Source organism: Lactobacillus sp. ESL0677 (assembly GCF_029392875.1).
Lineage (GTDB): Bacteria > Bacillota > Bacilli > Lactobacillales > Lactobacillaceae > Lactobacillus.
On the sequence record NZ_CP113946.1, the window covers coordinates 576,716 to 634,386 of the forward strand.

General features: G+C 39.4%; 55 protein-coding genes and 1 pseudogene (2 of these 56 running past the window's edge). 43 read left to right on the plus strand and 13 right to left on the minus strand.

Annotation, left to right across the window (positions count from 1 at the left end; all coding sequences use genetic code 11):
- The 5 genes from OZX76_RS02995 to OZX76_RS03015 all read left to right on the plus strand — a co-directional run.
- A protein-coding gene (locus OZX76_RS02995) for a glycine betaine ABC transporter substrate-binding protein (RefSeq protein WP_277180805.1) crosses the window boundary here: on the plus strand, positions 1-201 show its end. The gene continues 735 nt to the left of window position 1, outside the view; 201 of the gene's 936 nt are visible here — the last part of the coding sequence; its start codon lies beyond the left edge, outside the window; the stop codon is at positions 199-201.
- A complete protein-coding gene (locus OZX76_RS03000; RefSeq protein ID WP_277180807.1) occupies positions 201-857 on the plus strand; it encodes an ABC transporter permease in 657 nt (218 codons plus the stop codon). Before OZX76_RS02995 ends, OZX76_RS03000 begins: the two co-directional genes overlap by 1 nt.
- A 139-nt stretch (positions 858-996) precedes the next feature.
- Positions 997-2,103, plus strand: coding sequence for a recombinase RecA (gene recA / locus OZX76_RS03005; protein ID WP_277180809.1), 1,107 nt, complete (start codon positions 997-999; stop codon positions 2,101-2,103).
- A 132-nt stretch (positions 2,104-2,235) separates the two neighbouring features.
- Positions 2,236-3,867 carry a ribonuclease Y gene (gene rny / locus OZX76_RS03010; RefSeq protein ID WP_277180811.1) on the plus strand — a complete coding sequence of 544 codons (1,632 nt, stop codon included), beginning with the start codon at positions 2,236-2,238 and terminating at the stop codon, positions 3,865-3,867.
- A gap of 109 nt (positions 3,868-3,976) precedes the next feature.
- Complete coding sequence (locus tag OZX76_RS03015; RefSeq protein WP_277180813.1) at positions 3,977-5,137, plus strand: MraY family glycosyltransferase; 1,161 nt, start codon at positions 3,977-3,979, stop codon at positions 5,135-5,137.
- 106 nt (positions 5,138-5,243) lie between these two features.
- Here the strand turns inward: OZX76_RS03015 and OZX76_RS03020 are convergent, their stop codons facing one another.
- Positions 5,244-5,903: a YigZ family protein gene (locus OZX76_RS03020; RefSeq protein WP_277180815.1), complete on the minus strand. Its 660-nt coding sequence runs from the start codon at positions 5,901-5,903 to the stop codon at positions 5,244-5,246.
- A gap of 45 nt (positions 5,904-5,948) precedes the next feature.
- On the opposite strand from OZX76_RS03020, the gene OZX76_RS03025 reads away from it, so the two are divergent.
- The 17 genes from OZX76_RS03025 (at position 5,949) to whiA (ending at position 26,771) form a co-directional block, all read left to right on the plus strand.
- The gene (locus OZX76_RS03025) at positions 5,949-7,232 is read left to right on the plus strand and encodes a DEAD/DEAH box helicase family protein (RefSeq protein ID WP_277180816.1); all 1,284 of its coding nucleotides are present in this window, start codon (positions 5,949-5,951) and stop codon (positions 7,230-7,232) included.
- Positions 7,229-7,915, plus strand: a complete 687-nt coding sequence (locus OZX76_RS03030) for a phosphoribosyltransferase family protein (protein WP_277180818.1) — start codon at positions 7,229-7,231, stop codon at positions 7,913-7,915. The genes OZX76_RS03025 and OZX76_RS03030 overlap by 4 nt, the downstream gene beginning before the upstream one ends.
- Before the next feature lie 84 nt (positions 7,916-7,999).
- Complete coding sequence (gene raiA / locus OZX76_RS03035; protein ID WP_277180820.1) at positions 8,000-8,548, plus strand: ribosome-associated translation inhibitor RaiA; 549 nt, start codon at positions 8,000-8,002, stop codon at positions 8,546-8,548.
- 131 nt (positions 8,549-8,679) lie between these two features.
- On the plus strand, positions 8,680-11,079 hold the full coding sequence (secA, locus tag OZX76_RS03040) for a preprotein translocase subunit SecA (protein WP_277180822.1): 2,400 nt from the start codon (positions 8,680-8,682) through the stop codon (positions 11,077-11,079).
- A gap of 69 nt (positions 11,080-11,148) precedes the next feature.
- Positions 11,149-12,265 (plus strand): peptide chain release factor 2 gene (gene prfB / locus OZX76_RS03045; protein ID WP_277180824.1). Its coding sequence is split into 2 segments (ribosomal slippage): positions 11,149-11,220 and positions 11,222-12,265, totalling 1,116 coding nucleotides; the frame shifts between segments, so codons are not numbered across the junction.
- An 8-nt stretch (positions 12,266-12,273) separates the two neighbouring features.
- Entirely contained in the window at positions 12,274-12,543 is a 270-nt protein-coding gene (locus tag OZX76_RS03050) for a hypothetical protein (protein ID WP_277180826.1), read from the plus strand.
- A 17-nt stretch (positions 12,544-12,560) separates the two neighbouring features.
- Positions 12,561-13,523 carry an HPr(Ser) kinase/phosphatase gene (gene hprK, locus OZX76_RS03055; protein WP_277180828.1) on the plus strand — a complete coding sequence of 321 codons (963 nt, stop codon included), beginning with the start codon at positions 12,561-12,563 and terminating at the stop codon, positions 13,521-13,523.
- Complete coding sequence (lgt, locus tag OZX76_RS03060; RefSeq protein ID WP_277180830.1) at positions 13,520-14,356, plus strand: prolipoprotein diacylglyceryl transferase; 837 nt, start codon at positions 13,520-13,522, stop codon at positions 14,354-14,356. Before hprK ends, lgt begins: the two co-directional genes overlap by 4 nt.
- A gap of 32 nt (positions 14,357-14,388) precedes the next feature.
- Positions 14,389-15,408, plus strand: a complete 1,020-nt coding sequence (locus OZX76_RS03065) for an NAD(P)H-dependent glycerol-3-phosphate dehydrogenase (protein ID WP_277180832.1) — start codon at positions 14,389-14,391, stop codon at positions 15,406-15,408.
- Between the two features lie 57 nt (positions 15,409-15,465).
- Positions 15,466-16,392, plus strand: a complete 927-nt coding sequence (gene trxB / locus OZX76_RS03070; protein ID WP_277180834.1) for a thioredoxin-disulfide reductase — start codon at positions 15,466-15,468, stop codon at positions 16,390-16,392.
- 112 nt (positions 16,393-16,504) lie between these two features.
- A complete protein-coding gene (locus tag OZX76_RS03075) occupies positions 16,505-18,229 on the plus strand; it encodes a phospho-sugar mutase (protein WP_277180836.1) in 1,725 nt (574 codons plus the stop codon).
- Positions 18,230-18,325: 96 nt separating this feature from the next.
- On the plus strand, positions 18,326-20,368 hold the full coding sequence (gene uvrB / locus OZX76_RS03080; protein ID WP_277180837.1) for an excinuclease ABC subunit UvrB: 2,043 nt from the start codon (positions 18,326-18,328) through the stop codon (positions 20,366-20,368).
- Entirely contained in the window at positions 20,358-23,213 is a 2,856-nt protein-coding gene (gene uvrA / locus OZX76_RS03085; RefSeq protein ID WP_277180839.1) for an excinuclease ABC subunit UvrA, read from the plus strand. The genes uvrB and uvrA overlap by 11 nt, the downstream gene beginning before the upstream one ends.
- A 51-nt stretch (positions 23,214-23,264) precedes the next feature.
- Entirely contained in the window at positions 23,265-23,807 is a 543-nt protein-coding gene (locus OZX76_RS03090; protein ID WP_277180842.1) for a DUF308 domain-containing protein, read from the plus strand.
- Between the two features lie 103 nt (positions 23,808-23,910).
- Positions 23,911-24,789: an RNase adapter RapZ gene (rapZ, locus tag OZX76_RS03095; protein WP_277180844.1), complete on the plus strand. Its 879-nt coding sequence runs from the start codon at positions 23,911-23,913 to the stop codon at positions 24,787-24,789.
- Between the two features lie 9 nt (positions 24,790-24,798).
- Positions 24,799-25,836: a uridine diphosphate-N-acetylglucosamine-binding protein YvcK gene (gene yvcK, locus OZX76_RS03100; RefSeq protein ID WP_277180846.1), complete on the plus strand. Its 1,038-nt coding sequence runs from the start codon at positions 24,799-24,801 to the stop codon at positions 25,834-25,836.
- A complete protein-coding gene (gene whiA, locus OZX76_RS03105; protein WP_277144623.1) occupies positions 25,836-26,771 on the plus strand; it encodes a DNA-binding protein WhiA in 936 nt (311 codons plus the stop codon). Before yvcK ends, whiA begins: the two co-directional genes overlap by 1 nt.
- Positions 26,772-26,815: 44 nt before the next feature.
- On the opposite strand, the gene clpP is transcribed toward whiA, so the two are convergent.
- Positions 26,816-27,400 (minus strand): ATP-dependent Clp endopeptidase proteolytic subunit ClpP, encoded by a 585-nt coding sequence (gene clpP, locus OZX76_RS03110; RefSeq protein ID WP_277180849.1) that lies wholly within the window; start codon positions 27,398-27,400, stop codon positions 26,816-26,818.
- Positions 27,401-27,570: 170 nt separating this feature from the next.
- On the opposite strand from clpP, the gene OZX76_RS03115 reads away from it, so the two are divergent.
- Entirely contained in the window at positions 27,571-29,322 is a 1,752-nt protein-coding gene (locus tag OZX76_RS03115; protein ID WP_277180851.1) for an SH3-like domain-containing protein, read from the plus strand.
- A 198-nt stretch (positions 29,323-29,520) separates the two neighbouring features.
- Here the strand turns inward: OZX76_RS03115 and OZX76_RS03120 are convergent, their stop codons facing one another.
- A complete protein-coding gene (locus OZX76_RS03120; protein ID WP_277180853.1) occupies positions 29,521-29,718 on the minus strand; it encodes a hypothetical protein in 198 nt (65 codons plus the stop codon).
- 537 nt (positions 29,719-30,255) lie between these two features.
- On the opposite strand from OZX76_RS03120, the gene OZX76_RS03125 reads away from it, so the two are divergent.
- Positions 30,256-31,302 carry a hypothetical protein gene (locus OZX76_RS03125; RefSeq protein ID WP_277180855.1) on the plus strand — a complete coding sequence of 349 codons (1,047 nt, stop codon included), beginning with the start codon at positions 30,256-30,258 and terminating at the stop codon, positions 31,300-31,302.
- 539 nt (positions 31,303-31,841) lie between these two features.
- Here the strand turns inward: OZX76_RS03125 and OZX76_RS03130 are convergent.
- The gene (locus OZX76_RS03130) at positions 31,842-31,967 is read right to left on the minus strand and encodes a hypothetical protein (protein WP_277180857.1); all 126 of its coding nucleotides are present in this window, start codon (positions 31,965-31,967) and stop codon (positions 31,842-31,844) included.
- A 171-nt stretch (positions 31,968-32,138) separates the two neighbouring features.
- Between OZX76_RS03130 and OZX76_RS03135 the strand changes: the two genes are divergently transcribed.
- Positions 32,139-33,209, plus strand: coding sequence for a hypothetical protein (locus tag OZX76_RS03135; protein WP_277180859.1), 1,071 nt, complete (start codon positions 32,139-32,141; stop codon positions 33,207-33,209).
- Between the two features lie 308 nt (positions 33,210-33,517).
- Here OZX76_RS03135 and OZX76_RS03140 read toward each other — a convergent pair whose 3' ends face one another.
- Positions 33,518-34,021, minus strand: coding sequence for a hypothetical protein (locus OZX76_RS03140; protein ID WP_277180861.1), 504 nt, complete (start codon positions 34,019-34,021; stop codon positions 33,518-33,520).
- Positions 34,022-34,130: 109 nt separating this feature from the next.
- Between OZX76_RS03140 and OZX76_RS03145 the strand changes: the two genes are divergently transcribed.
- Entirely contained in the window at positions 34,131-34,739 is a 609-nt protein-coding gene (locus OZX76_RS03145) for a hypothetical protein (RefSeq protein ID WP_277180863.1), read from the plus strand.
- A gap of 82 nt (positions 34,740-34,821) precedes the next feature.
- Here OZX76_RS03145 and OZX76_RS03150 read toward each other — a convergent pair whose 3' ends face one another.
- The 3 genes from OZX76_RS03150 to OZX76_RS03160 all read right to left on the minus strand — a co-directional run bounded on the left by OZX76_RS03150 (position 34,822) and on the right by OZX76_RS03160 (position 37,492).
- The gene (locus OZX76_RS03150; protein ID WP_277180865.1) at positions 34,822-35,379 is read right to left on the minus strand and encodes a PH domain-containing protein; all 558 of its coding nucleotides are present in this window, start codon (positions 35,377-35,379) and stop codon (positions 34,822-34,824) included.
- Between the two features lie 137 nt (positions 35,380-35,516).
- Complete coding sequence (locus OZX76_RS03155) at positions 35,517-35,960, minus strand: Fur family transcriptional regulator (protein WP_277180867.1); 444 nt, start codon at positions 35,958-35,960, stop codon at positions 35,517-35,519.
- A 95-nt stretch (positions 35,961-36,055) separates the two neighbouring features.
- Positions 36,056-37,492 (minus strand): amino acid permease, encoded by a 1,437-nt coding sequence (locus OZX76_RS03160; RefSeq protein WP_277180869.1) that lies wholly within the window; start codon positions 37,490-37,492, stop codon positions 36,056-36,058.
- A 192-nt stretch (positions 37,493-37,684) separates the two neighbouring features.
- Here OZX76_RS03160 and OZX76_RS03165 point away from each other — a divergent pair, with 192 nt between their 5' ends.
- From OZX76_RS03165 to OZX76_RS03190, 6 genes are all read left to right on the plus strand, one after another.
- Complete coding sequence (locus OZX76_RS03165) at positions 37,685-39,211, plus strand: SH3-like domain-containing protein (protein ID WP_277180871.1); 1,527 nt, start codon at positions 37,685-37,687, stop codon at positions 39,209-39,211.
- A gap of 406 nt (positions 39,212-39,617) precedes the next feature.
- Complete coding sequence (locus OZX76_RS03170; RefSeq protein ID WP_277180873.1) at positions 39,618-40,649, plus strand: sugar-binding domain-containing protein; 1,032 nt, start codon at positions 39,618-39,620, stop codon at positions 40,647-40,649.
- 63 nt (positions 40,650-40,712) lie between these two features.
- On the plus strand, positions 40,713-41,729 hold the full coding sequence (gene gap / locus OZX76_RS03175) for a type I glyceraldehyde-3-phosphate dehydrogenase (protein WP_277134490.1): 1,017 nt from the start codon (positions 40,713-40,715) through the stop codon (positions 41,727-41,729).
- 105 nt (positions 41,730-41,834) lie between these two features.
- Positions 41,835-43,046, plus strand: coding sequence for a phosphoglycerate kinase (locus tag OZX76_RS03180; protein WP_277180875.1), 1,212 nt, complete (start codon positions 41,835-41,837; stop codon positions 43,044-43,046).
- A 20-nt stretch (positions 43,047-43,066) separates the two neighbouring features.
- Entirely contained in the window at positions 43,067-43,822 is a 756-nt protein-coding gene (tpiA, locus tag OZX76_RS03185; protein WP_277180877.1) for a triose-phosphate isomerase, read from the plus strand.
- 156 nt (positions 43,823-43,978) lie between these two features.
- A complete protein-coding gene (locus OZX76_RS03190) occupies positions 43,979-44,290 on the plus strand; it encodes a hypothetical protein (RefSeq protein WP_277180879.1) in 312 nt (103 codons plus the stop codon).
- A 60-nt stretch (positions 44,291-44,350) separates the two neighbouring features.
- On the opposite strand, the gene OZX76_RS03195 is transcribed toward OZX76_RS03190, so the two are convergent.
- Positions 44,351-45,184 carry a helix-turn-helix transcriptional regulator gene (locus OZX76_RS03195; RefSeq protein WP_277180881.1) on the minus strand — a complete coding sequence of 278 codons (834 nt, stop codon included), beginning with the start codon at positions 45,182-45,184 and terminating at the stop codon, positions 44,351-44,353.
- 259 nt (positions 45,185-45,443) lie between these two features.
- Here OZX76_RS03195 and OZX76_RS03200 point away from each other — a divergent pair, with 259 nt between their 5' ends.
- The gene (locus OZX76_RS03200) at positions 45,444-45,986 is read left to right on the plus strand and encodes a hypothetical protein (RefSeq protein WP_277180883.1); all 543 of its coding nucleotides are present in this window, start codon (positions 45,444-45,446) and stop codon (positions 45,984-45,986) included.
- Positions 45,987-46,027: 41 nt separating this feature from the next.
- A complete protein-coding gene (locus OZX76_RS03205; RefSeq protein ID WP_277180885.1) occupies positions 46,028-46,273 on the plus strand; it encodes a hypothetical protein in 246 nt (81 codons plus the stop codon).
- A 118-nt stretch (positions 46,274-46,391) separates the two neighbouring features.
- Here the strand turns inward: OZX76_RS03205 and OZX76_RS03210 are convergent.
- A pseudogene (locus OZX76_RS03210) lies at positions 46,392-47,440 on the minus strand (IS30 family transposase).
- Between the two features lie 211 nt (positions 47,441-47,651).
- Here OZX76_RS03210 and OZX76_RS03215 point away from each other — a divergent pair.
- The 3 genes from OZX76_RS03215 (at position 47,652) to OZX76_RS03225 (ending at position 48,610) form a co-directional block, all read left to right on the plus strand.
- Positions 47,652-47,978 carry a hypothetical protein gene (locus OZX76_RS03215; RefSeq protein WP_277180887.1) on the plus strand — a complete coding sequence of 109 codons (327 nt, stop codon included), beginning with the start codon at positions 47,652-47,654 and terminating at the stop codon, positions 47,976-47,978.
- Complete coding sequence (locus OZX76_RS03220) at positions 47,962-48,168, plus strand: hypothetical protein (protein WP_277180889.1); 207 nt, start codon at positions 47,962-47,964, stop codon at positions 48,166-48,168. Before OZX76_RS03215 ends, OZX76_RS03220 begins: the two co-directional genes overlap by 17 nt.
- Before the next feature lie 103 nt (positions 48,169-48,271).
- Positions 48,272-48,610, plus strand: coding sequence for a YxeA family protein (locus tag OZX76_RS03225; protein ID WP_277180891.1), 339 nt, complete (start codon positions 48,272-48,274; stop codon positions 48,608-48,610).
- 47 nt (positions 48,611-48,657) lie between these two features.
- On the opposite strand, the gene OZX76_RS03230 is transcribed toward OZX76_RS03225, so the two are convergent.
- Positions 48,658-49,509 carry a LysR family transcriptional regulator gene (locus OZX76_RS03230; RefSeq protein ID WP_277180893.1) on the minus strand — a complete coding sequence of 284 codons (852 nt, stop codon included), beginning with the start codon at positions 49,507-49,509 and terminating at the stop codon, positions 48,658-48,660.
- A gap of 143 nt (positions 49,510-49,652) precedes the next feature.
- On the opposite strand from OZX76_RS03230, the gene glpK reads away from it, so the two are divergent.
- Together glpK and OZX76_RS03240 are read left to right on the plus strand one after the other, a co-directional pair.
- On the plus strand, positions 49,653-51,170 hold the full coding sequence (gene glpK, locus OZX76_RS03235) for a glycerol kinase GlpK (protein WP_277180895.1): 1,518 nt from the start codon (positions 49,653-49,655) through the stop codon (positions 51,168-51,170).
- A 20-nt stretch (positions 51,171-51,190) separates the two neighbouring features.
- Complete coding sequence (locus OZX76_RS03240; RefSeq protein ID WP_277180897.1) at positions 51,191-52,927, plus strand: FAD-dependent oxidoreductase; 1,737 nt, start codon at positions 51,191-51,193, stop codon at positions 52,925-52,927.
- A 188-nt stretch (positions 52,928-53,115) separates the two neighbouring features.
- Here the strand turns inward: OZX76_RS03240 and OZX76_RS03245 are convergent, their stop codons facing one another.
- Entirely contained in the window at positions 53,116-53,637 is a 522-nt protein-coding gene (locus OZX76_RS03245; RefSeq protein WP_277180899.1) for a hypothetical protein, read from the minus strand.
- An 11-nt stretch (positions 53,638-53,648) separates the two neighbouring features.
- Positions 53,649-54,524, minus strand: a complete 876-nt coding sequence (locus OZX76_RS03250) for a Cof-type HAD-IIB family hydrolase (protein WP_277180901.1) — start codon at positions 54,522-54,524, stop codon at positions 53,649-53,651.
- A 192-nt stretch (positions 54,525-54,716) separates the two neighbouring features.
- On the opposite strand from OZX76_RS03250, the gene OZX76_RS03255 reads away from it, so the two are divergent.
- From OZX76_RS03255 to OZX76_RS03270, 4 genes are all read left to right on the plus strand, one after another.
- A complete protein-coding gene (locus OZX76_RS03255; protein WP_277180903.1) occupies positions 54,717-55,412 on the plus strand; it encodes a uracil-DNA glycosylase in 696 nt (231 codons plus the stop codon).
- Between the two features lie 9 nt (positions 55,413-55,421).
- The gene (gene pta / locus OZX76_RS03260; RefSeq protein ID WP_277180905.1) at positions 55,422-56,414 is read left to right on the plus strand and encodes a phosphate acetyltransferase; all 993 of its coding nucleotides are present in this window, start codon (positions 55,422-55,424) and stop codon (positions 56,412-56,414) included.
- Positions 56,411-56,887: a tRNA (adenosine(37)-N6)-threonylcarbamoyltransferase complex ATPase subunit type 1 TsaE gene (tsaE, locus tag OZX76_RS03265; RefSeq protein WP_277181480.1), complete on the plus strand. Its 477-nt coding sequence runs from the start codon at positions 56,411-56,413 to the stop codon at positions 56,885-56,887. Before pta ends, tsaE begins: the two co-directional genes overlap by 4 nt.
- A gap of 143 nt (positions 56,888-57,030) precedes the next feature.
- Positions 57,031-57,671 carry the 5' portion of a hypothetical protein gene (locus OZX76_RS03270; protein ID WP_277180907.1) on the plus strand. Its footprint extends 88 nt past the window's final position, so 641 of the gene's 729 nt are visible here — the first part of the coding sequence; its start codon is at positions 57,031-57,033; its stop codon lies off the right edge, out of view.

The window sequence follows — 57,671 nt, forward strand, 5'->3', positions numbered from 1 at the left end:
TATAATTGTGGAATGTTGATTAATAATTATGTTTTACGCGAACATCCAGAGTTAAAGCCATTATTGATGCGACTGGTTGGTCATATTAATGTTCATGAAATTCGGGCGATGAATTACCAAGTTGATGATCATTTGCTTGAGCCCGCAACGGTTGCTCATCAGTTTTTAGTTAAGCATCATTACTTTAAGGAGGCGCAATAATGGCTAAGTTATCGTTATGGCAGCAGTTTATCTATTATTACCAACACAATGGCAGTTATGTGCTAGCGCAATTTAATCGAACATTTTTAATTTCAATTTATGGTGTTTTATTTGCGGCTATTATTGGCATTCCCGTGGGCATTTGCATCTCTCGCAATACCCACTTAGGTGACTTTGTAGTTGAAATTGCTAATTTTATCCAAACTATTCCGTCGCTAGCGCTACTTTCAATTGTCATGATTGGGCTGGGACTCGGCGTAATGACGGTAATTGTTACCGTGACGCTATATTCGCTGCTGCCAATTATTAAGAATACTTATACGGGCATGCGTAATGTCGATCGAAACATAATTGATTCGGGAAAAGGAATGGGTATGACAAGATTGCAGCTTTTGTACTTAGTAAAGCTGCCACTATCAATGTCTGTAATTGTTGCCGGCTTGAAAAATGCGCTTGTGATTGCAATTGGTATTACCTCGATTGGCTCCTTTGTCGGTGCTGGCGGGTTAGGCGACATTATCATTAGGGGGACGAATGCGACTAATGGTAGTGCGATCATTTTAGCTGGTGCCGTGCCAACAGCGTTAATGGCGATATTGGCTGATGTGGTTTTAAATCTTTTACAACAGTGGTTACAGCCAAAAGGATTGCGCTAGTAATTTTTTCGCAAAAAAAGATACTTTTAGCGTATTTAATAATGTGGAATAAAAGGATAAACGTTTGTTCGGTTTTCCTTGCAAATAAGCAAGAAATCAAAGTATAATTAATTAGTATTAAATAGAGGAGGCAAATCGCTTGGCCAAAGACGAAAAACAAAAGGCACTGGAAAGTGCATTGAAAAAAATTGAAAAGAATTTTGGTAAAGGCGCCGTAATGCGAATGGGTGACAAGGCTGATACCGAAATTTCGACGGTTCCGTCCGGTTCACTAGCACTTGATGCGGCTTTAGGTGTTGGCGGTTACCCACGAGGAAGAATTATTGAAATTTATGGGCCTGAATCTTCTGGTAAGACGACGGTTGCTTTGCATGCCGTTGCTGAAGTTCAAAAGCGTGGTGGTACTGCTGCTTATATCGATGCCGAAAACGCAATGGATCCTGCATATGCTCAAGCTTTAGGTGTTGACGTTGACGCGCTGATTTTGTCACAGCCGAATACTGGTGAGGAAGGTTTGCAAATTGCCGATACCTTGATTGCCAGTGGAGCTATTGATATTTTGATTGTCGATTCTGTTGCCGCCTTAGTGCCGCAAGCTGAAATTGACGGTGATATTGGTGATAGTCACGTTGGTTTGCAGGCGCGGTTAATGAGTCAGGCGTTGCGTAAACTTTCCGGTAATATTAATAAGACCAAAACCATTGCGATTTTTATTAATCAAATTCGGGAAAAAGTCGGTATTATGTTCGGTAACCCTGAAACCACACCTGGTGGCCGTGCTTTAAAATTTTATTCAACAATTCGTTTGGAAATTAGACGAGCTGAAAAAATCAAGCAGACTGGTGGCGACATTACTGGTAACCGAGTAAAAATTAAAGTAGTCAAGAATAAGGTTGCGCCACCATTTAAGGTTGCTGAAGTCGATATGATGTATGGTAAGGGTATTTCTCAAAGCGGAGAATTGCTCGACATGGCAGCTGATAAGGATATTATTGCTAAGGCTGGTTCGTGGTATTCATACAATAATGAGAGAATTGGTCAAGGCCGAGAAAACGCCAAGAAGTACCTTGAAGAGCACCAAGATATTTATAACGACGTTCAGCATCAAGTCCGCCAAGCTTATGGAATTGATGAAAAGTCAATCGCTGACCGTGAAGATCCGGAAAAAGTTAAAGTTAAAAAAGCAAAAGATGAAAATGTGACAAAGGAAGCTGCAGAAAAAGAAACTGACAACAAAAGCAAATAGAGTTGAAGAAATTAACCTTGACCTTGGAATTTAAGGCAAGGTTTTTTTCTTGGTGATTGACATGTGTCCCGCGGTTCTTTATCATTAATATTGTGTGAATAATCTAAAAAATAAAAAAAGGCGATAGTAATCATGACAAATATAATTTTGATTCCCGTCGCAGTTGCTATTATTTCAATTATAATTGGCTTAGGAATTGGTTATGCAATTCGTAAACATATTTGGGAAAAAAATGCCCAGAATGCGCAAAATGATGCTGACCATATTTTAACCGATGCAAAAGCACAAGTTGCTGCTGCAAAAACCGAGGTTAATGCGCAAAAGCAGGCTACCGAGGCCTTAAAGCAAAGTGCTGAAAACACTAAAAAAGAGAAGATTCTTGAAGCTCAAGAAAAAATTCAGGATTATCGGCAAAAAGTGGAAGACGAATTAAATGTTAAGCGTGACACAATTGCGCGTGACAATAATCGGCTGAAACAACGAGAAGATACCCTTGATCATAAGAATTCTTTACTTAAAGAACAAGAGAATGAACTCAACCAAAAAAAGGATCAACTACAAAAACAGCAGGAAGAACTGGATGACAAGGTTAAGACTGCTGCTGAGTTAGTCGATCAAAGACAACAGAAGTTGTATGAAGTTGCTCATCTTGACAAGCAGCAGGCTAAGAAGTTAGTGTTAGACCAATTAGCTGATGAACTAGTCAAAGAGCGAGCAGAAATGATTAAGGACAGCAATGAAGAGGTAGCTGCAAAGGCAGACCACTATGCTCGTCAAGTAATCATTGATGCTATTCAAAGTAGTTCTGCAGATACAGTGGCCGAAACCACGGTATCTGTAGTTGATTTGCCTAATGAAGAGATGAAAGGACGAATTATCGGTCGTGAAGGCCGGAATATTCGTTCATTTGAGGCGCTGACAGGTATTGATTTAATTATTGATGATACGCCTAAAGTGGTCACTCTTAGCGGCTTTGACGCAATTAGACGTGAGATTGCCAAACGGGCAATGGAGCGGCTAGTTAAAGATGGGCGAATTCACCCTGCTCGAATTGAAGAGACGGTGGATAAGGCGCGTAAGGAAGTCAATGACGATATTTATGAGGCCGGTGAAAGCGCATTAATGGAACTGGGAATTCACAAGATGAACCCTGAACTCGTTAAGACGCTTGGGCGCTTGAAGTATCGTACTTCATACGGACAAAATGTACTTGGTCACTCAATTGAGGTGGCCAAGCTTGCTGGTACTATGGCAGCAGAACTTGGTTTAAATGAAAAATTAGCGGTTCGCGCGGGATTATTACACGATATTGGAAAAGCCATCGACCATGATATTGAAGGTTCACACGTAGAAATTGGTGTGGAATTAGCACGGAAGTATCATGAGTCAGATGTTGTTGTTAACGCAATTGCAGCCCACCACGGGGATGTGCCGAAGTTGTCGTTTATTGCTGAACTGGTTGTTGCAGCAGATACGCTTTCTTCGGCAAGACCGGGGGCGAGAAGCGAGAGTTTAGAAAACTATATTAGACGGCTAACTGAACTTGAGCAGATTGCTAAGAGGTATGAAGGAGTTAAGCAGGCTTACGCCATTCAAGCTGGACGTGAAGTTCGGGTAATGGTCGAGCCAGAGAAAATTTCGGACGATCGAATTACCGTTTTGGCACGTGATATTCGGAATCAAGTTGAAAAAGAGCTTGATTATCCTGGTAATATTAAAATTACAGTTATCCGTGAAAAACGGGTTGTGGCAGTTGCAAAATAAAAAGACTAGATTCAGTTGAATCTGGTCTTTTTATTTAAATAGCTAATTTGTGCATTTTTGCCCAAGCCTGTATAATTAAAACCAACTAAATTATGAAAGTAGTCAAGTTATGTTTAAAATTATCGTTGAATTATTCTTTTTAGTGATCATTCAGGCGGCTATTACCCCTTTTATTAGACGGTTGGCCTTTGTTTTGGGGGCAGTTGATAACCCCAATGCTAGACGTGTCAATAAAACACCGATGCCAACTTTAGGTGGGCTAGGTATTTTTGTGACTTTTAATATTGGCGTTTTTGTGCTGTTGCGGGAACAATTTCCAACGCATGAAACGTTCAGTATTTTGCTTGCATCAAGTGTCGTTGTGTTGACGGGGATGATTGATGATATTTTGGAGTTGCGGCCCCGACAAAAAATGTTTGGGATTTTCGTTGGTGCGTTAGTAATTTATTTCTTGGGCGGGATTAAGATGAACGTCCTCAATGTGCCGTTTATTAATAAGCAAATTAATTTAGGTTGGTGGAGCCTGCCAATTACTATTTTTTGGATTTTGGCTTTGACTAATGCTGTTAATTTAATTGATGGTTTAGACGGACTGGCCGATGGCGTATCAATGATTTCCCTGTTTACAATGGGAATCGTTGGTTACTTTTTCTTGCATACGCGGCAATTGTATATTCCGATTGCGTGTTTTATGCTTGCGGCATGTTTACTTGGCTTTTTACCTTATAATTTTCATCCAGCAAAGATGTTTTTAGGCGATACTGGCGCGCTGTATATCGGCTTTATGATTGCCGTTTTTTCACTTAAGGGATTGAAAAACGTTACGTTCATTTCATTGCTGGTACCAATAATTATTTTGGGCGTGCCAATTACCGATACAATTTATGCGATGATTCGGCGTAAGTTAAACAAACGCCCAGTTTCGCAGGCTGATAAGCATCATTTGCATCATCAGCTAATGCGAATGGGGCTAACCCACCGGCAAACTGTATTGACGATTTATGCGCTGTCGCTAATTTTTTCCTTTATTTCATTGCTCTTTTTGTTGTCGCCAACTTGGGGAACGTGGCTACTAATTATTGGTCTTTTGCTTGCTTTAGAGCTATTTGTGGAATCAATTGGCTTGTTAGGCGAAAAGTATAAGCCGCTTTTGCATTTAACGCAGAAGATAATTAGTGCGCGTAGTACTAAGGATCCGACTATCGAGGTTTGGCATTTAGGTCAGGATAAACCAGAACAGTTAAAGCATCACCATAATAATGAAGACTAGAATTAGTTTAATAGCATTAAATTGGGGTTGCTAAGAAATAATTGGCTAAAAATTATTACATTCAAAAAAAGACCCAGTAGGAATAACGCCTATTAGGTCTTTTTTTCTATTTTTCATGATAATTATGTGCAGTAACTGGCAACTCATTATAACGCTTTTCGCCGTTAATAAACGTGACTTTGCCGGCAAGTAAGTTGGTTAGCTCTTTTTCAAGGGTAGCTTGGTCGTCTTCGTCGATAAAGAGGTGAATAGCAATGTCAACACCATAATCAATTTTAGCAACATAGATCTCTTTTTGTTTTAAAAAATGGTCTATTTCATCAAAACGGTTATAGGCAACGTGGAAAATGATTTCTTGTTGCTGAACTCGTTTAACAACGCCAATTGCTTGCGCGCCCTCACTGACACTGTTGGAATAGGCTCTAATTAAACCGCCAGCACCAAGTTTGATGCCGCCAAAATAGCGGGTAACAACAACAGTTACATTTTTCAACTTCATTAGTTGCAATGCCTTTAATTCGGGGACACCAGCGGTTCCGGAAGGTTCGCCATTGTCGCTAGCCTTGACGTGATCGTCGTTGAAGCCAATCGTGTAAGCAAAGGTGTTGTGAGTGGCATCACGGTATTTTTTACTGATTGTCGCAATAAATTCTTCGGCCTCGGCTACAGAAGTTGTTCTTGCTAAACTGGCGATAAAACGGCTTTTTTTGATGATAATTTCATGGTCGCCGTTTGTTTTAATTGTTAAATAATTTTTGTTAGTCAAAAGATTTTGCCTTCTTTTTGCGTATTTATTAATGGAGGCAGTGAAATGGAAGATTTAATGAGCCTCGCAGGTCGCCAATGGATTGGCGGTCAAGAGGATTTTAGCACAAATAAAGCACTGACGAAAATTGCTGCGATTGTTGATGACCGGTGTAATCGTTGTGGTGCCAAAGTTAGCGCCCAACTGCCTAATGGTAAAAAATACTGCCGCGCATGCATAAATATTGGACGACTAGTCGAAGGCGATTATTTGGTGCGCAATCAGATGGTGGTTAATTTTCCACCTCTCAAAACTGGCGGGTTAACGTGGCAAGGTGAACTAACTGCTGCGCAGGCACAAATCTCACAGCAGCTCGTTGATAATTTTAACCAGCACCATAATGTCTTGGTTCACGCTGTAACGGGTGCGGGTAAAACAGAAATGTTGTTTGCCTTACTAGCGGAATGCTTTAAGTTGGGGCAGCGCGCTTGCATTGCTACGCCGCGAATTGATGTGGTAAACGAACTGTATCCTAGGCTGCAAGCGGCATTTGGCCAAATTACAATCGGGATGTATCATGGTCGCAAATACCAAGAGCCGCAGCTAGACCAGTTGACGATTTGCACAACGCACCAATTATTAAAATTTTATCAAGCCTTTGATTTATTAGTGATCGACGAAGTTGACTCGTTTCCTTATGCCAATAATGCCCAGCTTCATTTTGGTGCGCAAAATGCGGTTAAGGGAAATGGGGTTCGCGTTTATTTAACCGCAACACCAACCGCCGATTTACTAGCTCAAGTCAAGGCTGGACAACTGCAAATTTTAAAGTTAAAGCGGCGCTTTCACGGGGGCAAACTTCCAATTCCCAAGGAAAAGCTGTTTTTGCGGCCGTTTTTAAATCGCGGCAAGATTCATCCTAAATTGATGGCTGAAATTTTGAAAGTAATTGCGGCAGATCATCCGTTGCTGTTATTTGTGCCGCGAATTGAGCAAATACCGCTGTATTTAGCAGCACTTAAACAAGAGGCGGAATTAGCAGATGTAGCAATGGCTGGCGTGCATGCTGGCGATAAAAAGCGTCTAGAAAAGGTGCAGCAATTTCGTCAACAGCAGCTGCAGATTTTAATAACCACGACGATTTTAGAGCGCGGCGTAACGTTTAATCATGTTTGGGTAATTGTCATTGCCGCCGATGACCGCATTTACCAGGCGGCCAGCCTTGTCCAAATTGCCGGGCGAGTTGGTCGAGCAAAAGATGACAATAATGGGTTGGTCTTATTTTGCTATCACAAATATACAGCAAGTTTACGCAGCGCAATGAAGCAGATTAGGGCGATGAACCGATGAATAATTGTCTATTGTGCGGGCAGCAATTTGTGCCTGCTGTTTCGTTGTTACAAGTTTTTTCATGGAAAAAAGTACGCATGCAGCGCATTTGTACTAATTGCTTGGCTAAATTTCAGCGATTAAAATCCTCCAGGTGTTCCACCTGTGCTAGTGAATTATCACAAAATGGTGTGTGCTCAGATTGTCAAACTTGGCAGCATATTTATGGTCCTAAATTATTGCAGCACCATGCTATTTTTCGTTATAACGATGCTTTTCACGACTTGATGGTTAATTATAAGCGCTATGGTGATTATGTCTTAAGAGCAGTGCTTCAGGAATTGTGTTATCAAGAGCTGCAATTAATTACGGCAGACTATTATGTTCCTGTGCCAACTTCGCCCGCTCACTTTAATAAGCGGCAGTTTGACACAATTAGTGCAATTTATGGTGATTTAGTTCCGCTAACGGAGATTTTAGTTAAAAAAAGTGATTCTGGTGCTCAAGGAGAAAAGAATCGGCGCGAGCGCTTAATTACCCCGCAAAGTTTTGGTGTAAAAAATAAAATACATAATCTTAATCAAAAAAAGATATTACTTGTGGATGATATTTATACTACCGGACGAACGCTGTATCATGCGCGGGATGCGCTAGTAGCCGAATTTCCAACAGCCAAGGTTGAAAGTTTTTCAATTTGCAGGTAAGTTATCTCTTGTTTAGCGCTTTCAAGTTTTGTTATAATATAAATAACGAAAAGCTGCTAGGCAGCTCGAAAGGAGAATCTCATTATGTTAAAGTATAATGTTCGTGGTGAAAATATTGAGGTAACTGATGCGTTAAGAAGTTACGTGGAGAAGCGGCTAAAGAAGTTAGAAAAATATTTTGAATTAAATCAAGATATGATTGCTCACGTTAATTTGAAGGTTTATCGCGACCATACAGCTAAAGTTGAAGTTACTATTCCACTGCCATACTTAGTATTGAGAGCTGAGGATACAACAGATGATATGTATCGCAGCATTGACTTTGTTTCTGAAAAATTGGAACGGCAAATTAGAAAATATAAGACACGGGTAAACCGTAAGAGTCGTGAAAAAGGAATTAACGATTTCTTTGTAGAAACTCCAGAAGAAGAAAAGAGAGAGAAGCCAATCAGCGAATTTGATATTGTCCGCAATAAGCAAATTGGCTTGAAACCAATGAGTCCTGAAGAAGCAATTTTACAAATGAATATGTTGGAACATGATTTCTTTGTCTTTCAGGATGCAGAAACTAACGGCACAAGTGTTGTTTATCGCAGAAATGATGGTCGTTACGGTTTAATTGAAACTAAATAAAAATAACATTTTATTAGTTAAGGCCCCACATTTAATGTGAGGTCTTTGTTTTGTTTATTTTTCATTTTGCGTTAATCATGGTAAAATTATCTTGTGTTTTTATACTTAAGTACAATTTAAGGATCGATTTAATGGTAAACATTTTAAAGAAACTCTATAACAACGATAAACGAGAACTTAAAAAGTTCGAAAATATAGCAAGTCAGGTTGAAAGTCATGCTGACGAGTACAGTAAATTTTCTGATGAGCAACTAAAGGCTAAGACGCCAGAATTTCAGGAGAGATTGAAGAAGGGTGAGAATCTAGATGCAATTTTACCTGAAGCTTTTGCGGTTGCCAGAGAAGGTGCTAAGAGAGTCTTAGGGTTATATCCATTCCACGTTCAAATTTTGGGTGGAATTGCCTTGCACTTTGGGAATATTGCCGAAATGATGACTGGTGAAGGTAAAACTTTAACAGCCACCATGCCGGTTTATTTGAATGCATTGACTGGTAAAGGTGTTCACGTAGTTACGGTTAACGAATACTTGTCAAGTCGTGACGAAGAAGAAATGGGCCAACTATATAAGTGGTTAGGTCTGACAGTGGGCTTAAATTTGAACTCAATGGCGCCAGATGAAAAGCGGGCTGCATATAGTTGCGACGTTACTTATTCAACTAACTCGGAACTTGGTTTTGATTACTTGCGTGACAACATGGTTGTCTACAAGGAGCAGATGGTTCAAAGACCGCTTAATTATGCAATCATTGATGAGGTCGACTCAATTTTAATTGATGAAGCCAGAACGCCACTGATTATTTCTGGTGAAGCTGAACAGGCTAATGGTGATTATATTCGCGCCGACAGATTTGTTAAGACTCTTCAAGAGGATAAAAGTGATGATGATGCGGATGATGACAAGGACTACGGCGATTACAAGATTGATTGGCCGACCAAAACGATTTCATTCACGCGGACAGGGATTGAAAAGGCCTGTGAACATTTTGGCTTAAAGAACTTGTATGATGTCGAAAACCAAAAATTGGTTCACCACTTGGATCAAGCACTGAGAGCTAACTATATTATGCTTAAGGACATTGACTACGTTGTCCAAGATGGCGAAGTTTTGATTGTCGATTCATTTACCGGCCGGGTAATGCAAGGTCGGCGGTATTCTGACGGCTTGCACCAAGCGATTGAGGCTAAGGAAGGCGTTAAAATTCAAGAAGAATCCAAGACGCAAGCAACTATCACTTACCAAAACTTCTTCAGAATGTATAAAAAGCTTGCCGGGATGACTGGTACTGCTAAGACAGAAGAAGAAGAATTTCGTGAAATCTATAACATGCAGGTAATCACGATCCCAACTAACCGGCCAATTGCCAGAGTTGATAATTCAGATATTTTATATCCGACTTTGGAATCAAAATTTAATGCGGTTGTTGCTGATATTAAGGATCGTCATGAAAAAGGTCAACCTGTCTTGGTTGGTACGGTAGCTGTTGAAAGTTCAGAACGTTTGAGTAAATTACTTGATCGTGCTGGCATTCCGCACGCAGTTTTGAATGCGAAAAATCACGCTAAAGAAGCTCAAATTATCATGAATGCTGGTCAACGTGGTGCTGTAACAATTGCGACGAACATGGCTGGTCGTGGTACTGATATTAAGTTGGGGCCTGGTGTTACAGAACTAGGCGGTTTAGCTGTTATCGGAACCGAACGGCATGAATCACGTAGAATTGATAACCAGCTTCGTGGTCGTTCTGGTCGTCAGGGTGACCCTGGTGAAACCAGATTTTACTTATCACTTGAAGATGATTTGATGAAGCGTTTTGGCGGCGACCGAGTTAAGGACTTTTTGGACCGCTTGTCAGATAATGATGATGACAAGGTAATTGAAAGTCGGTTGATTACTCGTCAAGTTGAATCTGCGCAAAAGCGGGTTGAAGGTAACAACTACGATACGCGTAAGCAAACCTTGCAATACGATGATGTTATGCGGATTCAACGTGAAATTATTTACGGTGAACGGATGCAAGTCATTGGTGAAGAAGACTCCCTGAAAGATGTTTTAGTACCAATGATTAAGCGCACAATTAATAGCCAAGTTGATATGTTCACACAAGGTGACCGCAAGAAGTGGCGCTTGGATTCTTTACGTGACTTTATCGTTTCCAGCATTACAAATGAAGAAACTGCTGATAGTTTTGACTTTAAGACAATTACAGTGCCGGAACTGAAGCAAAAACTATACGATATTGTTGAAGCTAACTTTGAAGAAAAAGAACGTGCTTTAGCTGATCCGTCTGAAATGCTTGAATTTGAAAAGGTTGTTATTTTGCGCGTTGTTGATGATCGCTGGACCGACCATATTGATGCGATGGATCAATTGCGTCAATCAATTAGTCTGCGTGGTTATGGTCAACTTAACCCTTTGGTTGAATACCAGGATTCAGGTTACAACATGTTTGAAGAAATGATTTCAAATATTGAGTTTGATGTAACTCGGTTATTTATGAAAGCTGAAATCAGACAAAATCTTAGCCGTTAATATAAGGTTTGAGGGAAAGCAAGGGTGCTTTCTCTTTTTTGCTGATAAATAAAAGAAAAGGACTAGACAATGGAAATTAGCGAAATTCAAAGTGCGCTAGACGAATTAAAAAAGCGACTAGATCACTTTAGGGGGTCTCTTTGACCTTGAATCAATTGATGAGAGTATTGCCGTAAATGAAGGCAAGATGCAGGAACCGAATTTTTGGGATAGTCAGGAAAAGGCCCAACAATTAATTGCTGATAATAATTTACTCAAAGAAAAGCGCGACTCGTTTATTCACTTGCAGGAAAATTATCAAAATGAAGTAACCGCATTGGAATTGCTGCGGCTTGAGCCAGATCATGACTTGCAAGAAGAGGTTGAAATTGACTTAATTAAATTGCAAGATGAATTTCATGATTATGAAATGGATCTGCTTTTATCAGGGAAATATGATAATCACAATGCTTTGTTAGAAATTCATCCCGGTGCAGGTGGCACGGAAGCAATGGACTGGGCTTCGATGCTGTTGCGGATGTATCAGCGATATGCTGATGCACGTGATTTTAAATTTGAAATCAATAATTATGAACCTGGTGAAGAAGCTGGGGTTAAGAGTGTTAGTGTTCGCGTTACTGGGAAGAATGCGTATGGGCTATTAAAGTCTGAAAATGGTGTTCACCGGTTGGTGCGGATTTCACCGTTCGACTCTGCTAAACGGCGTCATACTTCGTTTGCCTCGGTGGAAGTTATTCCTGAGATTGATGACAGCATTAAAATCGACATTAATCCCAAAGATTTGCGTATCGATGTTTACCGCTCAAGTGGAGCAGGTGGGCAGCATATCAATAAGACATCTAGTGCTGTTCGAATTACTCACTTGCCGACAGGTTTTGTGACGACTTCCCAAGCTCAACGTTCGCAACTGCAAAACCGGGAAACAGCGATGAATGAATTACGGGCTAAGCTGTTCCATTTGGAAGAAGAAAAGAAGCGTCAGCATAAGCAAGAACTCAAAGGCGACCAGAAAGAAATTGGCTGGGGCTCGCAAATTCGGTCCTATGTTTTTCATCCTTATAATTTAGTTAAAGATTTGCGCACTGGCTATGAAACGGCCGATACAAGTGGTGTAATGGATGGAAAGCTGCAGCCGTTTGTGTATGCGTATTTGCAATGGCTGCTTAGTCAAGATAATCCAGAATAGGTGAAAAAATGAGTTTTTGGGGAATAGTAGGCTTAGTGTTAGGCGCGGCAGTCATTTTGATTCTGCTATTTGCGTTCTTCCATATTTTATTTATGTTGCTGCCAGCAATTATTATTATTGCGGTGATTATTTGGTTGATTAATCATTTTACTAAGAATGATGATTATGAAAATAGGCCAAGTAGTAGTAATGGTAATTGGACCAATTGGCAAGGCAATAGTGTCAAGCCTAAACGGAAAAAAGCACGTAATGTTAAGACCAAGGATGTTGATAAGTAACTAAAGAGGCAGTTAAAATGGTAAATGCTGTTAAATTAGAGAAGTTAATTCGCGATAACAAGATTATTCATGTTGCACACGGTAAGCAGTATGTCGCAAAGACAGAGATTGTGGTGTCGGATATTTACCGGCCGGGATTAGAGTTGACGGGGTACTTTGACTTTTACCCTAAGCAACGCATTCAGCTGCTAGGCCGAACGGAAATTTCTTATGCTGCAAGGCTGGATCATGAAAGTCTAGTGCATGTTTTTACTAAAATGTGTACACCGCAAACGCCATGCTTCTTTATTTCACGCTCGTTGCGGGTTCCGTCTGAACTTGTGGAAGCTGCAGATAATGCACAAATTCCGATCTTAACCTCGTCAGAGTCGACTACCTATGTTTCAAGCATTTTAACGGAATATTTGCGTGAACGACTCGCAGTACGTGATACAATTCATGGTGTTTTGGTTGAAGTCAAAGGCCTAGGTGTTTTACTGACCGGTGATTCCGGCGTTGGTAAGTCGGAAACCGCGTTAGGCTTAATTCATCGCGGTCACCGGCTAATTGCTGATGACCGGGTTGATGTATACCAAAAAGACGTTGAAACTGTTATGGGCGAAGCGCCGAAAATTTTGAAGCATTTGATGGAAATTCGCGGGATTGGCATTATTGACGTGATGGACTTGTTTGGTGTCGGTGCGGTAAAGCGCCGGTCCAGTATCAAATTAGTAATTAAACTGGTTAATTGGGACAACAACGCCAATTATGATCGCCTTGGCTTTGAAGAAAGTACACGCGATATTTGTAACGTAGAAATTCCGCAAATTACTATTCCCGTCAAAGTTGGTCGGAATATGGAGGACATTATTGAAATTGCCACCATGAATTTTCGGGCCAAAAGGTGGGGCTATGATGCGACGCGAACTTTTGATAATAATTTAACAGCTCTAATTGCCGAAAATTCCCAAAAGAATACGTCAGGAGATAAAAGTAAATGACATTAGCGATTAATCCAGTTGCCCTTGAATTGGGCGGGATTAGTATTAAGTGGTACGGCGTTATTATGGCTGTTGCAATCGTTATTGCAGCGTCAATGGCAATTATTGAAGGCAGACGTCGGCAGATTGCCAGTGATGATTTTATTGATCTATTGCTGTGGGGTGTGCCGCTTGGTTATGTTGGTGCCCGCATTTATTACGTAGTTTTTGAATGGGGTTATTACTCGCAGCACCCAGATCAGATTATTGCCATTTGGAATGGCGGTATCGCTATTTATGGCGGTTTAATTGCTGGGGCAATTGTCCTGTTGATTTTTTGCCATAAGAGAGACTTACCACCATTTTTAATGCTTGATGTGATTGCGCCGGGCGTACTTGCCGCGCAAATTTTGGGTCGTTGGGGCAACTTTATGAACCAAGAAGCTCACGGTGGCCCGACAACCTTGCATTTCTTACAGAGTCTACATTTGCCGCAATTCATTATTGCGCAGATGAAAATTAACGGTGTTTATTACCAGCCGACTTTTTTGTATGAATCATTTTTCAACTTGGTTGGTTTGGTAATCCTTCTAAGTTTGCGCCACCGCACACACTTGTTTAAGCAGGGTGAAGTTTTTATGTTTTATCTTGGTTGGTATGCAATTGTCCGCTTTTTTGTTGAGGGACTTAGAACTGACAGCTTATATTTAGTTGGCAATATTCGCGTTTCGCAATTATTAAGTTTGGTATTGTTTTTAATTGTGATTGCACTATTTATTTACCGCCGGGTAAAAGTAAAACCCAAGTGGTACCTCGAAGGCAGTGGCCTCAAGTATCCGTATACCAGAGATTAAAAAGTATTGATTAAAGAAAGTTAGGAATAAAAATGACAAAAATTGCAGTTTTGGGAGCAGGTTCATGGGGAACCGTTTTGGGCTCAATGCTTGCTGATAAGGGAAACGAAGTTGTCTTGTTTGGCAATAACGAACAGGTTAACCAAGAAATCAATGAGCAACATACTAACTTGCATTATATGAAAGACTGGCACGTTAATGAAACGGCCACAGCAACTGGTAATCTTGAAGAAGCCTTAACTGGAGCCGAAGTTGTTTTGTTTGTTTTGCCAACCAGCGCAATTCGCAGCGTTGCTAAAAATGTGCACCAAGTTTTAGCAGCAACTGGCAACAAGCCGTTATTAGTTACTGCAACTAAGGGAATCGAACCAGGAACGAAGAAATTAATTTCTGAGATTCTAACTGAAGAAGTTTATCCAGACGATACTGATAAGATTGTTGCTATTTCTGGTCCTAGTCATGCCGAAAGCGTTGCTCAGAAGGATTTAACAGCTATTTCTTGTGCTTCAACTAGTATGGAAAATGCTAAAAAAATTCAAGAGCTGATGTCCAATGACTATGTGCGCTTTTACACCAATGATGATTTAATCGGTGTTGAAGTTGCCGGTGCCGTTAAAAATGTTATCGCCATTGCTGCGGGAATTTTAGTTGGTAAGCATTATGGTGATGATGCCAAAGCTGCCTTAATGACAAGGGGATTAGCTGAAATTACACGCCTGGGGGTTAATTACTTTGGTGCCAAACCTTTAACTTTTAGTGGCTTAGCTGGTATTGGTGATTTGATTGTTACCTGTACCTCTGTCAATTCTCGTAATTGGCGCTGCGGTAAGCAAATTGGTGAAGGCAAGAGTCTGGATTACATTCTTGAAAATATGGGACAAGTAGTTGAAGGTGCAACAACTGTTAAGGCTGTCCACGAATTATGTGCGGAAAAGCAAATTGACATGCCGATTAGTGAAGCCATTTACCGTGTTTTATATGAAAATACTAATGTCGATGATGAAATTGCTAAGATGATGGGTCGTAGTCCAAAACAGGAAATTAGACTCTAAGCGGTTACTGATGTATAATTTACTTACTAAAAATAAGAAACTACTTGAGGTGAAAACATGGCAAAGAGTTATGATGTAATTATTATTGGTGCTGGCCCCGGCGGAATGACCGCCGCGCTTTATGCTTCGCGTGCTAATTTGTCAGTGTTAATGCTTGACCGAGGACTTTATGGCGGTCAAATGAACAACACTGATGCAATTGATAATTACCCTGGTTTCAGTGACATTAAAGGTCCTGAATTAGGCGAAAAAATGTACAATTCAATCATGCGTTTTGGTACTGAATTCGAATATGGTGATGTGCAGTCGGTTGAACTTGATGGTAATACCAAAATTGTTAAAACCGATGCTGGCGAATACACTACTCAGGCCCTAATTATTGCAACTGGTGCTGATCACCGCCACTTAGGTGTCCCAGGTGAAGAAAAATATTCGGGTAAAGGTGTTTCTTATTGTGCCGTTTGTGATGCCGCATTCTTTAGGGATGAAGATATTGCAGTCATTGGTGGGGGCGACTCCGCAATCGAGGAAGGCATCTATCTTGCTCAATCTGCAAAATCAGTTACAGTCATTCACCGCCGCGATCAATTGCGTGCACAGGCTACTTTACAAAAACGTGCCTTTGCTAATGACAAGATGCACTTCATTTGGAATGCGAATACCGAGTCAATTGTTGGCGATGGTCAGAAGGTTACTGGCGTTACCTATCAAGACAAGGAAACTGGCGAAGAAAAGCAGTTAGCCACTCGTGGGGTCTTCATTTACGTGGGAATGCTGCCGCAAACTACACCATTTAAGGACTTGGGCGTTTTGGATGATAAAGGCTGGATTCCAACTGACGAACACATGCAGACTAAGGTGCCTGGTGTGTTTGCTTTGGGAGATGTGCGTGCCAAGGACCTGCGCCAGATTGCTAATGCAGTTGGTGAAGGTAGTGTTGCCGGACAAGAAGCCTATAACTATTTACAAAATTTAAATGATTAATCTTAAGAATTCATCGGAAGATGAATTCTTTTTATTTACTGCTAACGATAAATGCTAAAATAGACTAGATGAAACCGAATTTATTGTGTGAAAATTGAGGTAGATGACGGTAATGAATGCAAAAGAAATTTTTGAAAATTGGCAACAAGTCCAAAATATGCCGGATTATTTAAAGGAGCAGCTGACAACCTTGGGTCAAGATGCTAAGTGGGTTGAAGATGCTTTTGGTCAAGAAATTAATTTTGGGACCGCGGGGATGCGTGGTAGATTAGAGCCGGGGACAAACCGGATAAATCTGTTCACAATTGAGCGGGTTACTGAAGGCTTGGCCCGATTAATTGATGAAAATGGTGCTGATGCACAAAAGCGTGGTGTCGTTATTTCATTTGACTCGCGTTATCATTCACGGGAGTTTGCTGAAATTGCTGCTCGCGTGCTAGGGGCACATGGCATACACGTTTATTTGTTTGATGATTTGCGACCAACGCCAGAACTTTCTTTTGCAGTGCGATACCTGCATACTTTTGCTGGGATTAACATCACGGCTTCTCACAATGCCAAACAATATAATGGTTATAAGGTTTATGGTGCTGATGGTGCCCAGATGGGACCAGAAAATGCTGCTCGCGTCTTTGCGCATGCACAACAGGTCCAAAACATGTTTACTATTAAGGCGGCACCAGTAACGCAGTTGCGGGCTCAAGGACTATTGCAATTAATCGGTGAAGACCTTGATGAAGCATATTTGGCAGAGTTAAAAACAGTCAACGTTAACTCACAAATAATTAAAGAAAATGCTGATAAGTTAACGATTATTTATTCGCCGCTGCACGGTACGGGAAAGATGATTTACGACCGGGCGTTTCGACAGGGCGGCTTTACTAACGTTATCCCTGTTTCTAGTCAGTCAATTATTGACCCGGAATTTCCAACTACTAAAAAGCCTAATCCTGAATATCGGGATGTCTTTGATCCCGGCGTGGCTTTAGCCAATGAAAAAAATGCGGATTTGATTATTGCGACCGATCCGGATGCTGACCGAATGGGTGCATGTGTTCGAACCGAAAATGGTGATTTTCAAGTTTTGACGGGTAATCAAATTGCCACCTTGATGGCATATTATTTGTTAACTAATTTGAAAGATAGCGGTCAATTAACTGGTGATTATGAATTGATTGCCTCAATTGTTTCTAGTCAAATGCCATTAAAGATTGCCCAAAGCTTTGGCATTAAGACCAAATCGGTTTTAACTGGATTTAAATTTATCGGCGAAGAAGTTGACCGAATGAATAAGGAGCGTGACGGCAAGTTCTTAATGGGCTTTGAGGAAAGTTATGGTTACTTGTTTAAGCCGTTTGCTCGCGATAAGGATGCCATGCAGGGTGCGTTAATGTTTGCAGAAGTTGCGTCATACTATGCTTCGCGGGGCATGACCGTTTTAGATGGTTTGAAAGAAATCTGGCAAAAGTATGGTACTTCGTACGAAATTACACGGGCAATCGAAATGCCGGGAATCGGCGGGCAAAAGAAAATGGCGACGTTAATGAGTAAATTGCGCAGCGCCCATTTGACCCAAATTAATAGTGTATCAGTGGTTAAAATGCAGGACTTTTTACTGCAAGAAGAAACGGTTAACGGACAGACAAAACCGATGACGGACTTGCCAAAGTCAAATGTCTTGAAGTACTTCTTGGCTGATGAAACCTGGCTTGCTTTAAGACCGTCTGGTACAGAGCCGGTAATTAAGGCCTATGTTGGCGTCAACAAGTCAGATGTTGCAGCTGCCGAACAGGCTGCAGAAGATTATCAGGCAGCTTTGGCAGAGCTGTTAAAATAAGCTAAATAGCGTGCGAAAATATGTTCGCTGTAGTAAAATGAAATACATTAATAAAAGTTGGGCTTTTTGTCCAACTTTTTTACGAGGAGTCTTTTTATGATTAAGCGACAAGAAAAGCGTAAATTTGAACTTGTATCTAAATTTCAGCCTGCTGGCGACCAAGAGCAGGCGATTCAGCAGCTAACTCAGGGCTTTAAGAAGGGCGATAAGGAGCAAATTCTTGAAGGGGCAACTGGTACTGGTAAGACCTTCACGATGGCGAATATTATTGCTAATTTAAATAAGCCAACTTTAGTTATTTCTCACAATAAAACATTGGTGGGTCAATTGTACGGTGAGTTTAAAGAATTTTTCCCGCATAATGCTGTTGACTACTTCGTGTCTTACTATGATTATTACCAGCCTGAAGCCTATGTGCCACAGTCTGACACTTATATTGAAAAAGACTCGGCAATTAATGACGAGATTGACCAGCTGCGCCACCAGGCGACTAGCGATCTGATGGAACGTAACGATGTGATTGTTGTAGCCTCGGTTTCTTGTATCTACGGTTTAGGTGACCCGCATGAGTATGCCGCTAGTGTGATTACCGTGCATGAGGGCGAAGAATACGAGCGCAATACTCTGCTGCGTGATTTGGTAAATATTCAATATGACCGCAATGATATTGACTTTCAACGTGGGCGTTTTCGTGTGCGTGGTGATAGTGTGGAAGTTTTTCCAGCTGGTAATTCCAACCATGCATACCGGATTGAATTTTTCGGTGATGAAATTGACCGGATTGTGGAAGTTGATGCGTTAACCGGTGAAGTAATTGGCGAACGTGAAAGTATTTCATTGTTTCCCGCGACCCACTTTATGACTAACGATGAGCAGATGCGGCGCGCGCTTAAGTTAATTTCACAAGAAATGAAATTGCAGGTAAAAGAATTCGAGGGTGAAGGCAAATTACTGGAAGCCGAGCGGATTAAGCAACGCACGACCTATGACATGGAAATGATGAGTGAGGTTGGCTATACAAACGGAATTGAAAATTACTCGCGCCACATGGAAGGTCGTAAGGAAGGCGAACCACCGTATACGCTGCTTGACTTCTTTCCTGATGACTTTTTGATTTTGATTGACGAGTCGCACGCCACAATGCCAGAAATCCGGGCAATGTATAATGGCGACCGTAATCGAAAAAAGACCTTGATTGACTATGGTTTTCGTTTGCCATCAGCGCTTGATAACAGACCGTTAAAATTGCAGGAATTTGAAAAGCACGTTAACCAAATTTTGTATGTGTCGGCAACGCCGGGGGATTACGAATTAGCGCGCACACCGCATAAGGTTGAGCAGATTATCAGACCAACGGGATTGCTAGACCCTAAGATTGAGGTTCGACCGATTGAGGGGCAAATTGATGACTTGGTAGCGGAAATTAATAAGCGTATTGACCATCATGAGCGGGTTTTTGTGACAACATTAACCAAAAAGATGGCGGAGGACTTGACTGATTATCTCAAGGACTTGGGAATTAAGGTCCAATACCTGCATTCAGATGTTAAAACTTTGGAGCGAATGCAGATTTTGCGTGACTTACGACTAGGAAAATATGATGTATTAATTGGTATCAACTTGCTGCGCGAAGGAATTGACGTGCCCGAGGTTTCCTTGGTAGCAATTTTGGATGCGGACAAAGAAGGCTTTTTGCGGGCTTATCGACCGTTAGTTCAGACGATGGGTCGAGCTTCACGTAACCAAAATGGTGAGGTTATCATGTATGCCGATTCGATTACTGATTCCATGCGGGAAGCAATTGAGGCAACGCAAAGACGGCGGAAGCTGCAGATTGCTTTTAATGAAGAACATGGTATCACACCGACAACAATTGTGAAGCCGATTCGGGATGCCATTTCAGCAATCAAGACGGCGGATGATGTGCCTGACAGTGATAGCTTTGCGGATCTTAACTTTGATGAGTTGACTGCTAAACAGAAGAAGACAATGATTTCTGATTTGCGCAAGCAAATGCAAGATGCCGCTAAGAAGCTGGACTTTGAAGGGGCAGCAACCTTGCGGGATGCAATTATGGAATTAGAAAATTCGACGAGAAAACCGATTAAGAAAAAGGGAAAAACATTAAATGGTAAATGATAAAATCGTTATCCGTGGTGCGCGTGAGCACAATCTCAAGGATATTAATTTAACAATTCCAAAGGATAAACTAGTGGTCATCACTGGTTTGTCAGGTTCCGGTAAGAGTTCACTGGCCTTTGATACGCTTTATGCCGAAGGTCGCAGACGCTATGTGCAGTCACTATCTAGTTATGCCCGACAATTTTTGGGACAAATGGATAAGCCTGATGTCGACTCTATTGACGGTTTGAACCCAGCAATTTCAATTGACCAAAAAACGACGTCGCATAACCCGCGTTCAACAGTTGGAACGGTTACTGAAATCAACGATTATCTGCGGTTATTATGGGCGCGTGTTGGGCACCCAATCTGTCCTAACGATGGGACGTTAATTGAACGGCAATCAGCGCAACAGATGGTTGATCGCATTTTAAGCCTGCCCGAGCGAAGTAAAATTCAATTGTTCGCACCAGTTGTGCGGGCAAAGCGTGGCGAGCATAAGGAAGTCTTCAAGCGTGTTCAACGGGCTGGCTACGTGCGGGTCATTGTTGATGGTGAGATGCATGAAATTGGTGAAGACTTCAATTTAGCCAAGAATAAGCGGCATACGATTGACATTGTGGTTGACAGGTTAATTGTTAAAGAAGGAATTCGTTCGCGATTATTTGATTCTGTTGAGGCGGCTCTGCGTCTGTCTGATGGCTACATGAACGTTGACGTCATTGGGAATACTATGTTGAACTTTTCGGAATATTATGCTTGTCCTAAGTGTGGTTTTACGGTTGGCGAAATGGAGCCGCGGCTCTTCTCTTTTAATGCGCCGTTTGGAGCTTGTCCTGATTGTGATGGCCTCGGGGTCAAGCTGTCAGTTGACAAGGATTTGGTGGTTCCTGATAAAAGTAAGACTTTGGCTGAAGGCGCAATTGCACCGTGGAAAAATTCTAAATATTACGGTGAAATGCTGGCTCAAGCCTGCGATGCATTAAAAATCCCGCTGAATAAGCCATTTTCAAAATTAACTAAAAAACAGCAAGAGACAATTTTACACGGCTCAACGAAAGAAATTAAGTTTCACGTTACCGGTGATTTTGGCGTTAACGATACCACGGCACCGTTTGAAGGCGCGATGGAAAATGTTGAAAGGCGTTATAAACATCCAATGTCGAAATTCATGCGTGATGTGATGGGCAAGTATATGACCGAACTTACTTGTTCAACCTGCCACGGTAAACGCCTTAATGAAAAAGCATTGGCTGTTAAAGTGATGGGCAAGGATATTGCCGAAGCTTCAGAACTCGCAATCAACAAGGCACTAGACTTCTTTAACGGGGTTAAGTTTGATGAGCAAGAAACAATTATTGCCAAGCCAATTTTGAAAGAAGTCCGTGATCGTCTGACCTTTTTAAACAGTGTGGGCTTAGATTACTTAACTTTATCGCGATCAGCCAATACTTTATCAGGTGGGGAAGCACAGCGAATCCGCTTGGCAACACAGATTGGCTCCAATTTATCGGGAGTTATGTATGTCCTTGATGAGCCATCGATTGGGTTGCACCAACGTGATAATGATCGCTTAATTACTGCTTTAAAACGAATGCGCGACTTAGGTAACTCTCTGATTGTGGTTGAGCATGATGATGAAACAATGCGCCAGGCCGATTATCTGATTGATATGGGACCTGGTGCTGGGACCTATGGCGGTGAAGTAATGGCTGCTGGGACACCGCAAGAAGTTGAAGAAAATCCTCAATCGCTGACCGGACAGTATTTAACTGGTAAAAAGTTTGTCCCTGTTCCTTTAAAACGGCGCAAGGGTAACGGTAATAAGATTACTATTACGGGTGCTGCCGAAAATAATCTGAAAAATATTAAGGTTGATTTTCCTTTAGGCAAATTTATCGTAGTCAGTGGTGTGTCAGGTTCTGGTAAATCCACGTTAATTAACATGATTTTAAAACGGGCACTGGCGCAAAAATTAAATCGCAATCAGACTAAGCCAGGTAAGTACAAGAGTATCAGTGGCTATAAGAATATTGAAAAAATCATTGATATTGACCAAAGCCCGATTGGTCGAACACCACGCAGTAATCCGGCAACCTATACCAGTGTTTTTGATGATATTCGGACGCTGTTTGCCCAAACTAATGAGGCCAAATTACGGGGCTACACCAAAGCACGTTTCTCGTTTAACGTCAAGGGTGGTCGGTGTGAAGCCTGTCATGGTGATGGAATTATCAAGATTGAAATGAACTTTTTGCCAGATGTTTATGTACCGTGTGAGGTTTGTCACGGTAGTCGTTATAATTCGGAAACTCTAGAAGTTACATACCGGAAGAAAAATATTGCTCAAGTGCTGGATATGACGATTAGCGAAGCCTGCGACTTCTTTAAGAATATTCCTAAGATTGCCCGCAAGTTACAGACAATTGTTGATGTGGGTCTAGGCTACGTTAAGTTAGGTCAATCGGCAACAACTTTGTCTGGTGGGGAAGCTCAACGGATGAAACTTGCGGCTGAATTGCAAAAGTTGTCGACGGGCAAGAACTTTTATATTCTTGATGAGCCGACAACTGGGCTCCACACGGATGATATTAAGCGGTTGCTTGAGGTTTTACAACGGCTAGTTGATGAGGGCAATACCGTTTTAATTATTGAGCACAACCTTGATGTCATTAAAAATGCTGACTGGCTAATCGATCTTGGCCCTGAAGGCGGCGAAGGCGGCGGTAATATTGTTGCTACAGGTACTCCTGAGCAAGTTGCGGAAGTAGAAAATAGTTATACTGGACAATACCTCAAGCCAGTGTTGGTGCGGGATACAAAGCTAACAAAATTAGCAGCAAAAAAAAGAAAAGTTAAATAGCATTTAATTATTTGTTCAGAAGTGTACAATAAAGCACAAGGAGGACTGAAAATGGATAATTTTTCTAGTTACAGAGAACATCGCGGCTTTGATTGGGCTGCATTTCTTGCAGGTATTTTAATGATTGTGGCGGGTTTGTTCCTGCTACGTCATCCGGGTAAGGCATTGCATGCCTTTGTTTTGTTGTTTGCTATTTTGTCGATTGTCCAAGGATTTGTGTGGCTTGCGTTTTATAGTCATTTTCACTATTATATTTCCCTGAGCTGGATGTCGATTGTATCTGGGGTGCTAGATATCTTAGTTGGTATTTTGTTTCTATATTCATACGATGCCGCTGGGTTAACGCTGGCATACTTGTTTGCAATTTGGTTTTTGTTTGATTCCATTTCCGGCATTATCGTTTCGTGGCATATGCGCAACCTCTCGCGCTTTTATTTCTGGTTTAGCCTGATTTTAAATATTTTTGGCTTGCTAATTGCAATTAGTCTAATGTTTAATCCGGCATTATCGGCATTGACCTTGATTTGGCTGATTTCATTCTGGCTATTAATTTTTGGGGTTAATGAAATTGTTGTGGCTTTTGCCCGCAGATAATTAATAATGATTAAAAAGAGTCCGTTAAGGACTTTTTTTATTGGTTAAAAGGGTTATGAAACACCCGGTATGCTATAATTTAGATGATGGGAGGCTGGCTAAAATGGCTGACAAGAAAAAGCAATTGTTAATTGTCACAGGCATGAGTGGCGCCGGTAAAACGGTGACGGCGCATGCTTTAGAGGATATGGGCTATTTTGTGGTCGATAATTTGCCGCCAACGCTTCTGGGGAGTTTTTGGGATTTGATTGTAAATTCTGATGATTTCACAAAAGTTGCGGTTGTGATTGATTTACGGGTGAAAAATTTTTACCGTGATTTGCTTGATGAGGTTAATTCATTAGAAGACAACGGAACTGTGCAGACGACAATCGTCTTTTTGGATGCGTCAAACGATACATTGGTTGCGCGGTATAAGGAAACACGCAGGCTGCCGCCGCTTGCCAGTAGTGGCCGTTTGCTTGACGGGATTGAGCAAGAACGGCAAATTTTAACCGGAATCCGCAATCGCGCGAACTATATTATTGATACTTCTGAGTTAACGACTAAGCAGCTAAAACAAAAGTTGCTTAAAGAATTTAGCGATCGGCAAAGGCAGCCATTTTCGATTGAAGTGATGTCATTTGGCTTTAAGTATGGGATGCCAATCGATGCCGATATTGTAATGGACGTGCGTTTTTTGCCGAATCCATTTTATATACCAAAATTGCGGCCGTTTACCGGTTTAGACAAGCGGGTCTTTGATTACGTGATGGATAAAGAGACAACGCAGACCTTTTATGTGAAATTGCTTGACCTCTTAAAAATTGCTTTGCCCGGTTATATTAAAGAAGGCAAGGAAAAACTGACAATTGCGATTGGCTGCACGGGTGGTCAACACCGCAGCGTGGCGATTGCCCAGCAACTAGCCCGTGATTTAACTAAAGGCGGTTATCAGGTAGATATTACGCATCGTGAAATCAGTCGCTACACTAGAAAATAGGTGAATTAAATGGCGTATGGAGAAGGAAAAATTATCCGGGTAATTAAAAGTAGACGTCCTAAAGTCGTAGTTATTGGCGGCGGGACTGGCTTACCCGTAATTTTAAATGCATTAAAGGACCAGAATGCCGAAATCACGGCAATTGTGACCGTTTCGGATGATGGTGGGTCGTCAGGTTCAATTCGCAACTTTATTAATGTTGTGCCGCCCGGTGATATTCGTAATGTGCTAGTGGCTCTAAGTGATATTTCGCAAGAAGAGAAAAATATTTTTCAATACCGGTTTGATTCGTCAGACTCATTCTTTTCCGGCCATGCCATCGGTAATCTGATTATTGCAGCGCTAAATGAAATGCACGGCAATATCTTTGACGCAGTGCAGTCTTTATCCAAAATGATGCACGTTGATGGCCATGTTTTTCCTGCATCGAATGAACCTTTGACCTTAAATGCGGAATTTATTGATAGTACCAAGCAAGCTGGTGAAAAGGAAATCACTGATAAAGATAAGCGAATTAAACGCGTTTGGGTGACGGACACCAATTCTGATGATAAGCCGGAAGCGGTTTTACCGGTTTTGGCTTCCGTGATGCAGGCAGATGCTGTTGTATTGGGCCCAGGTAGTTTATTTACGTCAATTTTGCCTAATTTGATGATTCCGAATCTTGGTCAAGCGGTGCGCGAAACCAGTGCGGAAGTGATTTATATTTGTAATATTATGACGCAGTTGGGTGAGACCGATCATTTTTCTGATAGTGAGCACGTTGCGGTCATTAATAACCATCTTGGTGGCAATTATATTGATACAACGCTGGTTAATGGTGCCAAAATCGATATGAGCAAGTTTAATCCAGCAGATTACGATGCATACTTGGAACCTGTTAAGAATGACTTTGCGGGCTTGCGAGCTCAAGGCAGTCGCGTGATTACCGATGATTTCATTGACCAGCGCAGTGGTCTGGTCTTTCATGATGGTAAAAAGGTGGCGCGTGAGATTATCAGTTTGGCGTATGAAGCAATGTCCCGCAGAAAGAGGACCGATAAGTAATGGCAAGTTATGCGAGTAATGTTAAAAAGGAATTGACGGCATTGCCAATTCATCCCGAGCATGCGAAAGCAGAGCTGGCGGCATTTTTGCGAATGAATGGTGTGTTAAACTTTCACGATCATCAGTTTAGTTTGGATATTACCACAGAAAATCCGGCGATTGCGCGGCGGATTTTTTCCTTGATTAAAACCGCTTATCGCGTTGAGCCGCTGCTCATCGTGTCACGCAAGATGAAATTGAAGAAGAATAACCAATACCTTGTTCGCCTGCAAAATCATGTCCGTGAAATTTTAACCAATTTGGAGATTTTATCTGCGGAATCAGGCTTACTGACGCGAATTCCTAAGCGAATTATTACCTCTAAGGAAGGTGCAATGTCGTATTTGCGTGGTGCATTTTTGGCCAGCGGCAGCGTCAACAATCCCGAGACTAGTCGTTATCATCTGGAAATTTATTCAGCTTATGAAGATCATAATGATGATTTGCTGGAATTAATGAACCATTATTTTTTCTTGAATGCAAAAACAACTAAACGCAGGCGTGGATTTATTGTTTATCTCAAGGAAGCAGAAAAAATTGGTGATTTTCTTCATATTGTGGGCGCGTTGAATGCCATGCTAGCGTTTGAAGATTTACGGATTATGCGTGATATGCGCAACTCTGTTAATCGGCTGGTCAACTGCGATACAGCTAATTTGAAAAAAACAGCAACAGCAGCTGCCAAGCAGGTTGAAGATATTGAATTGATTGAACGCAAGAAGGGACTAGATACATTACCGGAAAAGTTGCGTGACCTGGCGCAGTTGCGGTTAACTAATCCAGAGTTATCATTAAAGGAGCTGGCAGAGCAGGTGCCAGATGGCCCAATTTCAAAATCTGGTGTTAATCACCGACTTAAAAAATTGCACGAGTTAGCAGAAACCTTAAGACAATAAAAAAGAGTTCATTTTAAAATGAACTCTTTTTTATTGTTAAGTAATTACTTTTTCTTGTTAACCATAATTTCGTCAATCAAGCCGTAATCCTTAGCTTCTTGCGCGGTCATGTAGTTGTCGCGTTCAGTGTCCTTTTGGATTTTGTCTAACGGCTGGCCGGTAGTTTCGTGGATAATGTTGTTAATCTTTTCCCGACTCTTCAAAATTTCAGTAGCAGCAATTTGAATGTCAGTTTGCTGACCCTGAGCACCACCTAAAGGTTGGTGAATTAAGACTGTCGAGTTTGGCAATGCAAACCGTTTACCTTTGGCACCACTAGTAAGTAAGATTGAAGCCATTGAAGCGGCCATCCCGATGGCAATCGTGGAAACGTCGGACTTGATAAAGTTCATTGTATCCATAATTGCCAAGCCTGAAGTGATTACACCACCGGGTGAGTTAATGTAAAGTGAAATATCTTTGGTGTTGTCTTGAGCATCAAGGAAAAGTAGTTGCGCAATAATCGTATTTGCCATATCATCGTTAATTTCGCCACTCAGCATGATAATCCGGTCTTTTAATAACCGCGAATAAATGTCGTATGCACGTTCACCGCGAGCAGTTTGTTCGATAACTGTAGGTACAAGCATATTTCTGCCTCCTAAATTTAAGTTCTAATTATTAGCACTCTAATAAGTACAGTGCTAATTAAATCACTTACATGGGTGACTGTCAATGAAAGTGTATCAATTTTGTATTTTTTGTAACGAGCTTCTTATATTACAATATAGAGAGTATATTAAATTTTGGAGGAAAGATTTTGAAGCATTTTAATAAAATAGCAACTATTATGACGACTTTGATGCTGGGAGCATCTGTCGCAACTAGCTCCCCTACGGCAGCAGTTTTTGCTGCTACAACTGACTCTGATGCACCTGCTTCAGATACCAGTGCAAATTCCAATTCGAATTCTGTGAATAGGCCTGACGACTCAAAGGATACAACTGGCACTAATACACCAGATGCAGATAAGCCGGCCGATAATACTAAGCCTGATGACACATCGAACGCTGCAGATACTGATAAACCAAAAAAGCATAAAGCTAAGCCAAAGCAAAAGGTTACTGGTTATTCAATGATGACCAAGGTTGCTGGTAACAAGAATTATAAGGTTTGGAAGACAGTTTCTGACGGTAAGGTTCACACTAAAGTTGCCGACGGTAAGATTTACCAATACAATCACATTCAGTCAGATCAATTGATTGAGACCAAGAAGGCCCGTTATTGGCGAATTTATGTTGACGGTCGTGAAGTTGGTTATGTCAACGAAAATTATTTTGCTAAAAATCAGATTGCAGTACCGAAGACAGTTTCTTTAGTACGGAATGATAACTATGACTTTTTCTCATCTGACGCTATTTCCTATGTTACTAACAGCATGGGAACTGTCATTGATAGCAGTCAAGTTAAAATTTCTAAGCAAGACATTTCTTGTAGTAAGGCTAAAACTTATAAAGTTAAATACAGTTATGGCTCAGCCAAAGCTACAGTTAAGGTAACGGTAAGAAAGAGTACCAGTGAAGGAATTGTTGATCCCAACGATTATGCTTCTGTGACTGGACAACCTGGTACTGAGGATTATAAGAGCTGGAAAAAGCACTATGGTTCCTCAGTTAATTACATTAGTCCAACTGAGTATACCCCAGAAACTGAGTCTCATACTTTAAGTAGTAACGGCTTGACATTGAAGACCAAGTTTTATCAACCAGTGTTACTAAGTGTTAAAGATCCATCCGATGATAACATTAACCGTGTGGGTCATATTCCAGAAGGGATGACGGTTTCTAATGGTTGGGCTTACACGAGTTTATTAAGTCACACCAACTTAATGTCAGGACATGTTGTTGGTTATGATTTAAATAAGTTAAAAAGTCCATATAATGCTCAGCACCTGCTCGATATGTCGCAAACTGATTTTAATAATTATGTAAAGCATATCAAGGTTAGTCAATATATTCCGATTGGCCACGGTCAAGCAATGGGCGCAAGCAATAAATATATTTACGTGATTAACAATGATCATACACAAAAGGAAAGTACTGACTCAGTTGAATTGGTACAAATTCGCAAGAGTGATATGCAAATTAATAAGATTTGGACTTTTAAGACCTGGATTGGTGACGATTCACAACCGCGTTATTTCCAAAATGGTGTTGTAATGTCTGATACTGACATGTACACTGTTTATCACGATGCCAAGAACAAGTGCTATGAGTACTGGGAATTGCAACGCAAAGGTGATAATTGGTACCCAAAGCTTGTTGGTAAGACCAATGGTAATTTTGTTAGTAACGGTGCCCCAGTTCAGGGCTTTGCCTATGATCCCGTTAACCAAAGGTTCTACTTGGGCTTTAACGATTTGATCTTTAAGATGAGTCGCGATGGTGCGATTAAGCAGGCTTACCAATTTGACACTGGTCGTGAGATTGAGGGCATGTCAGTTAGTGATAATCAGTTATACGTTAACTTGGCCCAACGTGCAGAATTGTTGGTTAGCATGAATATTAACTAAAAAAGTAAGAGCTGTAAGCTCTTATTTTTTTGCTTCAATTTATTTGATAGATTAGATAATTGATTTTGGAGAAATTAAAATTGTTCGCCTGGTTTCTACATGCTATAATATAGCTGTAAATAAAAAGAAGCCCTGTTAGCGTAGGACTTCTTTGAACAAGCAACTCCGCTTTTAAGAGCGGTGGCTAGTTATAGTTTTTTAGACTATCCCATAACCTTTGAAGTTATAAGTGGGACGGTTTTTCACTTTAAAATTTTTTAAAGCAAGCTTTAGTTCATCAAGTGCTTTGATTAACTCGGTGGCATTATCAGTTAACTTGATTAAGCTACTGATAATTTCAGCCAATGTCCAAATAATCATTGCGAGTGATAGACTAAAAGCAATAACAATATCCAAGGTGGATACCCGACTAATCCTTTCTGTAGGATTCTGTAGTTTATAGTTGTTACACCATAAGCACCACTTCCTTAGGTTAGAAATTAGTCACCGCAATCTAGCTTATACTCATGCTTATTTAATTATAGCAAAATAACATTAAAATTGGACAGATAATTTTATAATGAGCTGACTCATTCTCTTACCAAGCAGCGTTATACTATTAATTTTGCAAGAACTAAGTGATACTTGGTTCCTGTTTTGTTGCCTAATTTTTGAAATAAATATTGAACAAAGATTATATGAGGTGAATACTAAAATATTTATGTATATCTATACCAAATACTTTATAATATTAATATAGGATATAAAAGTGGGGGGGTAAACATGATATTAAACAGTAGATTTTTATATGACTCAAACTGGAAAAGGAAAGAACTAAAAATATAAAAAGAAAGGCGTAAGCAATTAAAAAGAAGAAAGAAAGTAGTTATTAAAAAGATAAGCAACAATAAACTTGAAAATGAAGTTAATGAATTAGAAAGAAAGGCTAAATCAATGACGGAAGATACCGAAGATAGTGAAACTAAATCTACCCCTAGATCATGTACTGGGAAATTGAAAGATACATCTCATAGTGATGACAATTCAGTTTCAACTAATGAAAAAACTAAAACTAAAAATAAAAATAATGATGATGATAATGATAACTCTCCTGAAGAAGATAATCACAAGAAACCGAAGTTACCATGCTATAAGCATAAATGCGTAGAAGTAACACTTTATATAATATACATAGTCACCGGTATTATATGTATATGTACTGATCACTTTAAACGATTTGGGTTATTTATAAGAAGATTATGGTATTTTTTTTCAAGTACTAATATTGGCTTTTGTACTATTTTACTAGTAATTTTTATTCTTACTGTTTGGTGTTATCATAAAGATTGGTTTAAAAAGAAGGTAAGCACTAATAGTCAAAATAAAGAGAGTGAACAATTACGATATCAACAATTACGTAAAAGAGAAAATCTAGCTAATAGAAAGATAACTAATAATAATCTTGAAATTAAGGTTAATAAATTAGAGAAAATAGCTAAATATGACAATCTTAAAGCTATGGCTACAACGAAGAAAACTAAATCTAAGAATTTAAAAGTAGAGAACAATGATAAAGCTGATGAATATTATAGAAATTGGTGCGATGTATGGCTTTCACGTACTGAAGGAATTTCGGTACTTATTGCCATATTTTCGCTCACTGTGCCGTCCAAAAATAATTGGGGACAATTATTAACATTAGCAATTTTAAGTGGAATATCTATAGGTTCAATCTGGTTCTTTTCAAGACAAGAGCACATAAAAGAAGTAATTGCATATGACAAGAATGCAAAAATTAAATTTATTAATATATTTTTAATTACTTTATTGATAATTGACTTGGTGTGTTTTTTATATTTAAGTTTTGGTCTTGGAAATACAGGTGTAATAGCAGCAGGTGTATTTATAACTGCTGTAATAACATTTTATAGTCTAAAAAAGCATAGCGAGACAGTGAGAAAAAATATAAATAACCACATAGAAAATAAAGATAATAAGTAATTGATATAAATACTGTAATTTTTAAAATACATCACTTTTAAAATTTTAAAAGTGATGTTCAAAAACGTCTCAACTATAGATAGTCGAGACGTTTTTATGTGTTTGCTCTCTTTCAACCCTAATTATCTATCGTATATTTATGCAAAAAATATTAAATAGCCATTTAAATACGCTGATATGTATATTATACTGGACAGGTAAGGCAAAACCAATCATTAAATAGCTAAGAAATTAACTATTTAGTCAAACAAATGAAGTCAAAGCCGTTGGACATATCAGCTTCAGCTAAACTTAAGATTTAGGTTTAGTAGCTGCCTTTTTTGACAATTTAATAAGATGGGGTAGCACCCCTTAGAGTGATAATCGTTAAATTACATTTATTATTTTAGCATACTCATGGTACCAAAATAATAGGTGTAAACTTGTGCCGATAAACAATTATCAGTAGAAGTTTGCACCTATTAATTAAATGTAATAAAAAATAGTTGAGCTAACACTACTAAAACTGTTAGTTCAACTATTTTCTTGAGAAAGAGTAACTATTGGCAAGCCGCCATTACCAAATTAGGATTCGCAAAATTCATAATTGGTACTGAGCCACTTAAAAGAACTAACGAGGTTAAAGCTGTACCAACTTTAGCCAAAGTTTTCTTTACCGTATGCATAGTTACCCGCCTTCCTTTTCTCTAATATGGTCAATAATAACACAATTATGAACGGATTACACAATGAGTTTTTAATAATTTTTCGCACTGACATATTAATGAATACAAGCTTGTACTAATAATTCATTTATTAGCAGAATTTTATATTTATTAGAAAGAAGTTTATCAACTATGAAAATTAAAAATAAAATTACCACTTTGGCACTATTGAGTGTCTTAACACTAGGTACGACAAGTGCTATTGCGCCTGTACAATCAATAAAGGCTGATTCAATCCATGCTACTGATTCACGCTGGCTAGTTACACAAAACAATTGTGTAAATAATGTAGAAGCCAATTATGGCAAAGTAACCGCCCATCAATGGGACTTATTAAAAGATAAGCGTTCAGATTACAAAAAAAGTAAAAGTGCTGATTTTGATGGCATGAATCCTAAATGGGCTACTAGTAAAGATTTAGCCAAATATGCTAAAACTGCTAATGAACCAGGCTGGCATTTCTTTAACCATCACCGTTATGCTCGCTGGTGGGGCTTGGGCGCCTTTGGCGTTAATGTAAAAATCAATGTCAATGCTGCCAACGGGTATCATGAATATAATCATGATACCCGTTATTTTTGTTCCACTTATGATCAATGGTATGACTTCTCGCCATCAGGTTTAGGTGCGCCCCAAGATATGGGCCGCACCCCTGCATTTAGGTATGGTGGATTAATGATTCGTGGAGCTGGCCAGTTTAATGGTACGCCTTATGTTTTAGTAACTCAAAACCAAATTGAAGATAAATATGATACGTCCGCATTTAGTGCCGTACCGCTGCAAGATATTACGGTACCTTATGGTATGAAAATGACTGGTAACATTACGGGTTATTTACTTGATGGCTTTGATGAAGAAACTGGTGGTGCTATTAATAACTTACATAAAACTACTATCAAAAATAACTTGTTTTATGAAAGCGCTACAGTTTCCAAAAATGAGCGTAAACATAGTAAGGAACTATTAGTAGCCTTAGATACGCCTTATAAATTAGATGATGGTAAAAACTATTATTTAGCTTATGAAGATGTTGTCAATGGTAGCAGTTCTTATGGCTTATTAATTCCAGAAGATCAATTATCTAAACTAGTACCTCACAAAGTTTATTATCAACACGTTGGCTCATTTACAAAGACTAAAGGAACTAATAGCTACAATACGTTTAAGCCCAAGCATAAATATATCAGTGGCTGGGATAACTAAACAACAAAAAAAGCCACTCATTTTGAGTGGCTAATGATTAAATATAAATTGGACTATGAAAAATAAACTACTAACTTCTTACATTTTAATAATCTGGTCAAACTGGGTTAACCAATTTATTATTTGCGTCATCGGCTAATGAACGAATATTTTGGTTGTGATTATTGATGGATTGGGGTCGTAGTAGCCTAATCCATCCCCATAATAAAAATAGCAGCAGCGTTGCGGCTCACGTTTAGTGAAAGCCGCAGAACGCTGCTGCTATTTATTTTAAATAATTATCTTGTTATTTAGCGACCAGTATCTTCTTACTCAACTAACTTCAACTTATTCTTAGCCGTTTTCTCAAGTATGAATAAACTAGGAGTACTATATACTTTTGGTAGCATCAAATCTTTAGCAACTTTATTAATATTAATATTTTTATTTGCAGCTACAACATAGACTAAATGATGCTGCTTAACGTCTGCCTTAATGCGATCACGAAGTTCAAATCTGGATTCATAACAGCGCGAACAGGTATCACGATAAACAATTACATTAATCTTCGTTTTAGGTTTTGCCTGTAAACAAGCAGTAATAAACTTAGGATCAACTTTATCATTATAAAAGGCTACTCGTGGACCATAATTTACACTCTTAAGAACTTTAGTTACACCATTTTTAGGTAAAGTCGTGTTAACAGTAGGTGGTTTGGGCCCACTTTCATGTGTTACAATCGCGCTTACGCTAACAATCCCAATTATTAATACTAGAATTGCCGCAATAACATAGCCTTTATGCTTGAGTAATTGTTTACCAGTTTTTTTCATTATCCTGACCTTTCATTATTTTTTTATCAGTAATATACTATATTGTACCAATTAATAAATCTGTTATACAGCATTTATTAAAGTTTTATTTTGAAGAGAGTTAATTTAGATGAAACAATATTTTAGTAATTTTGCTATTCACTTACGCTGGGGTAATCAGGCACTACTTATTTTGGGTATTTTAGTAATATTATTCGTGATTGCCATTATTGGTTTAGTTTATTTTATGCGTAAAAGTAAGTATCTTGGTGCTGTCATAGCATTTACTATTAGCATTGTGCTGATTATCAGTAGCCTAATTATTATTCCCAGGACAGCAGTTACACCTAATATGGCACAGAATATCTTAGATGATGAAAAGACTGTTAGACAAGACGCCGTGCGCATTGGGAAGAATACCAAGGATGACATTCGTAGACGGCCTAATATTAATACCTTACCCGAGAATTTCAAAACTTCTAATTTACACGTTACCAAAGAAGATGTCATGTACAATCGTTATCGTAGTAAGATTGCAATGTCACGGTCTTATAACTTAATGCACGTAGTTGTGGAAGCCTATCTTCGCCCAAGCATATACGATTCTTATGCTGGTAAACCGATTAAAGATAAGAAATTCGAAAAAGATATGCATAATTATTTCCAGATGATTAACACTTATAATCTCTACGCGCCAGTAGAACACAAAAAGCAAATTTATGCTGACGGTTTAGATTAAAGTCAAAACAAAAAAAGCGGCAGTAACCGCGGTCTCAAAAAAAGTGAACCACGGTGCTGCCGCTCTTTTTTATAGTTTAAGGCTATAAATTAAGCAATTGCTTCTTTTTAGCATCAAATTCAGCTTGGGTAATAATGCCATCATCTAATAAACCCTTTAATTCACGAAGTTTACTTAAAGAGTCATTTTCGGTAGGTGCGGCAGTTACTGGACTTTGACCACGATTTTTATATGCAGCCACAGCATTCTTAATCGCTTTCGCCATCGTTGAAACCGTATCTGCTCTAACTTTCTTTACTAGTAAGTGTTGATTACCACTAGCTATGCTAATGTCACCTTCAAAGATTCTTTTCTTGAAAGAAACCCCAGTGATTGAATCTAATCCAACTTCCGATTGGTTAGATCCAAAAAGGAAGCGTTTACTAAGAAAGATTACACGTTTATTAGTACATACTATTAATTCAACGGTACCATCACCCAAATCATCGCTATCTAGGCTACCACTTGTTGCATATTTAATGACTTCATCGTCATCCATTATTTTGGACAGCAATTTTACTTCACTTTTGGCACTAAACGAAAATACAAGTTTAGGTACACCTGCATTTTTTAATTGTTGTTCAACTGTTTCCAAATCCATTCTAATATATTCTCCTAAGTTTAAACTTGATATTTACTGGTAATATACTTCTCAACAAGTATAGATTTAGCAACATTAGAATGTCAATGTGCTTTTCTGCTTCAATATAGCCTGAGTAATTTTAAGTTGATTAATTTTTACTTTTTCTTTTGACAAGCAGGGCATAATCCAAAGATTTCCAAATGGCTGGCTGAGCTCACAAAACCAGTTTGATTTTCAGCCTCAAGTCGCATTTGGTCTTCAATTGCGCGAAAATTGGGATAAAAAACATCAGCAATTTTACCGCAATTAGTACAGATAATATGAAAGTGTGGCTTAACAAAGTAGTCGTAGTGCGATGAGTTATCACCGTTCTTGATTTCAATTACAATGCCGGCTTCTACTAATTTCTTTAAAGTATTGTATATCGTTGCCCGATAAGTTGGAATTATATCACTACTGACTGCTTGATAAATCATTGCCGCTGTTGGGTGATTATGGTGCGACATCAAATATGTTAAAATTTTCAATCGCGGATGTGTGACTTTTAAGTGGTGCTGACGCAGCAATTGTTCTGCCTTACTAGCTTGCTTTGTGGTCAAAGATAATCATCTCCCTCATCTTTTTGTCTTTAGTGTATCATTTTTTGCTAATAAAAAGCCGCCCAAAAAGGGCGGCGAGATAATTTTACCATAGGTTACATTTTGGCATCTTGATGACGCTTGATTGTTGGTAAAATTAAACCAAGCAGGAACAGGACAATTGGCGTTGCAATATTTAATGTCAATGTAAATGGATCAGGTGAGTACATCCCCATGATACAACATGCAGTTGTAACGGCAAAGCACCAGATACCAGCTGTAAATGCTAGACCTTGGTGAGTTGTCATTTGGTAAGTATTGCCAGTAATAAATTTCTTATATTGTTTACGCAATGCAACGTAAGCAGCAAAGATCCATAGGTAACGAACTGGCATAACAATTGAATTTAGTTTAACCAGCTGAGCCATTACTGCCTGAGCATTTGGCATCAAGATTTGCAGGATAATTAAGCCACCAGATAAGATAACAATTAACCAGATACCATTGATATATGCACCGTGCTTATTTAATTTGAGTAATTTATTAGGGATAAAGTCTTTAGCTTCTTTACTTCCTAAGAGCATTCTCAATGGCGCATCAATACTGATAACTAAAGTTGAAAACTGCCCGATAACATTGCACCAAGCATAAATATACATGAACAAACCGCCGACGCGATAGTATTGTCCCAGCTTGTTAAAGGCCATGTAAGGACCATTAGAAATGTATTCGTTCAGATGGCTGCTGACAATTTTAGGATCGAACATCATTGCCATAGCAATGGTACCTAAAATTGCTGAAACCATAACCATTACGGCCAGACCAATCATCGCTTTTGGAAAGTTCTTAGATGGGTCTTTCAGGTTGTTAACGTATGGTGAAATTTTCTCAGCACCACCAACGGCGAAAACTAGAATTGATAACGAGGTGAAATATTTCATGTTAAAAGTTGGCATGAAATTCTTCCAGTTCCAACTAATGTTGAAGTAGCCGGCATGCGGATTAATCACAGGTGCTGCAAACATCATGATGATGAATAAAATCGACATCACAAACATTGAAGTACCAGCGATTGTTGAGAGGGTCTTGATGACCGGTACGCCGCGGCTGGCAACCCAGCAGAAGAACAGGAAGACGGCAAGTGTGGCAAGTTGCGTCCAAGCCGTTGGCACGCTGTCGTACCAGTTGGTATTGCCGAAGATGCCCCAAGCCATTCCTCTTAGCCCACCCGTACCTTTACTAGAAATATAAACGATGTGGACAGCCCAGAAGGTCCAACCAGCGTAGTAGGCCCATTTTGGCCCCATTGTTGCGTTAACCCAGGAGGCAACACCACCTTCGGAATCTTTGAAAACGGAACCGAGTTCACCAACCATTAAGGCATAAGGAATAAAGAATAGCAGGAAGATCATAATCCAGCTAAAGATAACGTGGGTTCCATCGAAGTAGACAAAGCCGTTAACAACGTTCCCAAAGCTCCAAACGATGGAGAAGGCCATTGTTGCTAAGGTTGTCCACAACATTTTCTTGGAATTATCGTGTGTTTCAGTCATGAAATAATATTCTCCTTTCAGATAATTATTAATATTGTACACTAGGCTAACCTAAAAAGCTCTCATTTTTCATAAGTTAACAAGTACATTATGGCTTTTACTTGAAAAATTATATAACGCAAGTAACTATTGCAGAAGACTTATAATTGTGCAAGACTATCTTTATATTGTTAACTAGAGAGTAGGAAAATTATGAAAAAGAGACAAGTTGGGAAAAGTTTACTTACTGGTGCAATTATTGCAACTAGCTTATTTGCCTGTGGTAATTATCGCTCGGTAACCGCTAAAAGCTACAAAAAGGCGGTAACCAAAGTTGCAGGGAGTGGCAACTATACGGTTTATCATCATGCTTCTAAAAAGGGCCCAGCTGGTGCATTTACCTCAACTAAGTATTTTAAACATGCCAATTTGCAGGCAAAAAAGTCGGTAGCAACTAAAAAGGGTAAGTTTTGGCAAATTATTGTTTACGGTCGCACTGTTGGTTGGGTTAACCAGAATTTTTTTGCTAGAAACAAGATTGCGGTTGCTAAAAAAGTCAGTTTGGTTGAAAACAGCAATTATGAGTTTGAAACGCGGGATGCAATTAGCGTGGCGGCAGACAGCCAGGGAACAGCAATCAATCCTAGTAAGGTTAAGGCTTCACCAGCTAAAATTGATACGGATAAGCCAGGAACAACCACTGTTCATTTTCAATATGGCAGTGCCAAGGCTAGCGTTGAGGTAATGGTGCGTGATGATTCAGATGAGGGGGTTGCACGCGCTGACCAGACGCCGCAGAGTGGCCCAACGGCAGTGTCAACTTGGAAAGGAAGTTCTAAGTCATCATCACGTAATTGGAATGCCAAGCACCATTATGGTTTTGAAACAAAGTCGGACACGTTTAAGGCTGGAAATTTAACGCTGAAAACCAAGCTTTACCAACCACGTTTTGTCAGTTTGGACTACAACAAGGCAGCAGATAAGATGGGACAGGTGGGCGTAATTCCTGAAGGGATTACTGTTAACGGTAACAACTTTACGGTTGCAGTTTTCAATAATAGTAGTGATTTAAAGGGACATTTAGTGTCTTATGATTTAGGGCATATTAATAAATATCGTGCGCAAAATCTGCCTGGATTAGGCTGGTCAACTTTTAAAAAGTACGCAGCCCACATTAAAGTCAGTCCTTATATTAAATTAGGTCATGGTCAATCACTGGGGTCTTCTAGCAAGTATCTTTATGTGATGGCAAATAACAATAAGATGGGTAATTCGAAAGCTTCTGAAGAAATTTTGCAAATTCGTAAGTCGGATATGAAGATTAATCAGATTTGGTCATTCAAGATTTGGAATGGCTCATCAGCGCGTTACATTCATAATGCAACTTTTAGTGGTGATAACACAATGTACTGCTTGTTCCACAATGCAAGTAACGGTCGTTATGAATATTGGAAGGTAACTAGAAGTGGCGACACTTGGACACCAGTTGAAGTTGGCGCAACGCAAAGCAACTTTATTGGCAATGGCTCACCGGTTCAAGGTTTTACTTATGATAGTGGACATCAGCAGTTCTATATCGGCTTTAACGATTACCTATTCCGCGTTGGTGTAGATGGAACTTATAAAGGTAAAAACCATTTGCACGTTAAACGGGAAATTGAAGGCTTATCGGTTTCTGGAAGCAAGCTTTACGTTGAATTTGCGCAGCGTGGCGAGTTAACGGTTGGAAAAACAAAATAAACAAATGAAAAAAAGCAGCTTTATTACAAAGCTGCTTTTTAGTATGGGTCCCCTGAGAGTCGAACTCAGATTTTAAGAACCGGAATCTTACGTGCGATCCATTACACTAAGGACCCAATTAGCACAACAACAAGTATACCAGAAAGAAAGAAAAAATAAAAATATTTTTTGTAAAAATTCGTTAAAAAGTTATCCTGCCGGTCTAAATTCTGGTATTTTATAGCAATTTAATAATTAATATTTCACTTGAATTATTTTCAAAGCATTGTTATACTGTAATTGTCGATTGAGGAATAGCAGATTTTATATTTAACAAGTCTATATTTCTCTTATATTTTTAAGCAATCTGGGACAGTAAATGACACATATTGGGTCATGATTGTCCCAGTAGGAAGGAGCGAAGGCGATGTACTCGGAATTCCCAGTGCTTGAAGCTCTCGTTCCTGATATTTTAAAAGTGTTTCGACAAAGGTATCTTGTCCTTGAGCAGATTTCGCTTAATGCACCGATTGGTCGCAGAAGCGTAGCACAAGCTTTAGGACTTTCCGAAAGAAACGTGCGAACAGAAACGGAGTATCTTCGTGATCTTGGTTTAATTGAAATCAAGAGCTTTGGCATGTTTATGACGGAAAAAGGCAAGAAGACCTTGCAGGATGCAGCTCCATTGATTGATCGGCATTTCAATGCCCGCAAGACAGAGATTGAGTTAGCACACAAGTTAGGTATTGAACGGACAATTATTGTTCCGGGCGATAGTGACTTGCAGGAACGAGTTTATGAGCGCATGGGTGAAGAACTTAGTTCAGCTTTAAATCTGCTTTTGCCGCTGGGTAAGTCAATCATTACTGTTCTAGGTGGTGTTGCTCTTGCAAAGTCTGCGAAGTACTTGTCTAAGAACTTGAGCGATAATCGGCAGTTGGAATTTGTTCCGGGGCGCGGAGCCTTGGGCGAGAATGTTGCGATTCAAAGTAACACTATTGTTCAAGAAATGGCCGTTAAAACCGGCGGTAAATATAAGACTTTATACTTACCTGAACAAATTTCGACTCAAGCTTACAAGTCACTCATTAGAGAGTCGACTTTTGCCGATGTTCTAGAAGACATTGCCAAAAGCGATGTCGTCATTCATGGCATTGGCTTAGCTCATGATATGGCTCGGCGCAGAGGGTATGATTCGATTCGTTTATCCGAATTGCGCGAAAAAAAGGTGGTCACCGAATGTTTCGGGTGTTTCTTTGATGGCCGAGGAAAGATTGTCGACCGCGTGCAACAGGTTGGCTTGCAGTTTGAGAATCTAAATAAAATCCCGCACATATTTGCCTTTGCTTGTGGCAACCGTAAGGCTCAAGCAATCAAAGCTTATATGCCTAATGCTCCTCATCAAACCTGGTTAATTACTGATGAAGGAGCCTCAAATAAGATTTTAAAGGGGATTTGAGTCTCATTTAAAATAAATTGGTGTTTACAATTCTTACATAGTTCTTAAGGAGGACTTTAGAATATGACAGTTAAAATTGGTATTAACGGCTTTGGCCGTATCGGTCGTTTAGCATTCCGTCGGATCATGGATTTGGGCGAAAAGTCAAAGGATATTGAAGTTGTTGCTATTAACGACTTGACTACCCCTGCACTTTTGGCACACTTATTGAAGTATGACTCAACTCATGGTACTTTCAACCACGAAGTTTCAGCAACTGAAGACTCAATCGTTGTTGATGGTAAGAAATACCGCGTATACGCTGAACCACAAGCACAAAACATTCCTTGGGTTAAGAACGACGGTGTTGACTTTGTTCTTGAATGTACTGGTTTCTACACCAGCAAGGCTAAGTCACAAGCTCACCTTGACGCTGGCGCTAAGAGAGTCTTGATTTCAGCTCCTGCTGGCAACGACTTGAAGACCATTGTTTACTCAGTAAACGATGACACTTTGGATGCAAACGACAAGATCGTTTCAGCTGGTTCATGTACTACTAACTCATTGGCTCCAATGGTTGATGCTTTACAAAAAGAATTTGGCATCAAGGTAGCTACTATGACTACTATTCACGCTTACACTTCAACCCAAATGATCTTGGATGGACCTGTTCGTGGTGGTAACTTACGTGCTGCTCGTGCTGCTGCAGCTAACATTATTCCTCACTCAACTGGTGCTGCTAAGGCTATTGGTCTTGTTGTTCCAGAATTGAACGGTAAAGTTAACGGTCACGCACAACGTGTTCCAGTTGTTGATGGTTCATTGACTGAATTAGTTTCAATCCTTGACAAGAAGGTTACTGCTGATGAAGTTAACGCAGCAGTTAAGAAGTACGAAAGTCCTTCATTTGCATACAACGATGACGAAATCGTTTCAAGCGATGTTATCGGTATGACTGCTGGTGCCATTTATGACCCAACTCAAACTATGGTAACTACTGCAGGTGACAACCAATTAGTTAAGACTGTTTCATGGTATGACAATGAATACTCATTCACTTGCCAAATGATTCGTACTTTGTTGAAATTTGCTACTCTTTAATCATTAATTTTTGATTACTGCTGATAGTAAAAAGAGAAGGCGGAGGGAGATTCTTCCTTCCGCCTTTTTTTGAAAGAAAAATAATTGAGTTATCGGAGGATATAGATGGCTAAATTAATTATTTCAGATTTAGATGTTAAGGGTAAAAAAGTTTTAGTTCGTGTTGACTTTAATGTTCCGATTAAAGATGGCGTGATTGGTGATGACAACAGAATTGTTGCCGCATTGCCAACAATTAAATATATTATCGAACATGGTGGTAAGGCAATCTTACTTAGTCACTTGGGCCGGGTTAAGTCTGACGATGATAAAAAAGAATTATCACTTAAACCAGTTGCTGAACGCTTGAGTGAACTCTTGAAGAAGCCTGTAACTTTTGTACCTGCAAATGAAGGTCAAGAAGTTGAAGACGCAATCAATAAGATGAATGATGGCGATGTTGATGTTCTTGAAAATACTCGTTTCCAAGATATTGACAACGACTTTGGTAAGCGTGAATCTAAGAATGATCCTAAGCTTGGTGAATACTGGGCAAGTCTTGGTGACATGTACGTTAATGATGCCTTTGGTACCGCGCACAGAAGTCATGCTTCTAACGTCGGAATTGCTGAAGCAATGAAGAAGGCTGGTAAGCCAGTTGCCGCTGGTTACTTGATGGAAAAGGAAATCAAGTTTTTAGGCGATGCTGTTGCTAACCCAGTTCACCCATTTGTAACTATTTTGGGTGGTGCTAAGGTTTCAGACAAGATTGACGTAATTACTAACTTAATTCCTAAGTCAGACCATATTTTAATCGGTGGTGGGATGGCTTATACCTTCTTAGCTGCCCAAGGTCACGATATTGGTAAATCATTGTTTGAGCCAGACAAGGTTGAATTAGCTAAGCAATTGCTTAAAGATGCTGATGGCAAGATTGTTTTACCAGTAGATAACTTAGCTGCAACCGAATTTTCTAACGATGCTTCTCGTGAAGTTGTTGGTGACGATATTCCTGACAACATGATGGGTCTTGACATCGGTCCTAAGACTGTTGACAAATTCAAGGAAATCTTGAAGGATGCTAAGACTGTCGTTTGGAACGGACCAATGGGTGCCTTTGAAATGTCCAACTTTGCTAAAGGTACTTTGGAAGTTGGTAAGGCTTTGGCAGATCTTAAAGATGCCACAACCATCATTGGTGGTGGGGACTCAACTGCCGCTGCTAAGCAATTAGGGATTGCACCTAAGATTACCCACATCTCAACTGGTGGTGGCGCAAGTTTGCAATACCTTGAAGGTAAGGAATTACCGGGAATTGCCTGCATTTCAGACAAGTAAATTTAGGAAAGGACGTTATTATGCGTACACCAATTATTGCTGGTAACTGGAAGTTGCACATGAATCCAGAACAAACAACTGAATTTGTTGATGCAGTTAAAGACAAGTTGCCAAAAGCTACTAAAGTTGAAGCATTAATCTGTGCTCCAGCTGTTGACCTTGATGCTTTAAGAAAAGCTGCTAAGGGTTCAGAATTAAAAGTCGGCGCAGAGAATGCTTACTTTGAAGACGAAGGTGCATTCACTGGCGAAACTTCACCTAAAGTTTTGAAAGAAATGGGTATGGACTACTGCATTATCGGTCACTCAGAACGTCGCGGTTACTTCCATGAAACTGACGAAGACATTAACAAGAAGGCTAAGGCTTTGTTTGCTAATGGTATTACCCCAATCATTTGCTGTGGTGAATCACTTCAAAGACGTGAAGCCAATCAACAAGAAGAATGGGTTGTTGGTCAAATCGAAGCTGCCTTAAAGGACTTATCTGCTGAACAAGTTGCTAGCTTAGTAATTGCTTATGAACCAATCTGGGCAATTGGAACTGGTAAGACTGCTAGTTCAGACCAAGCCGAAGAAATGTGCAAGACGATTCGCGATACAGTTAAGAACTTATATAATGAAGAAACTGCCGCCAATGTTCGCATCCAATATGGTGGTTCTGTTAACCCTGGTAACGTTAAGGAATTAATGGCTAAGCCTGATATTGATGGTGGTTTAGTTGGCGGTGCCAGCCTTAAGCCAGACTCATTCTTGGCTTTGGTTAATTACCAAGACTAATTATTGATTATAATATTTAAAAACCCAGCTTCTGCATGTGCAGAGCTGGGTTTTTGGCTGTAGTTAAATTTATTCGGGCAAGTCAATACAACTAAAAAATATGTTAATATGATTAGTAAAATGGTAGTAAATTAAATTAGTTGGGAGTTTGCAATAATGGAAAAAGGCAAGACCACAATTAGAGAACAATTATTGACAGAGCGCGCTTATAAGATTGGTTGGTTGATTGCGCTAGGTGAACTAGTAATAATTTTAGTTTTAGCAATTTTCAAAAAGCTCGACTTAGGTGCTGGCGTTTTAGTATTGCTCTTATCGAGCTTAATGGACTTGTTTACTACCTTTTTCCAAAAGCGCCACATTACTTTTATTATTAGTTTACTATTAGGTGTACTGTTAGCCATAGTCATTTGTATCATTCTGTTTGTTGGGATAATTTGGCTTTCGGGTAATATGATTTTTACAGAATAATAAAATGTAAAAAAGGCAGCTGCTGTTGAGACAGTAGCTGCCTTTTTTAGTTTAGAAAATTTAACTGTGTGATTTTTTTCTGCTTTCAATCTCTTGTTTTAGAGGTTGAGCAATGCTAGTAGCACCAATTTTTTCAAGTAAGTCAGCGTAATATACTGCCTGTTTATAATCTTGGTCGCAAAGTGCAATTTCAGAGTGACAGAGGAGTAATTTGTCATATTGACTAATATTTTGTGCTAATTGCGCTGCCTGAGTTAAAGTTTCTTTTGCTTTTTGATAATTATGTTCATCAAGTTGTAAATTACTTAAATTGATTAGAGCATTTAATTTAAGAGTTTTAAGAAAAGGATAGTAATTATCAATGGTGGATAAAATTTTACTAATAATTTGCTTGTTGGTTTTGTAGTCAAAAGCATAGGCAATCATGCTTAATAAGCAAATATCGGTAATTGTTAGAATTTTAATCTTACTTAAATAGTCATTCCAGATAGGTTGTACTAGCTTTTTAGCTTTAGCTAAACCATTAGGTTCATTAAACAAAAGATATGCTCGTAAAATTTTCGTAATTCGCTTAAGATCGCCATCATTAGTGGTAGTACATTCATTAATGAGCTCGTTGATTTTGTCGGTTTCTGTACTAAATTTTAAATTAAATAGTTCATACAAAATTCTATTCTTTTTAGTGGGTGAATAACCATGCTGAACATATTCAAATTCATTTAAGCCTAAGCCGAGACGAGCAATCATTTCATTGGCATTTTCCCTTGAAGGAAATACTTTGTCAGCTTCTATTTTGGACAATGTACTGCGGTCAAACAGATCAGCTGATAGTGCTTCTTGACTAATTGAGCGTGATTTACGTAATTGTCTTATAGTTTCACCGAATGTAGTCATGTGATAAATTATCCTTTCTATTATTAGTATACAATAATTATACTAAATAATTTCAAGAATTAAAGAGTGTGCAAGATTTGCACAGCTTTCTAAAAATAATTGGTATATGATGAACATATGACATAGATAAAAGCGCTTTAAAGATTATGTCTATAGTTTATTAATAGAAAGGACTCTATTATGAGTGAACTATTGAAATTGTTTGTATGGCTTATACTCAAATAAACCAAATTTTGATTTTTGAAAGGAGAAATTTATCATGAAGAAACTAAAGAGTGCAAAAGTTGTTACTGTTTTATCAGCTTGTTTAATTATGGGAAGTACAATTTTACCTGCAAGTACAACCTTTGCTGCAGAAATGGATAATCAACAATCGGTTGTTTCAAGTAGTAATACTGTTAAACAAGATGTAACTAAAACTATTTCTAACAGAGAAATGTTTAAGTCACTTGAAGCTCAAGGTGTAGATGTTAAGGGTATTCTAGGTGAAAAAGGGTATCAAGAAGCCTTAGCTCAAGATCTTATGCGTCATGGTGGAACATATATTAAAACCCATAAACATGGCTTTACTATTTATTTAAATAGTGCGATAGTAAAAATTTTGGTTTGGGGCGGTGCTACAGCAGCCAGTTCTGTTGTTGGATCATTATTGTCTTCAGTAGGTCTTGAAGGATTAGGAGCAACTGCTATTACTCAAATTGTAAAATCAGTAATAAAAGGTTCTGCAAGTAAGGCATCAAAACGAGGAGTTTATGTCAGCTTTAGTAATAGAGGTAGTTACGTTAGCTGGGGTTACCAATAAATAGATTATTTGTGAATAACAGATAGAATGGAATGATTCAAATGAATACTATTAGAAATTATATTGCAAAAAATAGGCTAAAATATCTTGAAAAGTCCAAAAAACAGAAAAGATGGAATTTTATTTTTACTTTTATCTATTTTGGAATAATCACAGCAATTTGTCAGGCTTGGGGTAGTCACATAACCGGATTATTGGAAAGTGCTTTGTTTGCTGTAATGGGTGGTATTGGCTATGTCTTGCTTTTAAAAATTGCTGATCATTTGTATCTTAAGTTTATTCAATAAATATTTATTCATAATTTTTAACATAGTAGATAGAAGTATAGATTGCTTCTATCTACTTTTTGATATTATTAGTATTTATTAAAAACCGTAAATTGCAATTTTAAGTTGAACACCTACATTAATTAATTTGATAGATGTAATCCAGTCTGCGTTCAAATAATTCATCTGGTGTGTGGTAAGCTAAGATCTTTCTGGGCAGGTTATTACACCATTCCTCAATGGCATAGATTTGTTCTAGAGTATAGTCTTTGATGTACTTACCTTTAGGAATGAAGCGCCTAATCATCCGATTATGCCGCTCAACTCCACCTTTATCACATGAAGTATAAGGGTGGGCATAGTAAACTAATGTCTTTGATACTTGTTCTAATTGGGATAAATCCGCAAATTCAGAACCATTATCAGTCGTAATGGTTTTAAAGACATCGTTCCAATGTTCACTGTACTGCTTACGTAGATCATTAAAGGCAGTCATAACGCTGGCGGCAGTTTTATCTTTAATGGGAATAATCATAAGCTTACGGGTCATGCGTTCATACAAAGTCAATAATACTTGATCATCTTTAGTCTTGTGCCCTAAGACTAAATCACATTCCCAATGACCAAATTCCCAACGCTTTAAGATGTCACGTGGTCGTTCATCAATACTGCGCCCCAGTTTACGTTTATTGACGCGAACCCGCTTAGACTTAGGATTACGCGTTAATAATTCTGGCAAATCACTGGGCTTAATTTTAATTAATCCCAGTTCAACGTAACAGTAAAGAGTTTTAGTGCAAACTATTTCATCACGGGTAAATTTACCGGTAGCCAAGGCTTTACCGACACAGGCATCAAGTGACCAGTCATCGTTAAAAAGTGCTGTTCAACATAAGCAATAAAACGGCTTTTAGCTATGAAATCACATTTACGGCCACAATTACGGCGCTGAGCTTGATATCTTTCCTGAGCAGTTGGGGCATCATAACGAAAATGCTTTCCACGATAAAGTGACTTTTGTCCACGTTCAAGCTCATTTTTAATTGTAGTTGGCGAGCAACTAATGGTTCGAGCTATCTGACGTAAGGATTGTCCCTGGCTGTGTAAAACTTGGATGGTAACACGGTTTTCAAAAGAGAGATGTTTGCCTTTAAGATGGGTAGATATGGTAGAATGTAAAAAGTTCATTGGTAACTTCTTTCTAGAAAGTTTTGTGGTAATTACATTCTATCAAAGAAGTCCAATGGACTTTTTATTTTTTAATGAACTAAAGTGTTCAACTTCATTCTACAATCTACCATTTATTAAAAACGCTTTATATTTTATTAGTATTATGGTATATATTAGGTTAATTAGCTGATTTTTATAATATTTATATCTTTAATATGTGGAGAACTACATGCTGAGAAAAATCAAAATCTTTCTTTGTGCAATAATTACAGTGACGATCGCTGCAATGTTATCAGAAACGCTGCAGTCGTATGATAATGAGTCCTTGCCGAATAATCCGACAATTATTGAGGTTGGTGTTAAGCCTGTAAATAAACACTATGAGCTTAACAATACAAATAAAAATGGTACTAAGGCTGTCTTTTTCGACAAATTAACCAAATTCGCCAAATCTAAAAATATTTCACTTAAGAAGTTACGTGTTAATAGTTTTAACAATCAAAAAAGTAAGGTAATCTATAATTTTAATAAGAAGCAGAATGATTTTTGCGGATGAGCCTACTGGGTCCCTTGATGCGGAAAATGGTAAGGTGGTTTTGCATTCTTTACTCAATGATTTCGGCAGGGATGCAACTGTCATTATTGCAACTCATGCCCAAGAAGTCTGGCAGCAATGTGACGATGTGATTACAATTGAAAATAAGCAAATTCGGTTAAGAGAAAATAATAACGTATCTTCCTGTTAAAAATTCCGCAAGATATTGACAATATAATATGAACATGTTATTTTAAATATGCTTAATACTGTATTATTAATATAGAACACTTGAATTGATGACGGAGATCAAAATGAAGCATATTGAAAATTTTTTCTTAAATAGTGTGGTTGTAATGGTAGCGCTAGTTGCACTTTTGTCGATGATTCATATCCCGCTTGTCGATGAGGTTAAGGATTACTTTAATCCGTTTATTACAATGCAAACCGACTATGCCAAGGTACCTAAAGGCACGCAGGATTATTATAATATTCAAGCTGTTGATAAACACGGTAATAAGCTGCCTTACAAGCTTGAGGAATTTGGCGGCTATGATCCTAATCAGCAATATGTTGTTATTAAGCATAAGGGGCAATTTGTAAAACATATTGATTACATTACAAAGATTAAAATGCCAACTGCCAAAGATTAAATACAAAAATACCAGATAGGTTTTAAAGCTTATCTGGTATTTTTATTTCATTTTACCAAGCTGCTAGTCAAAATTTTGCTGATAGTGGGGTCTTTATAAATTGCGACAACATCATATTGCAGACTAGGAATATTTGGTAAGTAGCAAACATCTTGCGCATAATTAGTGGGGATTGGCAGTTCTTTAGGATAGATTGCCATGCCGTGATTGAGCACAATATTGGCTAGTGCCGCGTCGAAGCTATCGAGGTAGATAACAGGATCATAGGCAATCTTTATTTCTTTTAGGATCAGCCTAATCTTAGTTTGGACGTCATTGTTATCGGTCGCCGACCATTTTTGTAGAAACAACGGTTGACTAGTGCTGCTTTCTTGAGAATTTTTGTTGACTAAAACGCCAAAGTTGGCAGTGCCAATGCTCTTAAGATGAATATCCTTGATCTTGCTGACCGCTGTCGCAAAGCCAATTAAAATATCGTAATCACTTGCATCTAACTTAGGAATGCTGCCGGCAAAGTTTTCCGTATCTAATTGCAGCTGAATCTTTGGTATTGCTTCTTTCAAGTTTCGTGCTAACCGGATTGCCCAATGACCAAAGCCGCGCAAATAATGGATTCGCAGAGTGCTATATGAGTTATTGAGCTGGCTGACTTTTTCGCCAAAATTATAGTAATGCTTGAGCAAGGCGACAGAATAATGATAAAAGTTGACGCCCGCAGGAGTAACCTTAAAGTGCGACGTGGAGCGGTCAATGAGCTTAATATTAATCTCTTTTTCCAAGTTTTTGACAGCATTACTGATGGCAGTTTGCGAAACAAAATTTCTTTTGGCAGCTGGTGTAAAGCCTTGCGTTTCAACCACATCAACGAAATATTTAATCGCCATCAAATTATATTTCATTAGTTTTCCTCGATTCATAACTTTAACTAATAAGTTATTACTATTATATGTTAGCGCTTCCGAGATAGCCGGAGTAGAATTTTAACTGTAGCGAATGATAATTTTACTTAAAATTAACTTTAGTAGTAAAAGGAGACGCAAAGATGGCCGAGAAATATATTTTAGCGATTGATGAAGGAACGACAAGTACGCGTGCAATTATCATGGATCATGCAGGCAAAAAGGTAATTGATTCACGCAAAGAGTTTCGGCAATACTTTCCTAAGCCAGGTTGGGTAGAACATGATGCTAATGAAATTTGGAATTCGGTCTTATCAACGATTGCCAATTCCTTTATTAATTCGGGGATTAAACCAGAACAAATAGCTGGAATTGGGATTACTAATCAGCGGGAAACGACAGTTATCTGGGATAAGAAGACTGGCTTGCCAATCTACCATGCGATTGTGTGGCAATCACGGCAGACCTCGGAGTTAGCAGATCAATTGATTAAAGACGGCTATCAAGATTTGATTCATGAAAAGACAGGTCTAATCCCTGATGCTTACTTTTCAGCTACTAAAATTCGCTGGATTTTGGATCATGTTGCTGGTGCCCAAGAGCGCGCTGAAAAAGGCGAGTTGTTGTTTGGCACGATTGACTCTTGGCTGGTCTGGAAGTTAACTGGCGGCAAGGTTCATGTTACTGACTATTCTAATGCCAGCAGAACCATGCTATTTAATATTTCTAAGCTTGACTGGGACGATGACATTCTGAAGTTGCTTAACATTCCACGAAAAATGCTTCCAGCAGTTAAATCCAATTCAGAAATTTATGGCCAGACCGCAGATTATCATTTCTATGGTAGTCAGGTGCCAATTGCTGGGATGGCTGGTGACCAGCAGGCAGCCTTGTTTGGCCAATTGGCATTTGAGCCAGGGATGATTAAGAATACCTATGGTACAGGTGCCTTCACCGTGATGAACACGGGTGAAAAGCCGAAGTTCTCCGCTAACAATTTGTTAACGACGATTGCCTATGGCATTAATGGCAAAGTAAATTACGCCTTAGAGGGTAGTATTTACGTTGCTGGGTCTGCAATTCAGTGGCTGCGTGACCAGATGCAAATCATTGATGATGCACCGCAATCCGAAGAAGCAGCGCGCAATTCAACCGACCATAACGAAGTCTTTGTTGTTCCTGCCTTTACTGGATTAGGGGCACCATATTGGGACTCTAATGTTCGCGGGTCTGTCTTTGGCTTAACTCGGGGTACTTCACGGGATGACTTCACCAAGGCTACCTTGCAGTCACTGGCTTATCAAAGCCGGGATGTCATTGACACAATGCGCGTAGATACTGGTATTCCAATTCCTAAGCTCAAGGTTGACGGTGGTGCCGCTAATAATGATTACTTAATGCAGTTTCAAGCCGATATTTTGGGAATTGAAATTGAACGCGCTGCCAATTTGGAGACAACTGCTTTAGGTGCCGCATTTTTGGCTGGCTTAGCAATTGGTTTTTGGAAAAATGTCGATGAAATCAAAAAGATTCAGAAGGTAGGAAAGACTTTCAAGCCGCAAATGAGTACGGCAGAACGTGATAACTTGTATTCAGGCTGGCAATCAGCAGTCAAAGCAGCACAGAGCTTTTCATATCATCCTTATCAAGTAGAAGATTAGAAGCTAGGAGATTGAAGAAAATGACATTTTCGTTAACAACAAGAAAAGAAGAAATTGACCGTTTAAAAAATGAGCAGCTAGACCTGCTAGTTATCGGTGGCGGGATTACTGGCGCTGGAGTTGCCTTACAAGCAGCTGCAGCTAAGATGAAAACTGGTCTGATTGATATGCAGGACTTTGGCGGTGGCACTTCGTCGCGCTCAACCAGACTAGTACATGGCGGCATTCGCTACTTGAAAACATTTGACGTTCAGGTGGTTTCAGATACGGTAAAGGAACGGGCAGTAATTCAGCATATTGCGCCACACATGACCCAACCTGATCCCATGATTTTACCAATTTATGATGAGCCGGGGACCACCTTTACCATGTTTTCTGTTAAGGTTGCAATGGACTTATATGACCATTTAGCAGGCATTGAAGGCGACTCGCCATTGATGAAATATGCCAACTATACAATTGATAAGGAAGAAACTTTAAAACGTGAACCACAGCTGAATCCGGTTAACTTGCAGGGAGCCGGGGTCTACCTTGACTACCAAAACAATGATTCGCGTCTGGTAGTAGAAAATGTCAAAAAAGCTCATACATTAGGCTGTCTTGCTGTTAGTCGGTTGAAGTGCATTGAAATTTTGCATGATGACCAAGGTCACGTGAACGGTGTGAAAGTTAAGGATCAATTAACAGACGAAGAATTTACGATTCATGCTAATGTAGTGATTAATACATCTGGGCCGTGGTCTGATACTGTAAGACAAGAGGACAAGCAGGCTTATAAGAAGCCGCGTTTACGCCCAACTAAAGGTGTGCACCTAGTAGTTGATCAATCACGGCTTAAGGTACCACAACCAACTTACTTTGGTTCAGGAACTGCCGATGGCCGCATGATTTTCACAATTCCGCGAGAAGGCAAAACATACTTTGGTACGACTGATACCGACTTTACCGGCGATTATGCTCACCCAGCGGTTGAACAGAGTGACGTTGATTATCTGCTGGATATTATTAACAGAAAATATCCAAGTGCTCACCTAACAGTTGATGATATTGAAGCTAGCTGGGCCGGTGTTCGACCGCTTATTGAAGCTGAAGTCAGTCCAACTGAAGCTGCTGATGCCGTTAGTGGTGCTAGTGTGTCAGATAGTACGTCGGCCCCGTCTGCTGTTTCGCGTGGTAGCTCTCTGACAGAAGCAGAAGATGGTCTGATCACTTTAGCTGGTGGTAAGCTGACAGATTACCGGATTATGGCCAATGGTGCTTTAGCTAAAATCAAGCAAAAGCAGCATGATGAGTTTGGTAAAGACTTTATTTTGCAAGATTCGGCTGAAATCAAGGTTGCAGGTGGCGACTTCGATTCCGATAACGTAGAAGCAGAGCTGGCAGCAATTGCCCAGCGTGGTACGCAAAGTGGAATTAGCCAAGAAGATGCGACGGAAATTGCCAATCTCTTTGGCTCAGAAGCAGACCAAATTTTTGAACATGCACAAGAAATTGAGCCAGCAGAGGGCTTAACATTGGGTCAGACTGCAGCGCTTGATTATTCGCTTAATGAAGAAATGGCGTTGACCCCGGTTGATTACTTGTTGCGCCGGACGTACCACGTTCTATTTAAGAACGATACTATAGATGAAGTTAAGGTAGGTGTAATCAAGCACATGGCGGCTTACTATGATTGGGATCAGGACCAGATTAGCCGTTATGAACAAGAATTAAACACAGAAATAGCAGAATCGAGATTGGAAAAATTTAAGAAGTAAAATTTCCATATTATAAACTTGGTAGAAAAAGTAAAAAATAAAGCTGTTAGAGTGAGTTGCTCTAACAGCTTTATTTATTATTTTTATCGCTGTTTGCTTTTCTTCTAGTTATATCTGCTTCAATTTTGGCATTTATAGCAGCAGTTTCTTTATAAAATTCGTCGTCTTCTTTTTCTTGCGGTACTTTTCTAATTCAAATTAACGTTAACCTTGCGTCCAATTGGCGGGAAGGTCGGTAATTTTAACGGAGTTGTGTGCCACTGCGTAAAGAGCGTGGCGCTTAACAAAATGAAGGGGACATCTTCTGGACGAGTAATGTCACAGGTCAGGATTACGCCAGTTTTACCGACTTTTGTCTTAACTGTAGCCACCTTTTTAATCCCGAATGAAAACTTGTAGCTGCCTTTTTTAATGCTGCCAGTGACAATATAATTGAGGCGCGTCAGGTAAAATAGGTTGGTTACACGGCTGTTGAGGCGCTTAACTTTGACTAGAGAATGGTTAACCACGTCAATGGTAAACGAGGAAATCAGACCGTTGCCATCAGCGTAAAGCCGACCAATTTCTTCGTGATTGCGCGTTTTTAAGTACAGGGTATGGTTGGGATTATCTAAGTTGCCCTGAATAATGTACTGAATTTGGCCGCTTTCATCGGCGACGGGTATTTGCCCGTATTCATATTTTTGACTTAACTCTAGTAAGTAGCGCATGTGTAATACCTCTATTTCTTAGCGTTATCCTTGATAAACTTTCTTAAGATATAGCCGACACCATCTTCATTATTGGTTTTAGTTTCAATCTGGGCAGCCTTTTTAATTTCTGGAACGGCATTGCCCATTGCCACGCCGATTCCAGCATCACGAATCATGCTGATATCATTTAAATTATCGCCGATTGCGGCAACCTCGTCACGCTTAATGCCCTTTTTCTTGGCATAATCGAGCAGGGCAGTTCCTTTTTGAGCATGAATATCATTGATTTCGATATTAGTTGCGGCACTGGAAGTGACTGCAAGGTCGCCAAGCTGTCTTATTTCCTCTTTGACTTTGTTTAATGTGATATATCCCTGACTGTCAAAGGCAATTATTTTCATAATTTCAATGTTAGGGTCGGCAAAAAGCTGCTCAAAACTATCAACTAAAGTCATACTTAACATGGCATTACTGCCGCCAGAAATAGCTACAGCCTCTTTAAAAGATATTCCGGGATTAAGCGTAATTAGTGAATTAGCCAAGTTGAAGACGCGCTTGCTAATGTCCTCGGAATAAATGTGGTCAGCAGTTACAATTTCAAAATAAATATCGTATTTACGCAGAATCTGGGCCACAGCAATCGCTTTTTGCTTGGGCAAGACATGCTTGACTTGTAAAATATCATGTTCATCATAAACTAAGGCACCGTTAATGTTGATAAAGCCGGTTTGCAGGCCATAGTCACGAATAACTGCCCGTGATTGCTTGGGGGCACGACCTGTTGCAACTAAAAACTCGATGCCACTGTTTTGGGCGGCGCGAATGGCAGCAGCGTTTCCCTCAGAAATGGTTACTTGGCTGTTAAATAGGGTACCATCAAGGTCGCAGGCTACTAATTTAATCAAGGTAAATTCAATCCTCCTTTAATCTGTTTGGTTGATTACTTTTTAAATTAATATTAACATACCCGAAAAATATTAACCTTACTTTTTTGAATAGAAGATGCTTAAGATTATTACTAATTTAGTGAATTTTATTGCAATCATCGCGTGGTTTCATGATACTATTGAAGTTAATGGAAGCGAGGGTTTATGAGAATGAAAAAGTTTATTGGTAATGACTGGGATGAAATTTTAGCACCGGTATTTGCTAGTGATGAATATCATCAGTTGCACGAGTTTTTGAAGCAGGAATACGTGACTAAACAAATTTTTCCAGATATGTATCATATTTTCACAGCTTTTAAGCTAACCTCATATCAGCAGACGAAAGTCGTCATTCTGGGGCAAGATCCTTATCATAATCCCGGTCAAGCAACGGGGATGAGCTTCGCCGTGATGCCAGGGGTTAATTTGCCGCCATCATTGCAAAATATTTATCGTGAACTATACGATGATGTGGGCTGTCAACCAGTCAATCATGGCTATTTGAAAAAGTGGGCTGACCAAGGCGTATTGTTACTAAATGCCGTCTTAACAGTTCCATATGGTCATGCTAATGGTCATCAGGGTAAAGGCTGGGAGCAAGTGACTGATGCCGCAATTAAGGCGTTAAGTGATCGCGGTCAAGTTGTCTTTATTTTGTGGGGTAAATTTGCCCAAAATAAAATCCCACTAATTGACCAAAACAAGAATTTTGTGATTAAATCAGCTCATCCAAGTCCATTTTCGGCTGATCGCGGCTTTTTTGGTTCACGACCGTTTTCACGGTGTAATGCCGCCTTAAAAGAGTTTGGCGAGACACCGATAGATTGGCAACTGCCGCAGACAGTTGGACAAGCAGATTTAGCGTAGGTGAGATTAATGAGTGTATTTGAATTATTAAAAGATAAAGTACAGGCTAGTCACAAGAATTATCGGATTGTTTTTCCAGAAGGAACCGATAAGCGGGTGATTGCAGCGGCCAGACGGCTGGCACAAGAAAAGATAATTGAGCCGATTTTGTTAGGTAATCCGCAAAAGATTATGGCAATAGCGCAGGCTGCTAACAGTGATTTGCAAGGAGTAACCGTTATTGATAACGCAACTTACACGCATTCAGATGAGATGGCTGCGGCATTTAGCGCTGCTCGCGGCAAGAAGTTGCCACCGCAAGAAGTTGCCACTGTGCTGCAAGATCCTAATTATTTTGGCACAATGCTTGTAAAAATGGGGCAGGCTGACGGCATGGTGTCGGGTGCGGCTCATTCGACGGCCGATACTGTGCGTCCAGCGTTACAGTTGATTCATGCGGCTAAGGGGATGCATCGTGTTTCTGGAAGCTTTATCATGGAACGCGGCAAGGAAAAATATGTTTTTGCTGATTCTGCGATTAATATTGCTCCCGATAGCAGCACTTTGGCAGAGATTGCTTACCAATCTGTGCAAACAGCGCGACTAATTGATATTGACCCTAAGGTAGCATTCCTGAGCTTTTCAACTAAAGGGTCTGCTAAGGGAGAAATGGTTGCTAAGATGCAGGAAGCTACTGCTCTGTTCCACCAGCAACATCCAGAGATTGTTGCCGATGGCGAATTGCAGTTTGATGCCGCCTATGTTCCAGAAGTTGCGAAAACGAAGGCGCCAACCTCACCACTTAAGGGTCAGGCAAATATTTTTATTTTCCCAGAATTGCAATCGGGTAATTTGGCTTATAAAATTGCGCAGCGACTTGGCAATTTCACGGCAATTGGACCAATTTTGCAAGGGCTGGCCGCACCAGTCAATGACTTATCGCGCGGTGCTAGCAGTCAGGATATTTATCATATGGCGATTTTGACAGCTGCGCAGGCACTTTTGGGGGATGAGCAAAAATAATGAAATTGGAAGTTAATTCTGCTGCTGAAATGCAGCAAATTGGGGCAGCCATTGCGCAAACAGCGCAGCCACACGACTTATTATTGCTAAATGGTGACTTGGGTGCAGGCAAAACAACGTTAACGCAAGGTATCGGTCGGGCATTGGGCGTTAAGCGTCCGGTGAAGAGTCCAACATTTACCATTGTGCGTGAATACCGCGAGGCCAAGTTACCGTTATTTCACATGGACTTTTACCGTTTAGAAAATGATGATCTGGCCTCAATTGATTTAAACAGTTATTTGGCAGAACCTGGACTAGTTGTGATTGAGTGGCCACAGATAATCAAAGCAGATTTGCCTAGTGATTATTTACAGTTAGTAATTAGTCGCGTTGATGATCGTTGGCAGTCAACCAAACGGATAATTGAATTTAAGCCCCAAGGTATTCGCAATCAAACTTGGGTTAATGAAATATTAGCTAAAGTTAAGTAATATAATAAAAGCAGAACCGTTTAATTATGGCTCTGCTTTTATATCGCTTTAATATATGTTTATATTTATTATTTTTAATATTGCAGATAGGTTATTTAATAGTCTATAATAAACTAAGTTATATTTAAAAACAGGAGTTTAGTATGGATAAAAAGAATGTCGTGATTACCCAGTTCTTTATTAATTTATATGATACAAATCATAATCGAACGGTAACAAACACCGATGCTGTTGAGCTAACTCATACATTACAAGAATCTGTGGCTAGATTTGGTATTGAATTACATACATTAATTAATTTTACAAATACTGGCAAGGTACCACCTTTGCAAAAAATTGTTAAAGTGGATTTAACTGATAAGTATCCAGTGGGGAAGATTTACTTTTTGCGCTGGGTGGTTACGCTTGAATATCTGTTACAGCATCCGGAAATTGAAAAAGCGGCACTGGTTGATGCTGGGGATGTTGAAATGATGAACTATCCCTTTGATGACATTGAAGACGACAAAATATATGTTGGTGATGAAAATAATGATTTGACTGTTCCAATAATTACTCATGATGGCTTACCAGCTTATATGAAAAATTTTCTTGATCGTAATCGTTATTTACAATTATTAAATACAGGGGTTCTTATTGGTACAAGAAAAGTCTTACTAGAATATTTAACAATTTTTGTTAAATTAGTTACGCAAGATGTAATGGATAGTAAATTGCATCCAGAGCTGTCAGGTTTAGGTAATTGGGAAATGGCAATAGCAAATTATATTTTGTATAAATTATT

Bases quoted from the DNA above. Each gene is read 5' to 3' on its own strand.
- OZX76_RS03000 (WP_277180807.1), top strand. From the start codon at position 201: ATGGCTAAGTTATCGTTATGGCAGCAGTTTATCTATTATTACCAACAC.
- rny (WP_277180811.1), top strand. From the start codon at position 2,236: ATGACAAATATAATTTTGATTCCCGTCGCAGTTGCTATTATTTCAATT.
- OZX76_RS03015 (WP_277180813.1), top strand. From the start codon at position 3,977: ATGTTTAAAATTATCGTTGAATTATTCTTTTTAGTGATCATTCAGGCG.
- OZX76_RS03025 (WP_277180816.1), top strand. From the start codon at position 5,949: ATGGAAGATTTAATGAGCCTCGCAGGTCGCCAATGGATTGGCGGTCAA.
- OZX76_RS03030 (WP_277180818.1), top strand. From the start codon at position 7,229: ATGAATAATTGTCTATTGTGCGGGCAGCAATTTGTGCCTGCTGTTTCG.
- raiA (WP_277180820.1), top strand. From the start codon at position 8,000: ATGTTAAAGTATAATGTTCGTGGTGAAAATATTGAGGTAACTGATGCG.
- secA (WP_277180822.1), top strand. From the start codon at position 8,680: ATGGTAAACATTTTAAAGAAACTCTATAACAACGATAAACGAGAACTT.
- OZX76_RS03050 (WP_277180826.1), top strand. From the start codon at position 12,274: ATGAGTTTTTGGGGAATAGTAGGCTTAGTGTTAGGCGCGGCAGTCATT.
- hprK (WP_277180828.1), top strand. From the start codon at position 12,561: ATGGTAAATGCTGTTAAATTAGAGAAGTTAATTCGCGATAACAAGATT.
- lgt (WP_277180830.1), top strand. From the start codon at position 13,520: ATGACATTAGCGATTAATCCAGTTGCCCTTGAATTGGGCGGGATTAGT.
- OZX76_RS03065 (WP_277180832.1), top strand. From the start codon at position 14,389: ATGACAAAAATTGCAGTTTTGGGAGCAGGTTCATGGGGAACCGTTTTG.
- trxB (WP_277180834.1), top strand. From the start codon at position 15,466: ATGGCAAAGAGTTATGATGTAATTATTATTGGTGCTGGCCCCGGCGGA.
- OZX76_RS03075 (WP_277180836.1), top strand. From the start codon at position 16,505: ATGAATGCAAAAGAAATTTTTGAAAATTGGCAACAAGTCCAAAATATG.
- uvrB (WP_277180837.1), top strand. From the start codon at position 18,326: ATGATTAAGCGACAAGAAAAGCGTAAATTTGAACTTGTATCTAAATTT.
- uvrA (WP_277180839.1), top strand. From the start codon at position 20,358: ATGGTAAATGATAAAATCGTTATCCGTGGTGCGCGTGAGCACAATCTC.
- OZX76_RS03090 (WP_277180842.1), top strand. From the start codon at position 23,265: ATGGATAATTTTTCTAGTTACAGAGAACATCGCGGCTTTGATTGGGCT.
- rapZ (WP_277180844.1), top strand. From the start codon at position 23,911: ATGGCTGACAAGAAAAAGCAATTGTTAATTGTCACAGGCATGAGTGGC.
- yvcK (WP_277180846.1), top strand. From the start codon at position 24,799: ATGGCGTATGGAGAAGGAAAAATTATCCGGGTAATTAAAAGTAGACGT.
- whiA (WP_277144623.1), top strand. From the start codon at position 25,836: ATGGCAAGTTATGCGAGTAATGTTAAAAAGGAATTGACGGCATTGCCA.
- clpP (WP_277180849.1), bottom strand. From the start codon at position 27,400: ATGCTTGTACCTACAGTTATCGAACAAACTGCTCGCGGTGAACGTGCA.
- OZX76_RS03125 (WP_277180855.1), top strand. From the start codon at position 30,256: ATGACGGAAGATACCGAAGATAGTGAAACTAAATCTACCCCTAGATCA.
- OZX76_RS03130 (WP_277180857.1), bottom strand. From the start codon at position 31,967: ATGCATACGGTAAAGAAAACTTTGGCTAAAGTTGGTACAGCTTTAACC.
- OZX76_RS03135 (WP_277180859.1), top strand. From the start codon at position 32,139: ATGAAAATTAAAAATAAAATTACCACTTTGGCACTATTGAGTGTCTTA.
- OZX76_RS03140 (WP_277180861.1), bottom strand. From the start codon at position 34,021: ATGAAAAAAACTGGTAAACAATTACTCAAGCATAAAGGCTATGTTATT.
- OZX76_RS03145 (WP_277180863.1), top strand. From the start codon at position 34,131: ATGAAACAATATTTTAGTAATTTTGCTATTCACTTACGCTGGGGTAAT.
- OZX76_RS03150 (WP_277180865.1), bottom strand. From the start codon at position 35,379: ATGGATTTGGAAACAGTTGAACAACAATTAAAAAATGCAGGTGTACCT.
- OZX76_RS03160 (WP_277180869.1), bottom strand. From the start codon at position 37,492: ATGACTGAAACACACGATAATTCCAAGAAAATGTTGTGGACAACCTTA.
- OZX76_RS03165 (WP_277180871.1), top strand. From the start codon at position 37,685: ATGAAAAAGAGACAAGTTGGGAAAAGTTTACTTACTGGTGCAATTATT.
- OZX76_RS03170 (WP_277180873.1), top strand. From the start codon at position 39,618: ATGTACTCGGAATTCCCAGTGCTTGAAGCTCTCGTTCCTGATATTTTA.
- gap (WP_277134490.1), top strand. From the start codon at position 40,713: ATGACAGTTAAAATTGGTATTAACGGCTTTGGCCGTATCGGTCGTTTA.
- OZX76_RS03180 (WP_277180875.1), top strand. From the start codon at position 41,835: ATGGCTAAATTAATTATTTCAGATTTAGATGTTAAGGGTAAAAAAGTT.
- tpiA (WP_277180877.1), top strand. From the start codon at position 43,067: ATGCGTACACCAATTATTGCTGGTAACTGGAAGTTGCACATGAATCCA.
- OZX76_RS03190 (WP_277180879.1), top strand. From the start codon at position 43,979: ATGGAAAAAGGCAAGACCACAATTAGAGAACAATTATTGACAGAGCGC.
- OZX76_RS03195 (WP_277180881.1), bottom strand. From the start codon at position 45,184: ATGACTACATTCGGTGAAACTATAAGACAATTACGTAAATCACGCTCA.
- OZX76_RS03200 (WP_277180883.1), top strand. From the start codon at position 45,444: ATGAAGAAACTAAAGAGTGCAAAAGTTGTTACTGTTTTATCAGCTTGT.
- OZX76_RS03205 (WP_277180885.1), top strand. From the start codon at position 46,028: ATGAATACTATTAGAAATTATATTGCAAAAAATAGGCTAAAATATCTT.
- OZX76_RS03215 (WP_277180887.1), top strand. From the start codon at position 47,652: ATGCTGAGAAAAATCAAAATCTTTCTTTGTGCAATAATTACAGTGACG.
- OZX76_RS03220 (WP_277180889.1), top strand. From the start codon at position 47,962: ATGATTTTTGCGGATGAGCCTACTGGGTCCCTTGATGCGGAAAATGGT.
- OZX76_RS03225 (WP_277180891.1), top strand. From the start codon at position 48,272: ATGAAGCATATTGAAAATTTTTTCTTAAATAGTGTGGTTGTAATGGTA.
- OZX76_RS03230 (WP_277180893.1), bottom strand. From the start codon at position 49,509: ATGAAATATAATTTGATGGCGATTAAATATTTCGTTGATGTGGTTGAA.
- glpK (WP_277180895.1), top strand. From the start codon at position 49,653: ATGGCCGAGAAATATATTTTAGCGATTGATGAAGGAACGACAAGTACG.
- OZX76_RS03240 (WP_277180897.1), top strand. From the start codon at position 51,191: ATGACATTTTCGTTAACAACAAGAAAAGAAGAAATTGACCGTTTAAAA.
- OZX76_RS03245 (WP_277180899.1), bottom strand. From the start codon at position 53,637: ATGCGCTACTTACTAGAGTTAAGTCAAAAATATGAATACGGGCAAATA.
- OZX76_RS03255 (WP_277180903.1), top strand. From the start codon at position 54,717: ATGAAAAAGTTTATTGGTAATGACTGGGATGAAATTTTAGCACCGGTA.
- pta (WP_277180905.1), top strand. From the start codon at position 55,422: ATGAGTGTATTTGAATTATTAAAAGATAAAGTACAGGCTAGTCACAAG.